The sequence below is a fragment of the Cystobacter fuscus DSM 2262 genome, assembly GCF_000335475.2.
Lineage (GTDB): Bacteria > Myxococcota > Myxococcia > Myxococcales > Myxococcaceae > Cystobacter > Cystobacter fuscus.
Map to the genome: position 1 here is coordinate 1 of NZ_ANAH02000034.1, position 41153 is coordinate 41153.

General features: G+C 67.8%; 40 protein-coding genes. 15 read left to right on the forward strand and 25 right to left on the reverse strand.

Translation table 11 applies throughout. From position 1 onward, the window contains the following. Both D187_RS36420 and D187_RS36425 read left to right on the forward strand, forming a co-directional pair. A partial coding sequence (locus D187_RS36420; RefSeq protein WP_043433302.1) for a metallophosphoesterase occupies positions 1-836 on the forward strand: 836 nt, incomplete at its 5' end. Between the two features lie 110 nt (positions 837-946). Next, positions 947-1489, forward strand: a complete 543-nt coding sequence (locus tag D187_RS36425) for an FHA domain-containing protein (protein WP_043433305.1) — start codon at positions 947-949, stop codon at positions 1487-1489. A gap of 24 nt (positions 1490-1513) precedes the next feature. Here the strand turns inward: D187_RS36425 and D187_RS36430 are convergent, their stop codons facing one another. From D187_RS36430 to D187_RS36450, 5 genes are all read right to left on the reverse strand, one after another. After that, positions 1514-2155: a tetratricopeptide repeat protein gene (locus D187_RS36430; protein WP_245591913.1), complete on the reverse strand. Its 642-nt coding sequence runs from the start codon at positions 2153-2155 to the stop codon at positions 1514-1516. Next, positions 2127-3614 (reverse strand): serine/threonine protein kinase, encoded by a 1488-nt coding sequence (locus tag D187_RS36435; RefSeq protein ID WP_043433310.1) that lies wholly within the window; start codon positions 3612-3614, stop codon positions 2127-2129. Before D187_RS36435 ends, D187_RS36430 begins: the two co-directional genes overlap by 29 nt. 178 nt (positions 3615-3792) lie before the next feature. Next, complete coding sequence (locus D187_RS50895; RefSeq protein ID WP_002628940.1) at positions 3793-4926, reverse strand: MopE-related protein; 1134 nt, start codon at positions 4924-4926, stop codon at positions 3793-3795. 2 nt (positions 4927-4928) lie between these two features. Then, entirely contained in the window at positions 4929-6179 is a 1251-nt protein-coding gene (locus D187_RS36445) for a PEGA domain-containing protein (RefSeq protein ID WP_002628941.1), read from the reverse strand. 48 nt (positions 6180-6227) lie between these two features. Then, positions 6228-7391, reverse strand: a complete 1164-nt coding sequence (locus tag D187_RS36450) for a M20/M25/M40 family metallo-hydrolase (protein WP_002628942.1) — start codon at positions 7389-7391, stop codon at positions 6228-6230. Positions 7392-7596: 205 nt separating this feature from the next. On the opposite strand from D187_RS36450, the gene D187_RS36455 reads away from it, so the two are divergent. From D187_RS36455 to D187_RS36465, 3 genes are all read left to right on the forward strand, one after another. Further along, a complete protein-coding gene (locus tag D187_RS36455; protein ID WP_002628943.1) occupies positions 7597-8031 on the forward strand; it encodes a host attachment protein in 435 nt (144 codons plus the stop codon). Between the two features lie 211 nt (positions 8032-8242). Continuing rightward, the gene (locus D187_RS36460; RefSeq protein ID WP_043433332.1) at positions 8243-10138 is read left to right on the forward strand and encodes a methyl-accepting chemotaxis protein; all 1896 of its coding nucleotides are present in this window, start codon (positions 8243-8245) and stop codon (positions 10136-10138) included. A 24-nt stretch (positions 10139-10162) separates the two neighbouring features. Beyond that, entirely contained in the window at positions 10163-10765 is a 603-nt protein-coding gene (locus tag D187_RS36465; protein WP_002628945.1) for an HAD family hydrolase, read from the forward strand. Positions 10766-10780: 15 nt separating this feature from the next. On the opposite strand, the gene D187_RS36470 is transcribed toward D187_RS36465, so the two are convergent. Beyond that, a complete protein-coding gene (locus D187_RS36470; RefSeq protein ID WP_002628946.1) occupies positions 10781-11422 on the reverse strand; it encodes a glutathione S-transferase family protein in 642 nt (213 codons plus the stop codon). A 40-nt stretch (positions 11423-11462) separates the two neighbouring features. Beyond that, positions 11463-12059 (reverse strand): adenylate/guanylate cyclase domain-containing protein, encoded by a 597-nt coding sequence (locus D187_RS36475; protein ID WP_002628947.1) that lies wholly within the window; start codon positions 12057-12059, stop codon positions 11463-11465. Between the two features lie 276 nt (positions 12060-12335). Here D187_RS36475 and D187_RS36480 point away from each other — a divergent pair, with 276 nt between their 5' ends. Next, entirely contained in the window at positions 12336-12749 is a 414-nt protein-coding gene (locus D187_RS36480; protein ID WP_020918510.1) for a hypothetical protein, read from the forward strand. A 105-nt stretch (positions 12750-12854) separates the two neighbouring features. Here the strand turns inward: D187_RS36480 and D187_RS36485 are convergent, their stop codons facing one another. The 5 genes from D187_RS36485 to D187_RS36510 form a co-directional block, all read right to left on the reverse strand. Beyond that, positions 12855-13253, reverse strand: coding sequence for an Rv1443c family protein (locus D187_RS36485; protein WP_002628949.1), 399 nt, complete (start codon positions 13251-13253; stop codon positions 12855-12857). 29 nt (positions 13254-13282) lie between these two features. Beyond that, positions 13283-13783, reverse strand: a complete 501-nt coding sequence (locus tag D187_RS36490) for a hypothetical protein (protein ID WP_043433316.1) — start codon at positions 13781-13783, stop codon at positions 13283-13285. A gap of 223 nt (positions 13784-14006) precedes the next feature. Next, positions 14007-14912: an HNH endonuclease family protein gene (locus D187_RS36495; RefSeq protein ID WP_043433318.1), complete on the reverse strand. Its 906-nt coding sequence runs from the start codon at positions 14910-14912 to the stop codon at positions 14007-14009. Positions 14913-14915: 3 nt separating this feature from the next. Further along, the gene (locus D187_RS50900; RefSeq protein WP_155893843.1) at positions 14916-17207 is read right to left on the reverse strand and encodes a WD40 domain-containing protein; all 2292 of its coding nucleotides are present in this window, start codon (positions 17205-17207) and stop codon (positions 14916-14918) included. 179 nt (positions 17208-17386) lie between these two features. Then, positions 17387-17797, reverse strand: a complete 411-nt coding sequence (locus D187_RS36510) for a hypothetical protein (RefSeq protein ID WP_043433321.1) — start codon at positions 17795-17797, stop codon at positions 17387-17389. A 135-nt stretch (positions 17798-17932) separates the two neighbouring features. On the opposite strand from D187_RS36510, the gene D187_RS36515 reads away from it, so the two are divergent. Then, the gene (locus tag D187_RS36515; protein WP_002628954.1) at positions 17933-18856 is read left to right on the forward strand and encodes a DUF2381 family protein; all 924 of its coding nucleotides are present in this window, start codon (positions 17933-17935) and stop codon (positions 18854-18856) included. 11 nt (positions 18857-18867) lie between these two features. Beyond that, entirely contained in the window at positions 18868-19368 is a 501-nt protein-coding gene (locus D187_RS36520; RefSeq protein WP_002628955.1) for a hypothetical protein, read from the forward strand. Between the two features lie 40 nt (positions 19369-19408). On the opposite strand, the gene mnhG is transcribed toward D187_RS36520, so the two are convergent. The 8 genes from mnhG to D187_RS36560 all read right to left on the reverse strand — a co-directional run bounded on the left by mnhG (position 19409) and on the right by D187_RS36560 (position 26605). Further along, the gene (mnhG, locus tag D187_RS36525) at positions 19409-19765 is read right to left on the reverse strand and encodes a monovalent cation/H(+) antiporter subunit G (protein WP_002628956.1); all 357 of its coding nucleotides are present in this window, start codon (positions 19763-19765) and stop codon (positions 19409-19411) included. Beyond that, positions 19762-20040, reverse strand: a complete 279-nt coding sequence (locus D187_RS36530) for a K+/H+ antiporter subunit F (RefSeq protein ID WP_002628957.1) — start codon at positions 20038-20040, stop codon at positions 19762-19764. The genes mnhG and D187_RS36530 overlap by 4 nt, the downstream gene beginning before the upstream one ends. Beyond that, positions 20037-20525, reverse strand: a complete 489-nt coding sequence (locus D187_RS36535) for a Na+/H+ antiporter subunit E (protein ID WP_002628958.1) — start codon at positions 20523-20525, stop codon at positions 20037-20039. The genes D187_RS36530 and D187_RS36535 overlap by 4 nt, the downstream gene beginning before the upstream one ends. Beyond that, positions 20522-22162: a monovalent cation/H+ antiporter subunit D gene (locus tag D187_RS36540; RefSeq protein ID WP_002628959.1), complete on the reverse strand. Its 1641-nt coding sequence runs from the start codon at positions 22160-22162 to the stop codon at positions 20522-20524. The genes D187_RS36535 and D187_RS36540 overlap by 4 nt, the downstream gene beginning before the upstream one ends. Further along, the gene (locus D187_RS36545) at positions 22159-22497 is read right to left on the reverse strand and encodes a Na+/H+ antiporter subunit C (RefSeq protein WP_002628960.1); all 339 of its coding nucleotides are present in this window, start codon (positions 22495-22497) and stop codon (positions 22159-22161) included. The genes D187_RS36540 and D187_RS36545 overlap by 4 nt, the downstream gene beginning before the upstream one ends. Next, positions 22497-25388 (reverse strand): monovalent cation/H+ antiporter subunit A, encoded by a 2892-nt coding sequence (locus D187_RS36550; RefSeq protein WP_002628961.1) that lies wholly within the window; start codon positions 25386-25388, stop codon positions 22497-22499. Before D187_RS36550 ends, D187_RS36545 begins: the two co-directional genes overlap by 1 nt. Positions 25389-25501: 113 nt before the next feature. Beyond that, positions 25502-25819, reverse strand: a complete 318-nt coding sequence (locus D187_RS36555; protein WP_002628962.1) for a DUF1330 domain-containing protein — start codon at positions 25817-25819, stop codon at positions 25502-25504. A gap of 228 nt (positions 25820-26047) precedes the next feature. Then, on the reverse strand, positions 26048-26605 hold the full coding sequence (locus D187_RS36560; RefSeq protein WP_002628963.1) for a 2'-5' RNA ligase family protein: 558 nt from the start codon (positions 26603-26605) through the stop codon (positions 26048-26050). A 260-nt stretch (positions 26606-26865) separates the two neighbouring features. Between D187_RS36560 and D187_RS36565 the strand changes: the two genes are divergently transcribed. From D187_RS36565 to D187_RS36580, 3 genes are all read left to right on the forward strand, one after another. Next, the gene (locus D187_RS36565; protein WP_002628964.1) at positions 26866-29514 is read left to right on the forward strand and encodes an NPCBM/NEW2 domain-containing protein; all 2649 of its coding nucleotides are present in this window, start codon (positions 26866-26868) and stop codon (positions 29512-29514) included. 558 nt (positions 29515-30072) lie between these two features. Continuing rightward, a complete protein-coding gene (locus D187_RS36575) occupies positions 30073-30849 on the forward strand; it encodes a poly(ADP-ribose) polymerase family protein (RefSeq protein ID WP_162159740.1) in 777 nt (258 codons plus the stop codon). A gap of 296 nt (positions 30850-31145) precedes the next feature. Further along, on the forward strand, positions 31146-33002 hold the full coding sequence (locus tag D187_RS36580) for a Rossmann-fold NAD(P)-binding domain-containing protein (protein WP_002628968.1): 1857 nt from the start codon (positions 31146-31148) through the stop codon (positions 33000-33002). Positions 33003-33098: 96 nt separating this feature from the next. On the opposite strand, the gene D187_RS36585 is transcribed toward D187_RS36580, so the two are convergent. The 4 genes from D187_RS36585 to D187_RS36600 all read right to left on the reverse strand — a co-directional run bounded on the left by D187_RS36585 (position 33099) and on the right by D187_RS36600 (position 36131). Continuing rightward, positions 33099-33641 (reverse strand): GNAT family N-acetyltransferase, encoded by a 543-nt coding sequence (locus tag D187_RS36585; RefSeq protein WP_002628969.1) that lies wholly within the window; start codon positions 33639-33641, stop codon positions 33099-33101. A 123-nt stretch (positions 33642-33764) separates the two neighbouring features. Further along, positions 33765-35144 (reverse strand): sensor histidine kinase, encoded by a 1380-nt coding sequence (locus tag D187_RS36590; RefSeq protein WP_002628970.1) that lies wholly within the window; start codon positions 35142-35144, stop codon positions 33765-33767. Next, positions 35131-35808 carry a winged helix-turn-helix domain-containing protein gene (locus tag D187_RS36595; protein WP_002628971.1) on the reverse strand — a complete coding sequence of 226 codons (678 nt, stop codon included), beginning with the start codon at positions 35806-35808 and terminating at the stop codon, positions 35131-35133. Before D187_RS36595 ends, D187_RS36590 begins: the two co-directional genes overlap by 14 nt. Before the next feature lie 23 nt (positions 35809-35831). After that, a complete protein-coding gene (locus D187_RS36600) occupies positions 35832-36131 on the reverse strand; it encodes a PepSY domain-containing protein (RefSeq protein ID WP_002628972.1) in 300 nt (99 codons plus the stop codon). Between the two features lie 305 nt (positions 36132-36436). Between D187_RS36600 and D187_RS36605 the strand changes: the two genes are divergently transcribed. After that, positions 36437-37057 (forward strand): hypothetical protein, encoded by a 621-nt coding sequence (locus D187_RS36605; RefSeq protein WP_043433325.1) that lies wholly within the window; start codon positions 36437-36439, stop codon positions 37055-37057. After that, positions 37054-37602, forward strand: coding sequence for a hypothetical protein (locus D187_RS36610; RefSeq protein ID WP_155893845.1), 549 nt, complete (start codon positions 37054-37056; stop codon positions 37600-37602). The genes D187_RS36605 and D187_RS36610 overlap by 4 nt, the downstream gene beginning before the upstream one ends. A gap of 122 nt (positions 37603-37724) precedes the next feature. Here the strand turns inward: D187_RS36610 and D187_RS36615 are convergent, their stop codons facing one another. Continuing rightward, the gene (locus D187_RS36615; protein ID WP_002628975.1) at positions 37725-38270 is read right to left on the reverse strand and encodes a cysteine hydrolase family protein; all 546 of its coding nucleotides are present in this window, start codon (positions 38268-38270) and stop codon (positions 37725-37727) included. A 117-nt stretch (positions 38271-38387) separates the two neighbouring features. On the opposite strand from D187_RS36615, the gene D187_RS36620 reads away from it, so the two are divergent. Both D187_RS36620 and D187_RS36625 read left to right on the forward strand, forming a co-directional pair. Beyond that, the gene (locus D187_RS36620) at positions 38388-39377 is read left to right on the forward strand and encodes a GlxA family transcriptional regulator (RefSeq protein WP_002628976.1); all 990 of its coding nucleotides are present in this window, start codon (positions 38388-38390) and stop codon (positions 39375-39377) included. Between the two features lie 218 nt (positions 39378-39595). Continuing rightward, on the forward strand, positions 39596-41005 hold the full coding sequence (locus D187_RS36625; RefSeq protein ID WP_051256701.1) for an SPFH domain-containing protein: 1410 nt from the start codon (positions 39596-39598) through the stop codon (positions 41003-41005). Positions 41006-41153: the final 148 nt, after the last annotated feature.

Below are 41153 nucleotides of genomic sequence, written 5' to 3' on the forward strand. Positions count from 1 at the left end.
AGCGGCGGGAGTTCCTCGCGCGCGCGGGGGCGGGCGTGGCGCTGGTGGCCACGGGAGGCATCACCAGCCATGGCACGTGGCGCGCCTTCCACCCCCCGGTGGTGAACGAGGTGACGGTGAAGCTGCCGGGGCTGCCCAGGGCCCTGGATGGAATCACGATCGTGCAGCTCAGTGACATCCACGTGGGCCCGCTCATCCAGCGCCGCTTCATGGACGAGCTGGTGGCGCGCACCAACGCCTTGAAGGGCGACCTGGTGTGCATCACCGGCGACCTGGTGGACGGCAGCGTGGAGCAGTTGGGCCAGGCGGCCGCGGCGCTCCGGGAGCTGCGCTCGCGCTTCGGCACGTACTTCTGCACGGGCAATCACGAGTACTACTCGGGCGACGAGGAGTGGACCGAGGCCCTCACGCGCATGGGCGTCACGGTGCTGCGCAACCGCCACGTGCGCGTGGGCGACGCGGGCGCCTCGTTCGATCTGGTGGGCGTGGATGACTGGGCGGCCGGGCGCTCGGGTTACCCGGAGCGCGGCTACGACTTGTCGGCGGCCCTCGCGGGGAGGGATCCCACCCGGGCGTCGGTGCTGCTGGCGCATCAGCCGGCGGGCTGGCGCGATCAGGCGCAGAAGGCGGGCATGGGGCTGCAGTTGTCCGGACACACGCACGGCGGGCAGATGTTCCCCTTCACCCTGGCGGTGTCCGCCATCTGGGAGCACGACGCCGGCTTGTTCCGCGAGGGCGAGCACTCGCTCTACGTGAGCCGGGGCACGGGCTTCTGGGGTCCTCCGGTGCGGGTGGCCGCGCCGCCTGAGATCGTGAAGGTGACGCTGCTCGCGTGAAAACGCTCGCCCGGATTTCACGCTACGTAAACGAGCAGTCCTGGACAGCCCAGCGTCCCCGGGAAACGTCGAGATGGGAATCCCCGCGTGAAGATGATTGTCTCGGAGCCATGGCACGATCCCTGTTGATGTCCCTACTCGTGCGCCAGCACCTGGCCCTCAAGGAGAAGTTCCGCGCCCGCTATCCCCACAGTTGGTTGGTCTGGGAGGCGGGGGTGTGGAACGTGCCGGAGAGCAGTGAGCAGAACCACGGTGCGACGCGACTGCCGACCTCGGATCTCCGGGACTGTCTGCCCCCGGGCGACGCGATGTGCTTCGAGCTCACCCCGGGCCGCGACGCGCTGATGATCGGCCGGGCCTCGCACAACGCCTTCGTCATCAACGACGCGACGGTGTCACGCGAGCACCTGCTGCTGCGCGCGCGGCCGGACGGCGGCTGGACGGTGGAAGCGTTGAGCCAGGGAGGACCGGCGATGCTCGGCGGCCAGTTGCTGCCGCCCGGAGAACCGCGGCCCCTGGAGAGCGGCATGCACCTGCAGCTCGGCGATGTGCGGCTCACCTTCCACGACGCCGAGAGCTTCCACCAGCGCATGGGCCACACGGCCGCGCTGGTGATGGCCCAGATGCGCGGCTCGCCGAACAGCCCGGCCTGAGCCCCGGCCCCGCGAGGAGCGGGGCTAGCGGATGGTGCCCAGGGTGGTGGGACGCGGCTGGGGCGCGGTGGCGGCGTAGATGATGCCGCCGGCCGCGATCGCCACGGCGCCCGCGCCCGCCCACACCCACCACTTCTTCGTCAGGCTCTCGCCCTGGACCTCGGTGTTGGCCGGCGTGGACTTGGACGCCACGGTGCGCGAGCGCTCGCTGTCCTGACGCGCGCGCCGCTCGGCCACCTCCGCCGTCTGCTTGCGCAGGGAGGAGTCCTTCTGCTGCGGCTTGCCCACCGCCGCGTCCATCTCGGCGATCAACTCGCGCACGAGCGGAGCATTGGCCGGTGGTTGTTTCGATTGGGCCAGGTAGCGGCGGTAGAAGGTGGCGGCCTGCTCGGGCCGCGCCAACTGCCGGTAGCACTGGGCGATGTTGAAGAGGAAGCCGGGCAGCGGCAGCAGCCGGTACGCCTCGACATAGGCGTCCAGGGCCTTCTGGAACTGCGCCTGCTCGTAGGCGGCATTGCCCTCGAGGAACTTCGCGCGGGCCTGGGCCTGCGCACGCGCCTCTCCACTCTGGGCGCGCGCGGGCAGGGGCGCGAGGGCGAGCAGCCCCACGACCACGGCCACCCACCACCCGGAGCGCTCAAGGAGCGAACGGATCAATGACGGCATCACGGTTTCCCATGGACGATTTGCGCGAGAGGGACGAGCGCGGGAGGGAAGAGCGCGAGGGCATCGCGCGCGCGGGCTTCGTCCCCGCGCGCACCAGGGGCACCTCGAGCGAGGAGGACGCATCGAGCGGCAGCTGGTGCTCGCTCGGCACGTAGCCCGCCAGCTCCACGCGCACGCCCAGGGAGCTGGCCGAGGAGGGCATCTGGGCCACCCACGGCGTCACCCCGAGCGTCTCGCCCGTGTCGGCGCGGACCACCCGCGCGCCCGCGGGCACGGAGTTCACGGTGAGGGAGACGGGCACCGGCTGGGGCTTGGGGGCCTCGGCCACCAGCGGCTCGGCCACCACGGCCCCCGGCGTGGAAGCCGCGGGCTCGCCGCCTCGCACCAGCACGAGACCCACGCCCGCCAGGGCCAGCACGCCCACCAGGGCTGCCCAGCCCGCGCGCCGCGGCATCCGCAGCGCGAAGGGCATCGGCATGGGCCGGGTGGGCCGGTCCTCGGGAGGCACGACGGCCAGGGTGGCCGGGTCCGAGTCCGTCACCAGCGCGGTGATGACCTCGGCGAGCTGCGCGGGCCGCCCCTCGGGCTCCTTGGACAGGCAGCGCAGGGTGATGGCCGCCAGCTCCGGCGGAATCGCGTCGCCCGCGGGCGTGTGCGTGGGCAGCTCCGGGGGCGACTCGGTGAGGATCTTCACCATGAGCTGGCCGAAGTTGGGCGCCACGAAGGGCGGCTGTCCGGCGAGCAGCTCATAGAGGACGGTGCCCACGGCGTAGATGTCCGCGCGCGCGTCCACCGGCAGCCCCGCCGCCTGCTCGGGCGACATGTACGTGGGCGTGCCGATGATGGTGCCGTCCAACGTCCCGTTGACGCCCTCGGCGGTGAGCAGCTTGGCCACGCCGAAGTCGAGCACCTTCACGAAGTCCGGCTGTCCGCTCTTGTGGGCGATGAAGAGGTTGTCCGGCTTGATGTCGCGGTGCACCACCCCGAGCTGATGCGCCGCGCTGAGCGCCGCGCACACCTGAACCATGATGCGGCGGATGCGCGCGAGGCCCAGCCGCTCCTCGCGCAGCAGCTCCGACAGGCTCTGGCCGCGCAGCAGCTCCATCACGCAGTAGACGTGACCGGCCGCCGGGTCCTCGACGAAGTCGAAGATCTCCACGATGTGCTCGTGGTTGATCTGATTGACGGCGTGCGCCTCCTGGAAGAAGCGCCGCACGAAGTTGCCGTCATGGGCGTAGGTGGAGCGCAGGACCTTGAGGGCCACCTGGCGTCCCAGCCGCACATGCCGCGCCTGGAAGACCTGCCCCATGGAGCCCTCGCCCAGGAGGCGCTCCAGTTGATAGCTGCCCAGGATGTCGCCTACCTGCAACTGCGTCTCCTGAATCGAGGAACCGCCGGGTCCGGCGTTGCGCGAGCCAGTGGAGAGTACAGTACCTGGGATGAGGTCGTCGCCGCCCATGAGAGGACCAAACTCGCCACGGAATCTGTTCCCGGCAACCCATACGTGAACAGCGCCGTCAGGTGGGCGACTTTTGCACACCAGCGCTGCCCTCGTGTGGCACCCGGTTGGCCCGGAGTGTGAACAGCCCTTCTTCCCGGAAGAAGAAGGGCTTGGGATACGACATCACCTGGGTGGATCAACTACACGTGCCGTTGCTCTTGCAGGTTCTCCCGTTCCCGCAAGCCGTACCGGTGGTGCAGTCGGCGGTGTCCGCGCAGTCGATCTTGTTGTCCTTGTCGTTGTCCTGACCATCGTTGCAGGTGGTCTCGGCGGCGGCGTTCGACTTGCAGAGGCAGCCCGTCCCACACGACTGATTGGCACAGTCCGTGTCCGCGCAGTCGACCTTGGTGTCCTTGTCGTTGTCGACATTGTCGTTGCAGGTGGTCTCGGCGGCGGCGTTCGACTTGCAGAGGCAGCCCGTCCCACACGACTGATTGGCGCAATCCGTGTCCGCGCAGTCGATCTTGGTGTCCCTGTCGTTGTCGTTGCTATCGCCGCAGAGGGTCTCGGCGGCGGCGTTCGACTTGCAGAGGCAGCCCGTCCCACACGACAGATTGGCACAGTCCGTGTCCGCGCAGTCGTTCTTGGTGTCCTTGTCGTTGTCGACATTGTCGTTGCAGGTGGTCTCGGCGGCGACGTTCGACTTGCAGGTGCAGCCCGTCCCACACGACTTCTGGTCGCAGTCGGTGTCCGCGCACCCCACGAGCCCATCCCCGTCGTCGTCCGAGCCCTCGGTGCACGTCTGCTGCACGCGTCCCGTGCACCTGCCCGCGACGCACGTCTGACCCGCCGAGCAGGCGGTGCCACACGCGCCGCAGTTCTTCACGTCCTGCTGGAGATCGAAGCCCTCGTCCGTCACTCCGTCACAATTGTCGTCGACGCGGTTGCACAGCTCTTCGGTGGGCTGGACCTCGCCCTCGCACAGCTGCTCGTTGTTGGCGCCGCACTTGGGCGTGCCGGCCTTGCAGCGCCCCTTGCCCGCAGTGCCCTCGGGGCCGCCATAGCAGGTCGCGGCCAGATCGTCCTTCTTGCCATTGCAGTCGTCATCGACGCCATTGCACACCTCGGTGGCGTTGGCGGAGGGCGTGCAGCAATAGCCGCTCAGGCCCTCCCGGGGCACGCACTTCTCCCCGGCCAGGGAGCAATCCTCGTCCGAGGCGCAGCTGAAGATGGTGCCATCCGGAAGCTCCGCCACCCAACACGCCGAGGCCGCCACGGCCATCCACAAGCCGAACCCGAGCGCGCACACGAGAGAAGAAATCGACTTCATGATCAGAAACTCCCACCAAACACGAGATGAAGGGCCATGTCACCGCGCCCCGAGCCGCCCGTCCCACCGGCCACCGGGGCCACCGAGGAAGACGCCGGCGCGGAGCGCTGCGGCACGATGATGAGCCAGGCCAGGCTGCCGGCCGCCACCGCGCCTCCGCCCGCCATGAGGGCCGTGGAGATCAGCGCGTTCTGCCGCATGGCCTCATAGTCACGCCGGTTGATGTCCACCACGCCCTGGCGGTCGATCTTCATCGTCCTCTGCTGCAGGGGCAGGCCCATGGCCACGCCCGCGCCCACCGCCGCCAGTCCCAGCACCGTGGTGTAGAGGGCGGGGCGGCTGAAGATGGTGGGATTCGAGGAGCCCGACTTCCTCTTCTTCTTCGCCGGCGTGCGCTCGTCCAGCTCCGACAGGGGGCTCTCCGGCGCGGCGCCACTGAACTCCAGCCGCACGGCGAGCTCCTTCGTCTCGCCCGGGGTGAGCGTCACCGTCTTCGTATAGGTGTTGTAGTCGTCCGCCTCCACGACGATCTGGTTGTCCCCGGGCGGCAGCTTCGCCTCCACGTTGCCCACGCCCAGCACGCGCGAGCCCACGCGCACCACCGCGCGCGACACGTTGCTCGCCACCTTGAGCATCGCGCGGGGCCTTGCCAGGGTCGTCACCCGCTTGGCCAGCGTCTCGCCCGCCTCGCGGATGAAGGTGCTGTCCGTCGGCTTGCGGCCCGTCACCACGTCCGTCTCCACCACGCCCCGGTCGCGGTCGAACGTCCACAACCGCAGCGTCCAGCCCTCGTCCTCCAGCGACAGGCGCGCGGTGGTGAGCAGGTCCGCGTCCAGCGTGTCCGCCGCGCCGCTCAGGCACGAGGCCTCCGCGCAGCGCAGCGTGGTCGCGTAGTCATTGCCGAGCTGCTGGCGGGCCTCGGCCGGAGTCGCCGCGCGCACCACCTTGCCGGTGCGGAACGCCACGCCCTGCAACCACCCCACCCACCTCTTGGAGGCCGCGGCGCCGGCGCGCTCGGGCGTGTCCAGGCCCACGAGCCCGAAGCGTGGCATGAGGTCCGCCCCGGGGCCCGAGCTGAGATCCAGCCCCATGGAGCCATCCGGAGGCGCTTCCTCGGAGGACTCCTCGGTCTGCTCGTTGGACTGCGGGGCGTTGGGGTCCGAGGAGAGATCCAACCCGAAACCACCCTGGGCCCTGGCCGGGCCGGAGGCCAGCGCGAGCAGGACGGCGGCGACGACGAAAGCGGTGCGCATGGGCCCCGTTCTACCCTGAACAGAGCCCGTTGCGGAGCACTCCGCGCGTCACGCCCCGCGCGAGGCCAGGTAGCGCGCCAGGGCCTGTGCCTTGGGCACCAACGTTTCCACCTCGATGAATTCCTCCACCGTATGGAAACCCTTGCCCCGGGGGCCGAGCCCATCGATGGAGGGAATGCCCATGGAGGACGAGGTGCTGGCGTCCGAGCCGCCTCCCACCAGGGGGGACTCGCCCCGGCCCAGCCCCGAGGCATGGGCACACGTCCCATACGCCTCCATCAGCGCCGCCGAGGCCTCGGTGCGCTCCAGGGGCTCGCGCGACACGCCCCCTTGCACCTCGATGCGGGTACCAGGCACCCCCGCCGCCGCTTCCTCGGCCGCATGGTGGAAGCGCCGCACCAGCTCCTCGCCGTCCGCGCGGGTGCAGAAGCGCAGGTCCACCTCCGCCACCGCCTGGTCCGGCACGGTGTTCTTGCCCTGTCCCCCCGTGACCTTGCCCACGTTGACGGTGAGGCCGCGCGGGTAGTCGGTGAGCTGCTGCACCCGATCCACGAAGCGGGCGATGGCCCAGAGGGCATTGGCGCCCTCGTGGTGGGCGTTGCCCGCGTGGGCCGCCTTGCCGCGCGCCGTCGCCACCGCCATGCCCGTGCCCTTGCGCCGGGTGATGATGGCGTCCCCGGCCCGGCCGGACTCGAAGACGAGACAGGCCTCGGCCCCGGCGATGGCCTCGCGGATGACGCCGATCCCCTCGGGCGACCCCACCTCCTCGTCCGCCACCACCACCAGGCGCAACGGGGGCAGCCGCCCCAGGCCCCCCGTCGCCGCGAGCGCCTTGAGCGCCCAGGCGATGACGACGAGCCCTCCCTTCATGTCCAGCACGCCCGGGCCGCGCCGCAAGGAGCCCTCGCGCCGGTAGCCCTCGAACTTGCCGGGGGGAAAGACCGTGTCCAGGTGTCCCACGAGCGCCAGCGGCCGGGCTGCCGGCCGTCCCTCGGAGCGGAAGACGAGATGATCCGCGTAGCGCTGGCTGGGCACCACCTCCGCCGCCAGCCCGGGGATGGCCAACTGCTCGCGCAACAGGGCCCCCACCCGGCGCCCGCCCTCCGGATTCTCCGTCCAGGAGTTCACCTCGACCAGGGCGGCGAGCGCCTCCTCCATCTCGCCCAGCCTGCCCACCAGCCAGTCCGCCGCTGCTTGACCACCCTCGTGCATCACCGCACCTCCTCTGCCCCGGGAACATCCCTCCCCGAGCGCTCCCACGCCAGCACCACGCCACGTCCCGGTCACCTGAACGACGCTCGGGCACCACGCCCTGCCCGTCTGCCCGGCGGGCCTCCCGGCGCGCGCCGTCCCCCTGGTCTGGGGGTGCTTGCCGGGAACCCGGATGCTTCGCACCTCAAGCCCAGGAGGAAGCACAATGGCGGACGCGCTGTGGATTCTGGTGGCCAATGCAAGCCGGGCCAGGCTCTTCTCGACGGACGAGCGGGCCGAGAAGTGGGACCTGCGTGAGGAGTTCTTTCACGAGGAAAGCCGTCAACGCTCCTCGGAACTGTTCCAGCAACCCGACAACCCCAACGCGGGTGCCCTGAGCAAGCCCCAACCCGAGAACCAACCCGATGCACGCCAGCAACTGGAGCACGAGCGCTTCGCCAGGCAGCTCGCCGAGCGGCTCGAGCGCGGCATCAATGACCGGGCGTTCGACCGGGTGGTGATCGCCTCGCCTCCAGGGTTCCTGGGCATGCTGCGCAAGGCCATCAGCCCCCGGGTCCAGCAGCGGCTGATGCTCGACATGCGGGCGGACTACACGCACGTGCCCGTCAAGGATCTGCCCGAGCGCATCCCCCTCACCTAGCAGGGGAGGCAACCAGCCGGCGCCCGCTGGGGCAGGGGCCCGGGCGGGACGGGGGACTTTCGGAGCTGTCGCGGCTTCGCCCCCCCTCCCGGGCAACCGAGGAGGCGACAGGGAGAGGAAGACCGGGCGGACTCCGTGGTACACGGAGGGTGGGGTGTTCCTGGGAGGCCGGAAGCGCCGGCCCCTTCCCCGCACGAAGGTTCCGAGATTCATGCGAGTTCCCCTGCTCAACTCCCTCAAGCTGCGCGGTCGGCTGACCTTATACGTCACCCTGCTGGCACTCATTCCCCTCGGCGTGACGTCCCTGGGAGGAGTGCTCTCCACCCAGTGGGTGCTCAAGGCGCAGGTGAACGAGATGCTGCGCATCGAGGCCGAGGGGCTGAAGGATCTGGTCGAGGCGTCCCTGGTGGAGCGCGAGACGAGCGTGCGCAGCTGGGCCGAGGACGCGCTGGTGCGCGAGGCGCTGCTCTCGGGCAGGCCCGAGCAGAGCGACGAGGTGCTCGTCCGTCTGCAATCGCACTACAACACCTTCGCGGGACTGGTGCTCTTCACCGACGAGGGCCGCGCGCTGTCCGCGAGCACGTCGGCGCTGCGCGATTCGTTCCAGGGCCAGGACGAGGCCGTGCGCGAGTCGGTCTGGTTCAGGGCCGCCCAGCAGGGCCAGTTCACCAGCTCGACGCTCACGCGGGAGGATCCCATCTTCGGCATGCCGGTGCTGCACCTGGCGGCGCCCGTGCTGGACCCGAGCAACGGACGTCGGCTGGGCGTGCTGCTCGCGGCGTATGACTGGGGACAGGTGGGCGAGGTGGTGAAGGCGGCGCTGGCGCGCGCCCGCGCTCGCAAGAACAACAGCTTCGCCCTGGAGGTGCGCTCCGCCTCGGGCACCGTGCTGTTCAACTCGCGCGGCCAGGAGGCCTGGAACGTGCCGGATGCGGTCACCGCCGAGGCCATCGATGACGATGTGCTCCGGGACGTGGGGGACGGCTGGCACTTCGTGGCGATGGCGGATCCCGCGGAGGTCCATGCCCCGGTCACCCGGATGCGCCAGGCCTTCCTGCTCAACCTGCTCGTCGTCGGCGCGCTCGTGAGCATGTGCGCCCTGGTGCTCGGCCGCACCATCACCCGGCCCATCGTGCAGTTGCACCAGGTGGTGCGCCACATCGTGCGCACGGGAGACCTCGCCCAGAAGCCCGAGGTGCACTCGCGCGACGAGGTGGGCGAGCTGGCCGAGTCCTTCCTGCAGATGGTGGAGAAGCTGCGCGCGACGACGGACAGCCTCCAGCGCGGCACGCGCGTGCTCACCGACACCGTGGCCGCGCTGACGCGCGCCGCCGAACAGGAGGAGAGCAACATCACCCGCCAGGCGGCGGCGCTGCAGCAGACGCAGGTGACGGCCCAGGAAATCAAGCAGACGTCGCTCCTGGCCGCGGAGCGGGCCGGGGCGGTGCTCCAGGTGGCCTCACGCGCCGAGGAGCTGGGCAAGGGTGGCGTGCGAGCCCTCACCGAGAGCATGAGCGGCTTCGAAACCCTGCGCGCGCAGGTCGACGAGATGTCGGTGCAGATCGGCCAGCTCAACGAGCGCGCCCAGCGCATCGGCGGCATCACCCTGACGGTCAAGGGGCTCGCGGACCGCTCCAACATGCTCGCGCTCAACGCCGCCATCGAGGCGGTGCGCTCCGGCGAGCACGGCAAGGGCTTTGGCATCGTGGCCAAGGAGATCCGCACGCTCGCCAACCAGTCCATCCACTCCACCGAGCAGGTGGGCTCGCTCCTGGAGGACATCACCCAGTCCATCCTCAAGACGGTGGAGCTGAGCGAGCAGGGCCAGAAGCGCATGGACAGCGGCCTCGCCCAGGTGCGCAGCAGTGGCGACAGCATCCAGGCCCTCAGCGGCATCGTGCAGGACAACATGAGCGCCGTGCGGCAGATCGCCCACGCCGTGAATCAGCAGAACGCGGGCATCCAGGAGATCTTCAACGCGCTCACGGACATGTCCAGCCTGATGCACGAGACCATGTTGGGACTCCAGGCCACCCAGAGCGTCACGGGCGAGCTGCGCGAGGTGGCCCAGCAGATGGAGAAGGTGGCGAGCAGCTACCGCGTGTAGCCGCCCGGTGGTACGAGGCGGGCCATGTCCCCACGCCTCCACGCGGTCATCCTGGATCTCGGCAACGTCCTCGCCTTCCACGACAACGCCCTGCTCTTCCGACGTCTGGGAGAGCGCGCGGGCCTGAATGCCCAGGACGCCGAGCGCCGCCTGTCCGGCGCGGGCTGGACGGCGGCCAACCGGGGACAGCTCGACGCCGAGGGCATCCGCGGCGACGTGTGCGGGGCGCTCGGGGTGGACCTGCCCATGGACGAGTTCAACGCCCTGTGGAACTGCCACTTCACGATTCACGAGGCGGTGCTGCCCCGGGTGGAAGGGCTGGTGGGGCGGGTGAAGCTGGTGCTGCTGTCCAACACCAACGTGCTGCACGTGGAGTGGCTGCGGCCCCGGCTGCCCCTCCTCGAGCGGTTCGACCACCTGGTGCTCAGCTGCGAGGTGGGCCTGGTGAAGCCCGAGCCCGCCATCTACCAGGAGGCCCTGCGGCACGCGGGCTGCGCGCCCCAGGAGGCCGCCTTCTTCGACGACGTGCCCGCGTATGTCGAGGCGGCGAACGCCGTGGGCCTCCAGGGCCACGTCTTCACCACCGCCGCCGCCTTCGACGCGCAGCTGCGGGCGCTCGGGCTGTAGCGGGCACTACTTCGCTTAGCGCGCCAGGGGCGACTCGTGACGGGCGGCCTCCGTCCAGGCCTTCAGCGCCGGTAGGGCGAGCACCGCGTCCCGGTAGGCGGCGCCCACCGCGTCCAGCTCCACGCCATGGGTGACGAAGCGCGTGACGACGGGCGCGTAGAAGGCGTCCGCGATGCTGAAGTCCCCGAAGAGGAACGGCCCGCCCTGTCCGAAGCGCGAGCGGCAGTCCTTCCAGAGCGAGGTGATGCGCGCGATGTCCTCGGCGACTCCCGGGGCGCGCCCCTGTCCCGGCTTGCGGGCGTGCAAGTCCATGGGCATGTGGGTGCGCAGCATGGCGAACCCCGAGTGCATCTCCGCGGTGACGGCACGCGCCACGGCCCGCGCCTCGCGCGCCTGGGGCCACAGCCGCGCCTCCGGGAACTGCTCCGCGAGGTACTCGCAGATGGCCAGCGAATCCCAGAGCACCAGCTCACCATGCTGGAGCGCCGGCACCCGTCCACTGGGCGAGTACTTCGCGATGTGGCTGGCCGTGTCCGGCTGGCCCAGGGGGATCACCACCTCGCGGAAGGGCTGCCCGGTGTGGGCGAGCGCGAGATAGGGCCGCAGCGACCAGGAGGAGTGGTTCTTCGAGCCGACGACGAGGGTGAGTTCGTTCATGGGGGCGCACCTTAGCGCCCCCGTTCGCCCGCGCGGGGGCTCAGCTTCGGCTGGGCAACAGCCCGCGCAGACGCGCCACCCACGAGCGCGGGCGGCGCACGGGCGGATCAATCCGGTAGACGGGCACCGGCAGGCGGATCTTCTTCAAGTCGCTGCGGCCCAGGCGCACCATGGCGGCCTCGACCTGGAGGCCGCGCACCTGCCGCGCCACCGGCTCACTGACATAGAGGGTCCCGGGCCGCGCGAGCGACTCCAGGCGGGCGGCCAGGTTGACGCCCTCGCCGAACACGTCTCCATCCTGGTGCACCACCGAGCCCAGGTGGATGCCGATGCGCAGTTGCACCCGGCGCTCGTCCGGCACGCACTCGTTGCGAGCGTTCAGCGCCGACTGCAACTCCAGCGCGCAGGCCACCGCCGGAAGCGCTTCGTCGAACTCGACGAGAAAACCATCCTCCAGCCGCTTGATCTCCCGTCCGCCATGACCAGACAGCAGGCTGCGCACGAGCCGTCCATGCTCCTCGCGCAATTCGTTGTTGAGCGACTCGTCCCGACGAGCCTCGGTGCTCAGCTCCACCATGTCCGTGAACATGATGGCCGCGATCCTGGGGGGCTCCGCTTGTTGCGCATCCACCATCATCCGCGATCTCCCTCCCCCCCAGACCTGGCGAATGTTACCTCATGAACACTCGCCTGCATCCACCGGCGCTCCTCGGAGGAGCGAGCACCGGAGCCTGCCCATTGAGGCCGGAACGGTGCGAGCCCGTCCCGCCAGCAACCCACCTTTCGAGTACGATGAAGCTAGCCCATCCCCCGCGCGAGCAACAACCGGGGGTCCTCACCTGGAGTGGGAAGCCGTCGAGGACGTGACAACCCGCGTCACGCACATCCATCCGTGAGTGTTGAGCCACCCACCATGTCCGCTCCCGACAGCCCGCAGGACGATCGGACCCCGCCGTGGACGCCCATGTGGCTCGCACTGGGCGTGTTGTTGATGGCCACCGCGGCGCGTCATGAACGGGGAGTGTTGGCCGCGCTCGCCACGCTCGTGCTGCTGCCCAGCTTGTGGCGGGTGCTCACACGTCGGTGGGTGCGAGGGGATGTGGTGCGCGGGCTCGGCATGGGATTCATCACGAGCCATGCCCCCTTGCTGCTGGGCGCGTGCTCCACGCTCGGCCGGCCCGAGTGCCGCATCCACCTGTGCATGGAGGGAGTGCTCGCGGGAGTGCCCTATGTGCCCTGGGCGGGAGTGCTCGGCACCCTGCTCTACTGGGCCTGGACCACGCCACCTCCGGAGCCGCGGGATCCTCCGATGCTGCCCCCGGATTGACGAGAGAAGGGCTGTCGCCGGAGTTCAGCGAGCGCGATCGAAATACCGAGCCAGTCGGCGATGCCGATGCGCGAAGAACGCCGACACCACGCGCGCGAGGACAGGTCATGCCCACGTCAGTCCCCATCGCGGCACGAACGTGATCCGATCCGTGATCTCGGTCGAGCCGCCCCGCGCGACGAGGCAGCGCTCGTGTTCCCAGTACCGCATGCTCGCCATGGTCGACTTCTCGTGAAAGCGATGGCCCAGCTCCAGCTCGGCGATGGTCAAGTCATCATAGTCAAAGGGCAGCACGCCGAAGAGCCTCAACCACGCGCGGCCAAGCGGCACCCCCACGGGTACGGTCTCGAGCTGGAGTGCGCCCACTCCGCGCGGAGCGCTCATCGTGAGCCACGGTCGCATCTCGTCGTTGATCCCTTCATGACTCGCGATGCGCTCCCACACGAGCCGAAGGGTCGCGTTGATCGTGCTCGTCCTCTCGAGGACCGTGGCCGATTCATTCATAGGTGTTCGTGAACCCTATCCGTGAAGCATCAATCGTCGAAGTCGCCGCCATCTCCGCAGTCAATATCCTCCCCCTCCGTTTCGCCGCGTCGCAGGTCGAAGCTGCAATCGACCGCACTCCCATCGTCGAAGCGCATCTGAAACGAGCCCTGTTGACGAGGTGGCACGCTGTGGAGCGTGATGGTTCCCGACGAGAAGGAGGGCCGGGACGTGGGGCTCAGCAGCTCCCACGACCGGAGAATGGTCGACTCCGAGGTCGGCGGCAACGGATAGGTCGCCGTGGTGTAGGCCACCATCCCGCCGACATTCGACCATGGACCCACGCCACGGATCTTCATCGCGCCCCCACCGGAGGAGAGCTCGAAGATGGCGGTATCCACCGTGGCGCAGGACGTCTTGCGGATGCGGTGAATCTGGCTTGCCTCTGAATCGATAGGCCCATCCACGGGGGTGGTGCCAATCCGCCCCGTGCATTGGCCCGTCGATGGACCACCATCGCCACAGGCGGCAACGGAGAGCGAGAGGAACAACCCCCAGAGGCATCGTGCGACAAGCGACATATGTGACTCTCCTCGAACCGGCGGAGCCTCATGCTCGCCGTTCCGCATGACGGGAAACAACGGGCACCGTGGGCCCGAATCCGACGCCCGAGTCGGTCCCATCCGCACGGGCATCCACACGTCCACACGTCGGCCGTTCACCCGGCCCGCTGCCTCGACAGGACACTCGCGGCCAGCCCATGCAGAGAACGTCTCAGGAACGGGATGCGCCACGGCCGTACAATCCAGGCTCCTTGCGAACCATCAACTCATGAGCCGCCAGGTAGTAATCCTTCGCCTTCGCGGGATCTCGCTCGTACAGGTCGAGGAAGGCACGAGCGCATCTTGAATGCGGGAAGCTGTTGCCACGTGCCGCCGCAAGCACTTCCCTGGCGCGCTGGCGCTGCTCCGGTGTCCCCTCCTGCATACGCTCAAGATTCTGCCACAGCAAAACCAACAGGTGAGCCCGCCCATCGCGCAGCTCAGTTCGGAGGTGTAGCCGGAAGAAGTCGATGGTCACCTGTGCTCGTTTCCGGTCATGGCCTCCGCGCTTCGTCGGCACGGGGAGGATACCCTCGAAGGTGATGAGTTCCTCGGGAGAGGGATCCGCCACGCCAAGCGGGAAGATGAGCAGTGGCTTCTCCTCCGCATTCAGCTTCGCGATGTCACTGCCCTCGTCCGACGGCTCGCCGTCGATGGGGAAGTGGTCGGCCTTGAGAGGCGAATTGCAGACCTTGCAGGTGACGACGTAGTTACGGGGGTCATGCGCGAGCAGTGGATAACCCTTGGGGTTTCCGCTACGAACCTTGTACCGGATGCGAAGTTCCTTGGCGGTCTTCTCATCGGGCCAGGGCATGACGCGACTCTTCGGCCTGAAGTGCTCGACGTCGTACTCGATGTTCGCATGCGCCCCCTCGGCCATGGGGCGCTCGCAGTAGGCACATTTGTGGTGTTGCAGCGCCATGTAGACGCTTTTCACCTCACTCCAGATGCCCTCACCAGTGAAACGCTTCTGCTTCCGTGCTTGCTGCGTTCGCTTCGCAGCGCGCTCGCGCCAGCCCGGAACCCTCTGCTCGATGAAACGGTCCAGTTCTTGGGAAGTGACAGAAATTCGGATCATCGGTCACTTCCGGACCGGTCGACGAGAAGCCTTGCGTTTGACTTTCGCGCTCTTCGTCGACGTTCTTGAGATAGGCTTTCTCACGGACGATTCTTTTGCAGGTTGCTTTTGCGGCTTGAGAACTCCTGGTTTCGAGCTGATCTCCCATACTCGTACCATACTGTCGCCAGAGGCACTCGCCCCCCTGAGACCTGTTGAGTCCCACGCCACGCCAATCACATCATCCTCATGGCCTCGCAGGGCCGACAACTCCCGGCCCATTTCCCCGTCCCACACCCGCACCGTCTTGTCCCAGGAGGCACTGACCACCCTACGGCCTGTTGGGTCCCACGCCACACCAATCACTTTGTCCTCATGGCCTCGCAGGACCGACAACTCCCGGCCCGTTTCCCCATCCCACACCCGCACCATCTTATCCAAGGAGGCACTGGCCACCCTGCGGCCTGTTGGGTCCCACGCCAAGCCAACCACCACGTCCTCATGGCCTCGCAGGACCGACAACTCCCGGCCCGTTTCCCCATCCCACACCCGCACCATCTTGTCCAAGGAGGCACTGGCCAACCTGCGACCTGTTGGGTCCCACGCCACGCAAACCACAGCGTCCTCATGGCCTCGCAGGACCGACAACTCCTGGCCCGTTTCCCCGTCCCACACCCGCACCGTCTTGTCCCAGGAGGCACTGGCCAACCTGCGACCTGTTGGGTCCCACGCCACACCAATCACTTTGTCCCCATGGCCTCGCAAAACCAACAACTCCCGGCCCGTCTCCCCGTCCCACACCCGCACCGTCTTGTCCCAGGAGGCACTGGCCAACCTGCGACCTGTTGGGTCCCACGCCACGCAAACCACAGCGTCCTCATGACCTTGCAGGACCGACAACTCCCGGCCCGTTTCCCCATCCCATACCCGCACCGTCTTGTCCCAGGAGGCACTGGCCAACCTGCGACCTGTTGGGTCCCACGCCACCTCAGCTACCCTAGATTCATGGCCTCGCAGAACCAGCAGTTCGCGGCTTGAGAGTTCAGACACCGGGGCATCCTCCGCCACAGCTCCACCCGCGACCATCCGCATGAAGCGCAGTGCGTCCTCCGCTCCCCCCTCACGGGCCTTGTCGGCCACATCCTTGAGCCGTTCGAAGAAGCGCTCGTCCCGTGAGGACTCAAGCCCGAAAGACTGGCTCGTGAGGATCTGATCCGCGCTCAAGCCGTAGAGTTCCTCGCCGGGTCGCATCACCTCCGTGGCCGTCACACCACCTGCCCGTTCGCGCTCTTCCAGCAGGAGCACGTTCTGGGAGGAGAGTGTGCTCACGACGAGCGGACTGTGCGAAGTCAGGACGAATTGGAGCCGAGGAAACGCACGCGACAGACTGGGAACCAGGTGGCGCTGCCACTCCGGATGAAGGTGCAGATCCACCTCATCCACGAGCACAACCCCTCGCATATCCACCAGCCGCTGACCTTTCTTGCAAATCAGATGAAGGTGGTACAGCACATCCCCGACCCAACAAAGGAAGGCCCGGTAACCATCGGAGAGCGCGGGGAAAGGCAATACGGAACCGCCCCGTTGAAACAGGCTCTCCGGGTCCTCGCGGTCATCCCACTTCCCGAGCATCTTCGTGCCCTCGGGGAGGAGCTCGTTCATCAAGTTCACGATCTCCTGGTGCCGCTTCTTGTCCTTGCGCGCCACCTGCGGCAACCAGGCGGCCAGGGGCATGAGCGTCATGTGCTCCTCGAAGAGCCCCGCCACCCGGCGGTAGCGAAGGATCCGCTCCTTGGCGCGGCCCTCCACGCTGCCCGCTCCCGTCTCCACCCGGCGCGTCGCGCCATAGCCCAGCACCAGGAAGGCAGGGGACTCTTCGTCCCAGAGACGGATGTGCCAGGACGGCGGCTTGTCCTCGATCAGGAAGCGATCCGTGTACCCACGGGGTGAGGCCACGAGGGTGGCCGCGATCTCCTCATCCGTCCCCTCCCCCAGTCCATCCTGCTCATGCAGGACGACGTGGGCCTTCACCCGCGCTTCGGTGGGACGACCCTTGACCCTCCGGACCAGCGCATAGGGGACGTAGCCCGACCCCATGGCGAGGACGGGCGCGAGGGTACTCAGCGCCACGGCCCGGAGCACACTCGTTTTGCCCGACCCGTTGCTACCCAGCAGCAACGTGACGTTGTCCAGGTACGGCACGCCCGTGGGGGCGGGTGGGGCCCCATCGCCCGGATGGCACAGCGGCAGTTCCACCGACTCGAAGCTGCGAAGGTTCTGGATGGTCAGCGAACGGACGTACATGGCGCCCTCCACTGTCGCTTAAAACCTCAGTGACGGGTCCATGCAAGCCGCAAGCACGCGCAGGCCCCCCCTCCAGAGGCCCAAGTGCCCGGTAATCTCGATTCCCGCCGCCCCACCCGACCGAGCGAACGAGCCCCGCGCTAGTGGCGCTGGACCTCACTCAGCACCCCGAGGGGCGGCGAAGGGCATCCTCAGCGGGCTCGCCGCGACCGTGCCGCTCGGTCGATCAACGCCTGGTAGGCGAGCGCTCCGGGAATGCAGCCCACCATCCAACAGCCAAAGGCCTCGATGAAGAAGAAGCGCTCCCGCCCGGCGATCCAGAAGTGGATGAGCAACATCCCCCCCACGCTGGCCAGTGCACCGCCGAGCAGACCCGCGTACGCCGGGGCCCGGCCCAGGCCGAAGAGCATTCCCCCAAGCGCACCGCCGAGCGTGCAGACCCCAAGGACGAACCATCGGTCCACATCCGGGTCCCCTCCGAAGCCCGCCACCTCCTGGGCTCCGAATATCGCGGGCAGGAACAGCAGCAAGAACCCCACCTGGTTGAGGCGGGTGGCACCGTCCTCACGGTGCATCGCGAACGGATGAACGGGGTCTTTCAATCAGGACTCCTCGAAGCGCATCTTCATGATGCTCGGCTCCACCGGCATCCTCGTCAAGAGACTGGACGTCACCAAGCCCGTCGGAAAACGAACGTGCTGGCGGCTCCCCACCCACCTTGATAAGTTGTCCTGCCTATGCGCCTGCTCCTACCTTTCCAGTCCGCACTGTTTGTCGTCCTCGTGGCGTCAGCCGCCCTGGCAGGCGAACGAGAGAAGTGCGCGCTCCGCACCGTTCTGCTCTCGGAGCACCCCGAGCGCGACACCCACCGCATCTACGTGAAGGGGCAGGTCGTCACGACGCTCCGGTTCGAAGCGCTCGTCGACCCGGGCAAGACAAAGATGCTCGGTTGGGAAGGCCGGCTTGAGCCCTTGGCTGTCGTTCGTAACAAAGTCATCCTGGAGCCTCTCCACGACCTCAACGACGACGAAGCCATCCCCATGGTCGTGACGTTGGTGGATGGAACAGAAGTGCCGTTTCTCCTGAGGCCCCCGCGTCATGAGGACTGGGGTTGGACGGACCAGCAGGTGGACGTGTTCAAGAATCGCGAGAGCTATGCGGCCATGCACGCGGCCCTGCGCGACGCGCTCGAGAAGAACGAGACGCTGACCAGCGAGAATGAGCGTTTCCGAAAAGAAGAAACCTCCGAGGACCACGCCCTTGCCGCTCTGCTGGCCTCGGGTGCGCTCGAGCAGACGCCGTTCACTCTCGAGGAAGCGTTCTCGGGCAAGGACGAGGACTCAAACGTCCGGGCATCGGTGTTTCGAGGCAAAGGCAAAGTCGCCGTCGTCTTCAAGGTCAAGAACCTCCACGCGGAGAACCCGTGGAGCGTGCAGCGGGTCCAGCTCTCCACCCTGCCTGACGGCAAGGAGCGGTCCGTGGCTGTCCGCTCCTCCGTCCGAGAAATCCCACCCGGAGGCGCTGGAGTGGTCGCGATTGTCGCTGACGGAAGCGCGTTCATGGACGAAGGTGTCTTGAAAGACCTCTCTCTCGAGGTCTACCGCCAGGACGGCCAACGACAAGCATACGTCACGCTGGATCACCGGCTCATTGCGAGATAGGAGCGGAGAACATGGTTCCCAACAAATTCGCGCTCCTGGGCTGCGCCCTCCTCCTCGTCATGTCCTCCGGCTGTCCTGGAACCGCCACGGGGGGCGTGGCCCTTCGTCCTGACGGCACGCCGGGACCCGAGAAGTGCCCAGAAGAATCCAAGAAGGCGATGAGCTATCTCCGCATGTTCGTGGGGGAAGGGGGCTGGGTGCAGATCGATGCGAATCAGTCGAGCGCTCGGACCATCACCCTCTACGAAGGCCCCATCGAGAGCGTGCTGGAGGACAACCTCGGGCTGCTCGAATCACCGGCCCGGCTCTACGGCCGGGTCTGGACCAGCGGGCCCCAAGCCACCCTCCGCTACTACGAGGCCCAGCCGATGAAGGGTGGAGCCAAAATCCCCATCTGCGCGGTGGCACGGCTCGGCTTCGAGCAGCTCCGGAAGCGGCCCGAGTCCAAGCCTGGAACGGCCCTCCTGGATTCCTCCAGCGCGGCCGTCTTCATCGTGGACGAATTCCGCTAGACACCTGCCGCTCACTCATTGACGCGGACCCGAGGAGGCGTCAGTCCCGGGGTGGTTCGTCCGCGCCAGGCACCGGAATCTCCTCGCCCCGAAGGCGTGCCCGGAACACCGCGGCCCGCATCAGGAACAGGGTGGTGACCGGCACGGTGAGCGCGATGAACACCGCGATGAGCAGCGCATGAAGGTAGAGCTGGCCACGTTCGAAGGAGACCTGCACCGCCGTCGCGAGCGTGAAGCCCCAGGTTCCCAGCGTCGTGCCCAGGGTGGGCGCGTGGACGCGCTGGAAGAAGCTCCTCAGTCGCAGCACCCCGAACGAACCAATCAGTGCCGCCAGCGCGCCCACCACCACGAGCAACGCGGTCAGCGCATCCACCCACGCCGGAGCCCACGTGTTCATTCGATGATCTCCCCGCGCAGGAGGAACTTGGACATCGCCGTGGAGCCCACGAACCCGAAGAGGGCGATCAAGAGCGCCGCCTCGAAGTAGGAGCTGCTGCGATAGACGAGCCCAAGCGCGAGGATGACCAGCATCGTGTTCTGGTACAGACAGTCGAACGCCAACACGCGGTCCTCCGCCCGGGGCCCAACAATCATCCGTGCCAGCGCCAGCATCATCGCGAAGGCAAGACAGCCGAGGGCGAAGACCAGCGCCCAGGAGAGCAGAGGGCTCATTCGAAAATCTCCCGGAGCGGACGCTCGTAGTGCTGCTTGATGAAAGCCACCAGTTCCGCATCGCTCTGCATGGCGAGCACGTGCAGGAGCAGGACGCGATTGTCCGCCGACAACTGCGCCCAGACGGTGCCCGGAATGAACGTGACGATCATCGCCAGCACGGCCAATCCGTTCGGATCCCTCAGCTCGAGCGGAATGAGAACGAAGCCGGAGCGGATGCCGCGCGAGCGCCGTGTGAGAATCATCCACGCCACCTCGGCGTTCGACCGGAGCATCGCGAGCACCACCCGGCAGAACAGGCGGACCATGACGAGGGGCCTGCGCAACCGCACGGGGGTGGGCCTGAGCCCGAGGGTCACCGCGGGCCAGAACACCGCCAGGGCGGCGCCCAGCACCAGCGTCCCCGCGCTCAACGACTGCATGAGCAGGATCCACAGCAGGAGCAGCGCCACCGAGAGCGCGGGGGAAGGCAGCAGCCTCCTCATCGCCCTGCCTCCGACGCCGTGGCGGACGGCCGCACCTCGGCTCCGAGCACCGCGTCGATGTACCCGCGGCGGTCATAGAGGGACTGGGCCGTTGCGCGCGCGAACTCCATCGCGGGTCCCGCCGCGAGCGTCAGCACTCCGCACGCGGTGAGGAGCGCCACCACGGGTAGTCCCTCCGGCGCGCGGACCCGAGGTGGCTCGCGCTGCATCTCCGACCAGAAGGTCCGGATTCCCGTTCGCGTGAGCGCGACGAGGGTGAGCAGGCCGCAACCCAGGAGCACGCCGGTGAACAACCAGGCACGGGCGGAGAAGGGCCCGCTCCCCTCGCTCGACCCGAGCGCCGCCGACAACATGCCGAGCTTGCCGAGGAAGGTGGGCAGGGGAGGCAAGCCGGAGGTGAGCAGCGCGCACGCGATGAAGGCCATGCCCAACAATGCGGTGGAGGCGGGGAACGGCAGGGCGACGAGCGGCTCCTCCGCGTCGTCGAGGTTGACCTCCTGCGTTTCGAGCGTCGCGCTCAAGAAGGGCGCCTCGTCCACGACGGTCGCGCCCGCGCGCCAACGCTCGACGAGGTCGACGAGCAGGAAGAACACACCGGAGGCCAGCGTGGAGCCCACCAGGTAGAACATCGCGGAGCCGAGGACGGCTTGCTCGCCCAGCCCGAGCGCGGCCAGGAGCGTTCCGGAGGAGACCATCACCCCCGCCGCCGCCTGGACCGCGAGCCGCTGCGAGGCGAGCATCCCCAGAGCCGCGAGCACCGCGGAGACCACTCCGAACACGAGCAGACCATCCGCGCCAAACCCCGCCAGCGGCCCCCCGGCGAACATCAACGTCCAGAGCCGCACCAGGGCGTAGATGCCGACCTTCGTGAGCACCGCGAACATCCCCGCCACGGGCGGAGTCGCCGACGCATAGGCGGGAACGAGCCAGAAGTTGAGCGGCCAGATCCCCGCCTTGGCCAGGAACGCCACCGCGAGGATGGCCGCTCCCGCGTCGATGAGGTGCCGGTTGGCCACATTCCCCTCGGACAGGCGCGCGGAGAGCTCCGCCATGTTGAGTGTCCCCGTGACGCCGTAGATCATCGACACGCCGATGAGGAAGAGGGACGAGGCGGCGAGGTTCACCGCCACGTAGTGCAAGCCCGCGCGGACCCGTGGCCTTCCGGAGCCATGCAGCAACAGACCGTACGAGGCGGCGAGCAAAATCTCGAAGAAGACGAAGAGATTGAAGACGTCCGCCGTCAGGAACGCGCCGGAGAGCCCCATGAGCTGCAACTGGAAGATCGAGTGGAAGTGAACACCCGCGCGGTGCCAACGCGTGAAGGCGAAGCAGAGCGCGCAGGCGCCCAGGCTCCAGGTCAGCACCAACATCCCCGCCGACAGCCGATCCACCGCGAGGGTAATCCCGAACGGCGCGGGCCAGTTGCCGGGGAGGTAGGCCACGACGCCGTATTCGTCCACCCACGCCAGGAGCGCCGCCGAGACCGCGAGCCCCAGGAGCGCGGAGCTCATCCCCACCACCAGCTTGGCGGGACGCTTCCCCTCGCCCATGAGGAGCATCACCGCCGCGCTCAACATGGGCAGGAGGATGGGAACCACCATCAGGTGCGGCATCAGGTCTTGAACGAGCGCTTTCATGCTTCGTTGCCGTCCACGTGGTCGGTCCCGGTCATCCCGCGCGAGGCCAGGGTGATGACCAGGAGCAGGGCCGTCATCGCGAAGCTGATGACGATGGCGGTCAGCACGAGCGCCTGAGGTACCGGATCCGTGTAGTGGGCGAGGTCCCGCGGGACGCCGTCCACGAGGATGGGCTCCTTGTCGATGACCAGACCGCCGATGCTGAAGATGAAGAGGTTGACCGCGTAGGAGAGGAGCGACAGGCCAACGACCAGCTGGAACGTGCGGGGCCGGAGAAGGAGCCAGACGCCCGAGCCGGTCAAGATGCCGATAGCGATCGCGAGCACCACCTCCATCAGTCACCTCCCGAGGCCCGGTGAGCACGGATCGACTGGTGGGCGATCGCCACGAGGATGAGCAACGTGGAGCCCAGCACCAGACAGAACACGCCCAGGTCGAAGAACATCGCGCTTCCGATGTGGAGCTCGCCCAGCACCGGCACGCTCACGTGGAAGGTGTGCGAGGTGAGGAGCGGATACCCGACCACGAACGATCCCGAGGCCGTGCCGAGAACAAACAGGAGACCGACGCCGATCAGCACGCGCGGCGCGAGGCGCAGCCGCTGCTCGACCCACTCGGTCCCGGAGACGATGTACTGGAGCAAAAAGCCCACCGACATCACCAGCCCCGCCACGAACCCACCCCCTGGCGCGTTGTGCCCACGCAGGAAGAAGAACGCCGCCACGACTCCCGATACGGGCAGCAGCAGGCGGACCAGCACCGCCGGGACCATCAGGTACCCCACCGCCGTGTCCTGCGCCATGCGTGGGTTCACCAGGTCCGTGCGCAGGTCCTTCGGCAGCGCCTGCTGCTGTGGCGGAAGCTCCATCACCTCGTGCGCTGGCCGGAAGCGCCGCAGGAGCGCGTAGACCGTGAGCGCGACGAGTGCCAGCACCACCCCTTCCCCGAAGGTGTCGAACCCGCGGAAGTCCACCAACATCACGTTCACCACGTTCCGCCCGCCTCCGCCGCTCAGCGCGTTCTCCAGGAAGAAGGAGGTGCGCTCGGGGAGTTCGCGCGTCATCACCGCGTAGGCGAGGAGCGCCATGGCGCAACCGGCGCTCACCGCGATGAGGAAGTCGCGGGCTCGCCGGCCCCTGGCAATCCGCCGGGTATGCGCGTCGTACACGCCGCGAGCCGGCTCTCGCGGTGGGAGCCACCTGAGCCCGAGCAGGATGAGCAGCGTCGTCACCACCTCGACGGTGAGCTGGGTGAGCGCCAGATCCGGAGCGGAGAACCAGATGAAGGTGACACAGCTCACCGCGCCCGCGGTCCCCGAGAGCATCAGCGCGGCGAGCCGGTGGAACTTCGCCTGCCATGCCGCCCCCAGCGCCGCGACGCCGCCCACCACCCAGAGCGCGATGAACACCGGAGAGAGCGGCACCCGTGGACGATCCCCCTTGCCTAGCCCCCCCCAAAGCGCCAAGACGCCCACGAGCAGCGTGACCAGCACCATCGCCAACAGCTGCCGCTGGAGCCCCGTGGTGAGCAGCCAACGGCGAAGCCATCTGCTCAGCGCGGTGAGCCACGCCAGCAGTGAGGTGAAGAGCCTCGCGCCATCGAACCGCTCCACGAAGCGGCCTCCGAGGCGCACCCGCCCCGCCTCCAGCCTCTGGACCAGCAGGTACAGCACCCCGCCACCACCGAGCGCCAGCGCGCTCATGAGGAGCGGGGGGGTGAACCCATGCCAGATCTTGAGGCTGTACGGAGGAACCTGCCCACCCACGACCGACCGGGACGCGGCCTCGAGGATGGGACCGATCGACACCGCTGGCGCCACCCCCACCACCAGGCACAGGAGGACCAGCACCTCGGCGGGGACGCGCAGCCAGTTGGGAGGCTCCTCCGGGGCACGTGGGGTGTTCAGCGCGCTGACGGGCCCGAAGAACACCTTCACCGCGAACCGGAGCGAGTAGGCGACGCTCCCCATGCCGGCCAGGGTCGCCGCGACCGGCAGGCCCCACTGGACGGCGGGGATGGCGTCGATGAAGACGGTCTCGGCGAAGAACATCTCCTTGGACAAGAAGCCATTGAGCAGCGGGACTCCCGCCATCGCCGCCGTGGCGACGAGCGCGAGCGTGCCGGTGATGGGCATGAAGCGGAAGAGCCCCGACAGCCGCCGGATGTCCCGCGTCCCCGTCTCATGATCGATGATCCCCACCGCCATGAACAGCGACGCCTTGAAGGCCGCGTGGTTCATGAGGTGGAACACCGCCGCCACCGCCGCGAGCGGGCTGTTGAGCCCCAGCAGCAACACCACCAGCCCGAGGTGCGAGATGGTGGAGTAGGCAAGCAGTCCCTTCAGGTCGTTCTGGAACAGCGCCGCCCACGCGCCGAGCAGCAGCGTGACGAGCCCCGCGGAGCCGGTGAGCCAGAACCACGTCTCCGTCCCCGAGAGCACCGGCCACAGCCGCGCCAGCAGGAACACGCCCAGCTTCACCATGGTCGCCGAGTGCAGATACGCCGACACCGGCGTCGGAGCCGCCATCGCGTTCGGGAGCCAGAAATGGAAGGGAAACTGGGCGCTCTTCGTGAACGCGCCAAGAAGGAGGAGGCCCAACGCCACGGGGTAGAGCGGGTGGGCCTTGATCCGCTGCGCGCTCCCGAAGAGGGCCTCCAGTTCGTAGCTGCCGGCCACCTGGCCGAGCACCAGCAATCCCGCCAGGAGGCACAGGCCTCCCATGCCGGTGACCGTGAGCGCCATCCGAGCCCCGCGCTGTGCGTCCTTGCGCTGGTTCCAGTAGCCAATGAGCAGGAACGAGAAGAGGGAGGTCAGCTCCCAGAAGAAGGCCAGCTGCAGCAGGTTTCCCGAGAGGACCACGCCCAGCATCGCCCCCATGAAGGCCAGGAGGAACGCGAAGAACCTCGGCACGGGATCCGACGGCGAGAGGTAGTAGCGCGCATACAGCATCACCAGCGCGCCGATGCCCAGGACGAGCACGCAGAATGTCCAGGACAGGCCGTCGAGCCGCAACACGAGGTTGAGCCCGAGCGAGGGCACCCACGCGAAGTGCTCGACCCGCGTGCCTCCGCCCTGGACGCTCGGGAAGTGGAGCGCCACGCCCACCAGGCCCACCAGTGCCGTGAGGCCCGAGAGCCCCGCCGCGCGATTCCGGGCACTCGTGGGCAGCAGTGCCGCGATGACACCGGAGACCCAGGGAATGACCAGGAGCGCAAGGAGTGGCATCAGGGACCAACCATCGCGCCAGACTGTGCGTTCCCACCCGAGAAAGAAAGGCGACAGCCATATGGCGTTGGGTACTTGGCAGATGGAACGTGTCCCAGCGCCGCGACGCGTGCCTACTTCTTGCTGGCGGGATCCATCCCCGGAGGCAATCCCTCCACGAGCAGCAGGTCCGTGGAGCTGCTCGCCTGACGCATCGCCTTGGCGGGGGCGTACTCGGGAGAGTTCCACCACTCCCGGGCCCGTTCCACGGTGGGGAACTCGAGGAGGGCGATCCGCGTCGGGCTCCACGTGCCCTCGAGCGTCTCCGTCGCGCCCCCACGCGCCAGATATCGGCCTCCATAGGCGGCGATCGTTGGCGGCGCGAGCTGCTTGTAGCGCTCGTAGGTCTCCGCGTCCTTCACGGTGATGTCGATCATCACATAAGCAGGCATTCGTTGTCCTCTTGTCGGGTCAGGAGCCCGTGTTCCGGGTGGATGGAGCCATCAGTATACCGTCTCGCAGAGTGTCATCGACTCCATCACGACCGTGCCCCGTGACAACACGGTGCTCGAATCGCTCAGGAGCGATCCTGTCTACGTCGTGATTGGAGGTCGGAAGTGGCACATCACCAGCCCCGAGGAACTCGGCTATTGGGGCGGAGCCTCCGCGGTGAACATTGCTCAGTCCCGCCGTGCAGCGCCGAACCGTAGGGTGCGGATGACCTCGAAGGGTCCATTTCCCTCACGCGCGATGAGGCAGATCTCCGTTGCTTGGAACACAAGCGGGGTCCACGTCTCGCTCAACCGCGCCTGGAGCGCCGCGACCTGCTCGGCGCTTGCGGACTGGCCCACGCTGAGGTGCGGTGTGAATCCGCTCGAGAAGCGCGAAGTATGGGAGTACTCCGGGGCGGCGGCCTGGAGCGTGGCCTGGACGCGGGCGAAGGCTTCGCGAGGCTCGGGAGCGAGCCAGAGGGTGCTGCGATCGGAGCGGTGCTGAAAGACGCGGAACGAGGCGAGGGTCACCTCGAAGGGGCTCAGCCAGGCGCAGGCGGCTTCGAGCGCGGGGAGCAGCTTGGGCAGTTCGTAGCGGGGTGCGAAGGGGTAGAGCAAGGTGACATGGGGCATCCAGCGCTGGACCTGGCGATCATGCACACGGCGGATCGCCTGGATGGGCGGCCAGACCTCGGCGGGAGGAATGAACACGACCGCCGTGCGATGGGTCCAGGCTGGATTGGCCATGACGCCTCACTCTAGGACGAGCCTGGGTCCACTTGAGCGCGGGGCCTCACTTCTCGCGACGGGTGCCCACTGATGTTGTGTCGGGTGTCGTGCGGAACGCGCCCCTTGACATCTTCACGGCTCGACACCTGGTAAACCGTTCTCGAATATCTCACGGTTTTAACTTGAATTCCCACCATCGAGCCTTGGAGCACGAGTTGAAGCGAACCCCCCTATCGAGAATCAGTCCTTCGTGGATCGCCGGAGTTGCCACGGCACTCTTGCTCAACACCGTGGTCCCGGAGAGCAGCTCCGCCGCCGAAAACCCTCCCCGGACGCTCATCGCGGAGAGCTCCTGGACGATCACCGCGCCCCTGGCGGGTGCTCCCTCCGCGAGAGTGGAACTCAATGCCTCGAGCGGAACGCTGACCCTGTCCGCGTTCCGGGGCGTCCAGACGGTCCTTGCTCCGGCGGCGCTGGGTCTGCGAACCACCCAGGCCGATCTCACCCGGGGGCTGAGCCCGCTGGGGCGCGGCGATCGACTGGTGCTCGAGCGGTACACCATGACGACCGGGAAACGGCGCGTCCGCTCGGCGGTGATGACCGAGACACGGCTGGCCTTCGCGAACGCCAGCGGTGCGCGTCTGGACTTGCTCGTCAGGGTTTCCGCGGATGGAGTCGCCTATCGTTACGAGGTTCCCGACCCGGCCGGGGTCACGGTGACGAGCGAGGCCTCCGCGTTCTCGGTGCCGGCCACCTCCACCGCGTGGCTCCTGCCCTACAACGCGCAGTACGAACAGGCCCGGATCGAGACGACGGCGGGCGCCGCGCCGGCCCGTGACTACGGCTACCCCTCCCTGTTCAAGGTCGGCGACAGCTTCGTGCTGCTCACCGAGTCCGATGTGGACGGCCGCTATGCTGGCAGCCGGCTCGTGCACGAGGGGTCCGGCTCCTACCAGGTCGTGCTGGCCGATGCGCAGATCCACTCCTCGGGAGCGCTGCGGACCCCCTGGCGCACCGCGATCATCGGCGACCTCGCCACGGTGACCGAGTCGACCCTGGTGGATGACCTCGCCTCCCCCTCCCGGTTCACCGACACCTCGTGGATCCACCCCGGCAAGTCCGCCTGGTCCTGGTTGAGCGAGAACTCGAGCCCGGGCGACTTCGAGCGGCAGAAGGCCTACGTGGACTTCGCCGCGCGCAACGGCTGGTCCTACGTCCTGGTCGACGAGGGCTGGAGCAGCACCTGGGTGCCCGAGCTGACCCGCTACGCACGCGCCAAGGGGGTCGACATCCTGCTGTGGTTCCACTGGACCCGGCTGGACACCCCACTGGAGCGCGACTCCTGGCTGCCGCTGGTGCGCTCCTGGGGCGTCAAGGGCGTCAAGGTCGACTTCATGGAGTCCGACTCCCAGTCGCGCTACCAGTGGTACGACGCCGTGCTGGAGCGGACCGCTCAGCTGCAGCTGATGATCAACTTCCACGGCTCGACCATCCCGCATGGTCTGGCGCGCACCTGGCCGCACGTGATGACCATGGAGTCCGTCCGGGGTGCGGAGAACTGGCCGTCGCCGAACACCAACCCGGTGCAGGTCTTCACCCGCAACGTGGTCGGCTCGATGGACTACACCCCGGTCACCTTCGAGGCCACGCACCGGCAGACGTCGATCGCACACGAAGTGGCGCTGTCGGTGGCCTACGAGTCCGGATGGCAGCACCTCGCCGACAAGCCGGAAGTCTACGAGCGCCATCCGCGAGCGCTGCGTTTCCTCAACCAGGTTCCGACGACGTGGGACGAGACGCGGTTCGTGGCGGGCAATCCCAGCAACGAAGCGGTGATCGCCCGGCGCAAGGGGGACCGGTGGTTCGTCGGGGCGATCGCGGCCGGTGAGCCGCGAACGGTTTCCGCGCCGCTGCGCTTCCTCGGCGTGGGCCTGTGGCTCGTGGAGGTGGTCCGTGACGACGCTGGCGAGCAGCGCACCGACGTGCTCAGGGACCGGTGGATCATGAGCCCGTTCAACACGCTATCGGTGGACGTGCGCCGCCACGGTGGGTTCGCGGCCATCATCTGCCGCTACATCCCGGGCCGGCAGAGCTGTGACGAGCCCATCCGGCAGATTCCTCCGAGCGAGCTGACCGTCACGCCGACCGGGCCGGTGGAGGTCGAGAGCGGCTCCTTCGTGGAGGTCTCCGCGACCTTCACCGCTCCCGCGAGCACGTGGATCCGCGACGTCGAATTCGGCGTTCGTCCTCCCATCGGCTGGTCGGCCCAGGGCGCGAAGCTCACCCGGTCCTTCATGGCTCCCGGGGAGAGCCTGCAGGGGCGCTGGACGCTCCGGCTCGAGCCGGGGGGTGGAAACGACAGGCTCGGCGACATCGACCTTCCGATCGCGGCGGAGTTCCGGTTGCCCGGCGATGCGGCGGGCACGCCACGAGTGCATGTGGAGCAGGCCGTGCGGACCTTCGTCGTACCGCCAGTACCCACCGGTAGCCCCTATGTCAGCGACCTTCCGTTCCTCTCCGAGAGCAATGGGTACGGCCCGGTCGAACGAGACCGGTCCAACGGTGAGGCGGACGGAGGCGACGGCAATCCGCTGTCCATGGGAGGGGTCACCTACGCCAGGGGCCTGGGCGCGCACGCGCCCTCGGAGGTGTCGATCTACCTCGGCCGGAACTGCCAGAGCTTCACGGCCGACATCGGGCTCGACGACGAAACCACTCAGACGGGCTCGGTGACCTTCAAGGTGCTCGGTGATGGCGGGGTGCTGTATGACAGCGGCGTCATCCGGAGCAAGGGGCCGGCCAGGTCGATCTCCGTCGGCGTCTCCGGCGTGCGCATGCTGAGCCTTCAGGTCACCGATGGAGGCGACGGCAAGAACTTCGACCACGCCGACTGGGCGAACGCCCGGTTGTCGTGCGACGAATCCTAGCCACTGGCCTCCGGCGGCGGGTTCGAGTCCCGCCGCCTCGTGCCGATGTTCAAGCTGCCGTCGGCGAGCGCCGCCGCGTCCTTCCACTTCCCGGCGACGCCCTCCTCGAGGAACCTACGCGGGGTCCCATGTGGGCGAGCACGGACACCACCTCGCCGCACCGGGGTGGTGACAACAAGCATCACCTGGCGACCGTTGTCACCGGTCACCAGGCCCACGCCCTCGCCCCATCCCCGCGAAATCAGCCACTTCAGGCCCCCTTCCACGGCCCCTCTTCCTGGCACGGCCCGTGCTCTACCCGAGTGCACACGGACGTTGAGACCCGAGCACCTTCCGGGACGGGAACTCATCAACGACCCCCGCGGCACGTGACTCCCCTCCGCTCCCGCGACGACGCCAACGAACGACTGGAGATTGATCATCATGCCTGAAATCAACGGACGTAGAGCCCCCCATGGCCACTCTCACGTCACCAGCTCTCACCAGCCCTCCGTCCAATCGCACCATGGCCACCATCCCGTGGCGCAGCCTGCCGTGCCGCCTGCCCAGCATTCCTCGGTGAGCGACAGTTTCTCCCGACGTGGGGGCCAGTCGACGCCGCAGCACCTGTTGCAGGGAGGAAGCTCGCGAGCCCACGAGTCGCGGCCCAGCGCCCAGGGCATCTATGGAAACCGTACCTCCGCTTCGTCCAGCAGGACACCGACGGGAGCCGAAATCCTCAATCGCCCCTACGATGGGAAGTTCAATCGGGTCTCGGATCAACAGCTCGCCGATGCGCACAATGAGCTGACGCGCCGTGGCTATGCCTTCGTCGGGTTCAAGGGCTCGAGCGAGCAGGGGGCGATGAACGCGGTGAACGGTGGGCTGCGAGCGCAGGGAGGCGATAAGTGGAGCGGGATCTACGTCTCCGATCAGACGGCGGTCGCCGCGGGGTACACAGCCGACGAGATGGGCCGTTCGAAAGGCGGCCAGCTCGTGCGCGTGTACGTGCCGCAGCAGGACGCGGAGAAGCTCCAGAACCTCGCCACGCCGATGGACAACCCACGCGTGGAGAACGAGTTCAGGAAGAACATGGGGTTCCGGCTCGGTGACGACCGTTCGTACATCATCCGCGGACAGGAAACCACGGATGACAAATACAGGACCGAGACGGTGCTGAGCCCCAAGGTCGCGGAGCGCGCCGTTGCCATCCCCTCGACCGTACTTGTCGATCAGAAATTCGGCAGCGGAGAAGTCCAGGACTTCTCTGCTTTCGAGCGGCAGATCAGCCAGACCCCCCAAGGTCGAGCTCCGCTCCCGTCGACCCCGCCTGCCGGGCACCACCACGGCCGATGAGCGCCGTGAAGGATTGAGCGCGGTTGCTTTGAGTGGAGGCGGCGGGAAGCGAACCCGCTGCCCCAGCCCCGCTCAGCTCACCGCAGGCGGATTGCGCTCGCTGGAACCGAGGGGTCGACACTGGCCTGGCGCACCACTCGGCCGGCCCCCGTCAGCGGCCCTCCTCTACCTCTCCGCACCAGCCCACATACGTACTCTCCCACGGACTGGACTCCCGGTGGGCGGAGAGAGACGATGTGGAGGCGAACGCAGCAGGCGCCATGCCTGCTCGGTTTGGATTCCGGGGAGAAACCAGGATGGCCTACTACAAGCTGGATCCGAATACCGGGAAGTGGCAGGCAGCCGAATCGGCGTACATGCCGTACACCTTCAAGGACCGGCAGGACAACTCGTTCACCTCGGCGGTCAAGGTCTACAAACTGGCGCTCATCGGGGTTGGCAGCAGCATCGCCTACTACCTCAATGCCCTGGGAGCGCCCTACGTGAGCCCTCCCAAGGGCTCCCGCCAACACAACGTGGTGCCACCTTCCAGGCCCATGGACAGGCACGCGATCGTCTTCGGCTCGACCGATGCGTGGGATGCCTCCGTCCGGGGTGACGGCTTCATCAACCACGAGCAACACCTCATCGGCCAATGGGGAGCGGAGGTCGTGGAGTTCTCCCCGGACTACATGGAGCGGGCGGAGTTCGCCGGACAGAACCGCGACGTCTTCCAGCGCGCCATCGGAGTCGAGCCCGTGAAGGCCGAGGTCACGAAGATCTCCCGCTTCGGCCATCTCTTCAAGGTGTACGCCCAGGAGCGCTTCTATCTGGCACAGAAGGTCGTGGTGGGCGTGGGCGCGGGGCCTCATCAGCGGCCACGCACCATGGTGGTGCACCAAGACGCTTGGAATCAGGTGCGGGATCTCGACGAGTTCATGCGCGCCAACCCGCGCGGTGCACCGACCCTGGGAGCCAGGGCGAAGGTGGTCGTCAACGGCGCCAACGCGGGCATCGATGCCGTCGAGCGCGCGGCCAGCCTCGGCTACGACGTCACCTGGTTCATCGGCCAGAAGGAGCCAGCGATCCTTCCTGGCAACCGGTTGCGCTTCGCGCCCGAACTCGCGAGAAGCGCCATCAGCGTCGACTATGACATCAGGGTCGACCCCGCGGCGGAGAACCGCATCACCATCACCTACAAGCAGCGGGGTAACCAGCAGACGTCCACCATGACCGCTGATCGGTATGTCTTTGCGCTCGGGCAGGATCCCATGGCCCAGGGCGCGGTGGGTGACGTCCTCATCACCCAGGGCGGACTGACCGAGCAGGACTTCGAGCCCCTCTACGATGTCAACCAGGTGTACGGAGAGCCCTTCCAGACGGTACTCGGACTGCAGGTGCGGGAGCTCCAGGCCGCGAGAGTAGAGTTCAAGAATCTGAATCTGCCGGAAACCACCTCGGAGCGAGGCCTCCTGGTCATCGGTGCGGCGGCCACGAGCCTGGCCGGCAACAAGAGGGCCATCGCCCACAACTTCCGCGAGCAATTCACGCCGCATCTTCCGCAGCCGGCCACGCAGGCGGAGTTCAAGGCCTATCAGCAGCAACAGCAGCTCATCTCGCGGGCCGAGAGCTACCTTCAGAACAAGACGGTCGCCGCCTCGCTGGAAGGAGTGGTGCGGTATGACGTGGGCTCGGTCCTACAGCACGCGCAGCTCGTCGGGGTGCGCGGCGCGGTGGCCGCCATGACCGGCTTCGCCCCCGAGTACCTGGAGAAGGGCGTCAACCTGTCCTCGGACAACCGCTCCATGTTGCGCGTCTACCTGGCGCAGGCCTTCCCGGACCTCGACGAAGCGCTGGCGCAGAAGTTCATCTACCGGGTCATGGCTCAGCGCAAGGAGCAGCCCATTGGCTATACACCCAAGCAGACACGAGAGCTCTTCCGCGAGTTCGCCAAGGAATACCTGGGGCAGAGGTTCCCCGACATGAAGAAGGATCTCTCCACGATCCTGCACCCGGGCCTTGACCTGTCTCGGGGAGGCGCCAAGGTGATGTCTGCCCTGGAGAAGGGGCGCGAGCTCCAAAGCGCACTGGGGGGACAGATCACCAGCGTCCGCAAACGCGCCAAGAAGTCACAGGTCACGCTCTCGTTGACCCCCTCGCGCTACAAGCTCTGACTGAACGCCCACCCGCATCTGCGCGGCGTGCTGTTCGAGCTGCCTCCCGTCATCGAGGTGGCGAAAGCGACGCTCGAGGTGTGTCTTCAGCAATGGCTACTTCTTCCTCGCCCGCCATTGCTCACGGCTCTGTCCCCACAGTTCTATCGGAGAAGAGTCGTAGGGCGGCGGCAGCTTCCCAGGTCCCAGCAGGGGCGAACCCAGGCGGCGGGCGACCTCTTGTGATGGCTTGTTGTCCGGAGCGATGGAGTGAATCACCCGCGTCCAGTCGAGGTGGTCGAACGCCCAGTCCATCGCCGCCGTCGCCGCCTCGGTGGCGTAGCCTCGCCCCCAGAACTCGCGCAGCAGACCCCAGCCGACCTCCGGCCCCGGCCACCCCTCCGGCATCCAGGGCCCCACCCGTCCCACCCACCGGCCCGTCGTCTTCTCCAGCACGGAGAACATGGAGAACCCCTGCAGCGCCCACGAGCCCGCCATGGCGCTCATGGCCCGCCACGCCACCGAGCGCGGCTGCACGCCTCCCAGGAAGCGCGCGGACTCCGGATCGCCAATGAGGGTCGCGAAGCCATCCAGGTCTTCCAGCGCGATGGGACGCAGGATGAGACGCGCGGTTTCGAGCGTAGGTCCAGGGGCAATCATCTTCGGTCTCCAAGGCAGGCGGGCAAGAGCGCCAGGATCCCGCCGAAGCTCCGTGGTGGCAAGAACGGGATGCCAGCCGCCCCCGCCCATGCACCCGAGTCCCACGAAGGCTCCTGCTCCGCCTCAACCGCGGCGCAGTCCGCCGGGTCCCGTGGCCCCGGTGACCGTCACCTTCAAACCGGGCCGGTTGTCTCCGAGCGACAGCGAGAGACCGTGCAGGGAAGCGATGGCCGCCACCAGACTCATTCCCAGTCCACTGCCCTGGCGGGTGCGGCTCGCATCCAACCGGTAGAAGGGCTTGAAGACATTCTCGTACTCGGCCGCGTCGATTCCCGGGCCCGTGTCGGACACGGTCGCCGCGAAGCCCCCGTCCGAGACGTCCAGGCCCAGGTGGATGGCGCTGCCCGGCCCCGAGTGACGCAGGGCATTCTCCACCAGATTGGCGAAGAGCTGCGTCAACAGGCCGCGATCGCCCCGCATCTGGAGCGAGGGATGGATGTTCGCCGAGAAGCGCTGCCCGTTGTCCTCGGCGACGGGCTGGTAGACCTCCACGAGGCTCTCCAGGACTTCGGAGAGGCACACGGTCTCGAAGCCCGCGCGGCGTGAGCCGGACTCCACCTCGGCGATGCGCAGCAGGGAAGAGAAGGTCTCGAGGCTGGCATCCAGTTGCCTCAGCGCCTCGTCGAGCAGCACCTCCCGCCGCTCGGGGGTGACGGAGTCCTCGCGCATCGCCTCCAGCTTCTGCCGCAGGTGTCCGAGCGGCGTACGCAAATCATGGGCGATGCTGGTGCCCACCTGCCGCACGCTCTCCAGGAGCTGCTGGATGCGATCCAGCATGCGGTTGATGACGGCGGCGAGCTGGTCCAGGTCGTCCCCGGTCCCCCGGGAGGGAAGCCGCCCCGCCACATCCCCCTTGCCGATCCGGTCCGCAGCCCGGGTGATCTCATCCACCTGGGCCAGGAAGCGCTGGCCGATCCACAGTCCCCCCAGGGCCCCCGCCACCAGGGTGAACAGGAAGGCCCAACCAAACGCCTGACGTATCGCCCGCTCGGCCTCGTGGAGCAGGGAGAGGTCGGCGGCCACCGCCAGCTTGTATCCCCCATCCAACGTGAGCGCCCGGAGCAACACCGACGTCCTGGCGCCCTTGCCTCCCTCGGCCTTCACCCGGACGGTGTGCCAGCCATCGGGAGTGGGAATGGCACGCAGCGGATCGAACACCACGCGGCCGTCCGGGCTCTGCATGTAGTAGTGCAGCCGCCGGGCGGGGTTCGCCTCGATCCGCTCCCGGATGTCGTGGCGGAGCTCTTCCAGCCCGTCGTCCCGGTAGTCCACCAGGAGCTGGCCAACCTCCGCTTCGATCTCGCCGCGCAACTGCTGCTCGATGGAGGCGCGCACGCCGAAGAAGACGATCACTCCCAGGAGGAAGACGGACAGGCCGAAGACCGCCGCGTAGCTCAGGGCGAGGCGGAAGTTCGCCGTCCGGAGGACCCTAGGAAGCCACATCGAGCTTGTATCCCGCGCCTCGCACCGTGTGGAGCAGTCCCGAGTCGAACCCCCGGTCCAACTTGGCGCGCAGGCGGCTGATATGCGTCTCGACGACGCTCGTCTTCGGATCGAAATTGAAGTTCCAGACGTGCTCCAGCAGCATCGTGCGCGTGACGACGCGGCCGGCGTGGCGCAGCAGGTACTCCAGCAGCCGGAACTCCGTGGGTTGCAGCTCGATCACCTTGCCCGCGCGCACCACCGTGCGCTTGAGGAGGTCCATCTCCAGGTCGGCGAGCGTGAGGACGGTGCGTACCTCCTGCAACGGCGGGCGGCGGCACAGCGAGACGAGGCGGGCGTGGAGTTCGGAGAACGCGAAGGGCTTCACCAGGTAGTCATCGCCCCCCGACTCCAGCCCCTTCACCCGGTCCTCGATGCTCCCCATGGCGGTGAGGAAGAGCACCGGCGTCCGGGTGCCGCCCTCACGCAACACCTTGAGCAGGGAGATGCCATCCAGCTTGGGCAGCATCCGGTCGATGACGAGCACGTCGTAGCCGCCACTCGTCGCCATCATCAGGCCCTCGTGGCCATCCTTCGCATGATCGACCCCGTGGCCGAGCTCGCCCAGGCCACGGCGGATGTACTCCGCGGTCTCCGTGTCATCCTCGATCAGCAGCACGCGCACCGGGAATCTCCCACCCGCGAGGCCTAGTCCTTCACGTCCTCGCGGGCACCGAGCACCTTACCATCCACGCCATCCACCCAGACGTCGAAGACGCGGTTGTCCTTGACGATGCTGACCTCGTAGACGGGCTTGAAGCTGTCATCGTCGAGCGACGCCTCGAGGGCCTGTCCGCCCTGATGCCGCTGGGCCGCGTCGATGGCCTGCTGCAGGCTGATCTTCGTCTGCGCGAGCATCCTGAGCTCGCTCGCATGGGAAGCGGCGACCGCGTCCGCCACGAGACCCACTCCCAGCAAGCACGCGACGAGGAGGTTGTTCATCCGCATGATCCGACTCCTTCGAGGAACTGAAGCGGTCCGTGCTCCATGCCCGGACGATGGAATCATGCACACCCCGGTTTGCCGCTCCTTCTTCGCGCTCCATACGGATTCGTAAGGTGCCCGGCCTGGCCGCCCCCCCTCCCGGGAGCGTGACTGGCAAATGACTGGAATCACGCCGTGGGAGGACTCTGACAGGAACGTCGCGGTTTCGCGCAACGCCGCCGTGCTCCGTCCTCTGAGCACTCCATGGCACCTCGGTTGCGAAGGCGCCCCGTGCATCCCGACGACAGTCTCACCCCGGAAGGAGCCCCATGATGCAGCCCCCTTCACTGGAGCACCCGACGTCCACGACGCCCTCGGTCCCCCGTTACCGCCGCTGGGCGGTGCACCTCGCCCTTGTCGTGGCGTGCATCGGCTCGGTGGCCACGTCGCCCTCGCCGCTTCCGCCGCAGGTCAACTCGGAATACGAGGGCGCGCCCCTGGGCCTGACGACACAAGCCACCACCGCGACGCGTCACTTCAAGGTCCGGGTCTCCACGCAGGAGAAGTCATTCGATCGAGTCGAGCTGTTGTTGAGGGCCGAGGTTACCGCGCGCTGGAGTCCAACGGATCCCAACAGCCATGAGAAGCCCTGGCTGCTCACGCGGCTGTACATTCCGTCCGACAACGATTCCGGCGCTGGCCCCGGACGAGGCGAGGTGCTCATCCTCGGAAAACCCAATCAACCCATGACAGTGGAAACCCTCACGAGCGACAGCTCCGAGTGCAAGACCGACCAGGGTTGTGAATGGACCGTCCCCCTGGAGTTCGAACTCCTGCCGCACGCCGCCGAGGGCTCCGTCGAGGTGGAGTGGAAGGTGACGGCCGAGGCGTACGCCGAGGGCGCGACCACGTTGCCCAAGGGCTTCACCGTGCAGGTCTCGGAGCCATGAAAGCCCCCTTGCCGCACCTGCTCTCGAGCAGCCTCTCGTTGATGGTGGCCGCGTGCCATCCCGGCTACAACGTCCAGGTGCCCCACTCTCAAGTCGAGAGCGTGGTGATGTCTCTCCCCCCCTCCGCGCCCAGGGTCGAACAGCGCCTCGTCATGGTCGTCGCACCGAAGGAGGGCAAGAAGATGAGGATTGAATATGCCTCGTTGTCGCTCGAGGTGGATCACTCCTGGCAGGGGCTGAAGGGCGACACCTCGGAACTCATTCCGTGGATCCGTGTCCGGATCGTGGACGAGCGTGACGGCAGCATCTACGCGGAGAGAGCCAACGACACCAACCCGCTCCATCCCATCATGGGGCTCTACCGCCTCGACCACCCCTTGTGTCAACAGGCCGAAGAGCGGTGCGAGGTCCCGTTCCGGATCGAAATCGAGCGGCAGGGGCCGCCAGCGGAAGGCATCCTGAACGTGCACTGGAAGGCCAGCGGGTCCGCGCTCGCGCATGAAGCGGAAGTCAGCAACATCGAGGTCCGCCTGCGAGAGCGCTGACCGGGGGCGGTGCGGTCCAGAGGCTCAGCGTTGGTGCTCGCGCAGTTCCTTCACGAGCCGCCCGGCGCCATCGACTTTCGCCATGTCGAGTGGCGAGCGCTGGCCGGACCAGGTCAGCCGGCTCACGCCAGGAACTCATCGGTGGACTGGGTCCTGGCATAGGCGAAGCTGAGCGCCGCCATGAAAGCGGCATGAACCTGAGCGGCGGGTACGCGCACGCCTCCGAATTCCAGATCGCGGCTGGCGCAGGCATCGTGGATCAGGGTGCAGCGGTAGCCCAGATCGGCCGCCGCCCGCACCCCGCCATCGATGCACATGTGGCTCATGGCGCCACAGATGATGAGTTCCTCGATCCCGTGGCGCTCGAGGATTGTCTTCAGCTCGGTCTCGCGGAAGGAGTTGACGAAGTGCTTCAGCACCACCGGCTCCGCCGCCGCCGGGGTCACCTTCTCATGGATCGCGGCCCCGCTCGAACCTGGAGTGAAGAAGGGAGCGTCGGCGGTCTTGAATTCATGGCGGACATGGACGACCAACTCACCCCGAGCCCGCGCGGCGGCGATCAGCCGTGCGGTGTTGTCCGCGGCGGCGTCAATGCCGTTGAGGGTCCATTTCCCGCCCGGGAAGTAATCATTCTGGACGTCGATGACGATGAGGGCGCGCTTGCTCATGGTGCCTTCCTTCTGGTCCTGGCCGTTGGGGTGCCGCGGTGAATGGTCGGAAGATAGAGCGGCGCTCCGCCCCATCGGGATTGGCGGAACTGACAGGATCAGGGGTAGAACTGACAAATGACCACAGGGCACGTCCTGGCCCATATCGGACTGCTGCTCTATCCCGGTGCCCAGATGTCGGCGGTACATGGGTTGACGGACATGTTCCGCATCGCCAACCGGCTCGCGGCCCAGCAGGGCGTGTCGGGCGTGCCCGCCCTGCGGGTCAGCCATTGGCGGCCTGACGATGGCGGGAAGATGGAGCGGGTCTTCGACACCCACGCCCAGGCCGGGGCGTCCCTGGTCGCGTTGATCCTTCCGCCAAGCCTGGAGGAAGAGCCGCGGGAAGAGCAGAGGAGGACGCTGGCCCGCTGGATCGCCGCCCGGCATGCCGCGGGCACCACGCTCTGCTCCATCTGCGCCGGTGCCTTCCTGTTGGCGGAAACGGGGCTGTTGGATGGCCGGCCAGCGACGACCCATTGGAGCCTGGCGGAGCGGCTGGCCGAGCGATTTCCCGCCATCCGGCTGGAGCCGGACAAGCTGCTCGTCGAGGATGGAGACATCATCACGGCGGGTGGCGTGATGGCCTGGGTCGATCTCGGGTTGCGGCTGGTGGATCGGCTGCTCAGTCCGAGTCTCATGCTGGCGACCGCCCGTTTCTTCCTGGCGGATCCCTCCGGGCGCGAGCAACGCTTCTACAGCCACTTCTCGCCCAAGCTGCACCATGGGGACGAGGCCATCCTGAAGGTGCAGCACTGGCTCCAGGCCCGCGGCCCGGAAAAGGTGACATTGCCGATGATGGCGGCGCATGCCGCGCTGGGCGAGCGCACCTTCTTGCGCCGCTTCCAGAAAGCGACGGGGTTGAGCCCGACCACCTATGTTCAGTACCTGCGTGTGGGCAAGGCACGGGAGCTGCTGGAGTTCTCGAACCTGTCCATCGAGCAGGTGGCCTGGCGGGTGGGCTACGAGGACCCTGGCGCCTTCCGCAAGGTCTTCTTCAAACGGATGGGCTTGTCCCCTGGTGACTACCGGCGCCGATTCAGCGTCACCGGCCATCGAGGCGCGTGAGCCGTGACGCGGCACTGGCTACAGCCGAGGGGGCGAGGAGGGCTGCTGACGGGTGCCATGAGGGCTGTGTGCCGGGCGGCATCTCAACGGCTCTCAGCGGCAGCGCCTTGCCCCGGGACCCTCGCACGGCCGGGAATGTGGTGAGATGGGCACCAGAGCATCCGGGTGCTGGCTCGTCGGCGGTCGGCGGCCCTCCGGAGCCCTGGGGGTCCGTGACGATGTCAGCGAACAACAGCATCCACAACAATCACGAGCCGGTGCGCAACGAGTACCTGGACCAGGTGCGCGAGCAGCAGCAGCGCGTCGAGGTGGACCTGAAAGCCCGCAAGATGGTGGCGCAGGTGCAGGCGCCCATGGGCGGCCGGGCCCGGGCGCTGGCCGCCGTCGCGGCCCCCCGCGAGATTCCAGGCAACGCCGTGGACGTGCGCATCACGGGCTTCTGGCGATGGAAGACGGTGGTGGTGCCGCCCAACGCCTACGTCGTGCACACCCGGCGCGGCCATGCGCAGCCGCTGCATATCGGCCTGGGGGTGTCCTTCCGCTTCAACCCGGCCACGGACTCGTTCCTGGTGGTCCCGGGCGCCATGCAGACCATCCTCATCAACGCGCACTGCATCTGCCGCGAGTTGCAGGGGCTACTGGTGCAGGGCTACGTGCAGTGGATCATCGAGGACTTCGCCACGGCCTACAAGAAGCTGGACTTCACGGACGCCGAGGAGCCCATGCGAGTGGTGAACGTGCAACTGCGCGAGCAGGCGGAGGCGGCCATCAAGGACAAGGTGGCCACCATGAGCATCGACGCGGTGCTCTCGGACAAACAGCCCATCATCGAGGAGCTGACGGCGCGGCTGCGCCACGTGGCCGAGGGCCTGGGCGGGGGCGACAAGGGCCTGGGGCTGCGGATCGTCACGGTGCAGGTGAAGGAGGCGGTGGTGAGCTCCGGGCGGCTGTGGGAGAGCTTGCAGAAGCCCTTCCGGGCCGAGCGCGAGCGCGTGGCGCGGCTGGCCACACTCGAGACGGAGGAGGCCATTGCCCACCGGGAGCAGGAGGTGGAGCAGGCGCGCGAGCGGATGCGGCTGGAGAGCGAGGGCGAGCTGTCCATGCTGCGCGCGCGCAAGGAGGCGGAGGCGTACGACCGGGAGCAGGCCGAGCACCTGCGGCGGCGGCAGCGCGAGGAGGAGGACGCGCGGAAGCTGGCCGTCGAGCACCAGCAGACGGCGCTGCAGAACGCCGAGTTGGAGAAGGAGCGGCTGGCGGTGGAGGCGGAGCTGGCGAAGCTCAAGCAGGAGGTGGAGGCGGCGCAGCGCAAGCGCCAGGCGCTGGCGGCCATCGACGTGCTGGACACGGAGCGGGCGGCGGCCAACCGGCAGGCCCGCGCGGAGCTGGAGCTACAGGACGACCGCGAGCGCATCCTCAACGGGCGGACCCCGGCCAACCTCCAGGCGCGGCTGGTGGAGCTGCTGCCCGCCATCGCCGAGAAGCTGCCCCAGCCCCAGGAGCTGCGCTCGGTGAGCATTGGCGGTGCGGCAGGCGCCCAGGAGGGCCAGGCGCTGACCACGCTGGTGACGCAGATGCTGGTGCTGGCGGGGGCGCTCAAACCGGAAACCCCCGAGCGCCGGGAGTCCTGAGCCCTCCACCCGGAGACGCCCCGGGCGCTCCCTCCGCGCGTCACGTGGGCGTAGACCCTCCGGGACAGGTCGAAGGTGTCCGGTCGAAGGTGTCAAAGGACTCGTTCCGACATCTCGCCTCCTGTCGGGTAGACCGGGGCAGTTGCCC

Bases quoted from the DNA above. Each gene is read 5' to 3' on its own strand.
- D187_RS36425 (WP_043433305.1), top strand. From the start codon at position 947: ATGGCACGATCCCTGTTGATGTCCCTACTCGTGCGCCAGCACCTGGCC.
- D187_RS36430 (WP_245591913.1), bottom strand. From the start codon at position 2,155: ATGCCGTCATTGATCCGTTCGCTCCTTGAGCGCTCCGGGTGGTGGGTG.
- D187_RS36435 (WP_043433310.1), bottom strand. From the start codon at position 3,614: ATGGGCGGCGACGACCTCATCCCAGGTACTGTACTCTCCACTGGCTCG.
- D187_RS50895 (WP_002628940.1), bottom strand. From the start codon at position 4,926: ATGAAGTCGATTTCTTCTCTCGTGTGCGCGCTCGGGTTCGGCTTGTGG.
- D187_RS36445 (WP_002628941.1), bottom strand. From the start codon at position 6,179: ATGCGCACCGCTTTCGTCGTCGCCGCCGTCCTGCTCGCGCTGGCCTCC.
- D187_RS36450 (WP_002628942.1), bottom strand. From the start codon at position 7,391: ATGCACGAGGGTGGTCAAGCAGCGGCGGACTGGCTGGTGGGCAGGCTG.
- D187_RS36455 (WP_002628943.1), top strand. From the start codon at position 7,597: ATGGCGGACGCGCTGTGGATTCTGGTGGCCAATGCAAGCCGGGCCAGG.
- D187_RS36460 (WP_043433332.1), top strand. From the start codon at position 8,243: ATGCGAGTTCCCCTGCTCAACTCCCTCAAGCTGCGCGGTCGGCTGACC.
- D187_RS36465 (WP_002628945.1), top strand. From the start codon at position 10,163: ATGTCCCCACGCCTCCACGCGGTCATCCTGGATCTCGGCAACGTCCTC.
- D187_RS36470 (WP_002628946.1), bottom strand. From the start codon at position 11,422: ATGAACGAACTCACCCTCGTCGTCGGCTCGAAGAACCACTCCTCCTGG.
- D187_RS36475 (WP_002628947.1), bottom strand. From the start codon at position 12,059: ATGATGGTGGATGCGCAACAAGCGGAGCCCCCCAGGATCGCGGCCATC.
- D187_RS36480 (WP_020918510.1), top strand. From the start codon at position 12,336: ATGTCCGCTCCCGACAGCCCGCAGGACGATCGGACCCCGCCGTGGACG.
- D187_RS36485 (WP_002628949.1), bottom strand. From the start codon at position 13,253: ATGAATGAATCGGCCACGGTCCTCGAGAGGACGAGCACGATCAACGCG.
- D187_RS36495 (WP_043433318.1), bottom strand. From the start codon at position 14,912: ATGATCCGAATTTCTGTCACTTCCCAAGAACTGGACCGTTTCATCGAG.
- D187_RS36515 (WP_002628954.1), top strand. From the start codon at position 17,933: ATGCGCCTGCTCCTACCTTTCCAGTCCGCACTGTTTGTCGTCCTCGTG.
- D187_RS36520 (WP_002628955.1), top strand. From the start codon at position 18,868: ATGGTTCCCAACAAATTCGCGCTCCTGGGCTGCGCCCTCCTCCTCGTC.
- mnhG (WP_002628956.1), bottom strand. From the start codon at position 19,765: ATGAACACGTGGGCTCCGGCGTGGGTGGATGCGCTGACCGCGTTGCTC.
- D187_RS36530 (WP_002628957.1), bottom strand. From the start codon at position 20,040: ATGAGCCCTCTGCTCTCCTGGGCGCTGGTCTTCGCCCTCGGCTGTCTT.
- D187_RS36535 (WP_002628958.1), bottom strand. From the start codon at position 20,525: ATGAGGAGGCTGCTGCCTTCCCCCGCGCTCTCGGTGGCGCTGCTCCTG.
- D187_RS36540 (WP_002628959.1), bottom strand. From the start codon at position 22,162: ATGAAAGCGCTCGTTCAAGACCTGATGCCGCACCTGATGGTGGTTCCC.
- D187_RS36545 (WP_002628960.1), bottom strand. From the start codon at position 22,497: ATGGAGGTGGTGCTCGCGATCGCTATCGGCATCTTGACCGGCTCGGGC.
- D187_RS36550 (WP_002628961.1), bottom strand. From the start codon at position 25,388: ATGCCACTCCTTGCGCTCCTGGTCATTCCCTGGGTCTCCGGTGTCATC.
- D187_RS36555 (WP_002628962.1), bottom strand. From the start codon at position 25,819: ATGCCTGCTTATGTGATGATCGACATCACCGTGAAGGACGCGGAGACC.
- D187_RS36560 (WP_002628963.1), bottom strand. From the start codon at position 26,605: ATGGCCAATCCAGCCTGGACCCATCGCACGGCGGTCGTGTTCATTCCT.
- D187_RS36580 (WP_002628968.1), top strand. From the start codon at position 31,146: ATGGCCTACTACAAGCTGGATCCGAATACCGGGAAGTGGCAGGCAGCC.
- D187_RS36585 (WP_002628969.1), bottom strand. From the start codon at position 33,641: ATGATTGCCCCTGGACCTACGCTCGAAACCGCGCGTCTCATCCTGCGT.
- D187_RS36590 (WP_002628970.1), bottom strand. From the start codon at position 35,144: ATGTGGCTTCCTAGGGTCCTCCGGACGGCGAACTTCCGCCTCGCCCTG.
- D187_RS36600 (WP_002628972.1), bottom strand. From the start codon at position 36,131: ATGCGGATGAACAACCTCCTCGTCGCGTGCTTGCTGGGAGTGGGTCTC.
- D187_RS36605 (WP_043433325.1), top strand. From the start codon at position 36,437: ATGATGCAGCCCCCTTCACTGGAGCACCCGACGTCCACGACGCCCTCG.
- D187_RS36610 (WP_155893845.1), top strand. From the start codon at position 37,054: ATGAAAGCCCCCTTGCCGCACCTGCTCTCGAGCAGCCTCTCGTTGATG.
- D187_RS36615 (WP_002628975.1), bottom strand. From the start codon at position 38,270: ATGAGCAAGCGCGCCCTCATCGTCATCGACGTCCAGAATGATTACTTC.
- D187_RS36620 (WP_002628976.1), top strand. From the start codon at position 38,388: ATGACCACAGGGCACGTCCTGGCCCATATCGGACTGCTGCTCTATCCC.
- D187_RS36625 (WP_051256701.1), top strand. From the start codon at position 39,596: ATGTCAGCGAACAACAGCATCCACAACAATCACGAGCCGGTGCGCAAC.